The sequence below is a fragment of the Chitinophaga varians genome, from assembly GCF_012641275.1.
Lineage (GTDB): Bacteria > Bacteroidota > Bacteroidia > Chitinophagales > Chitinophagaceae > Chitinophaga > Chitinophaga varians_A.
In genome coordinates this window covers 1-57,671 of the sequence record NZ_JABAIA010000001.1, presented here as the reverse complement: position 1 = coordinate 57,671, position 57,671 = coordinate 1, and the positions used below count along the sequence as shown (strand labels likewise).

Annotated in this window: 43 protein-coding genes and 2 pseudogenes (1 of these 45 running past the window's edge); 24 read left to right on the top strand and 21 right to left on the bottom strand. The window is 50.3% G+C overall.

Annotated features, from left to right (window positions below; translation table 11 throughout):
- A protein-coding gene (locus tag HGH92_RS00215; protein ID WP_168868766.1) for a universal stress protein crosses the window boundary here: on the top strand, nt 1-817 show its 3' portion. Its footprint begins 20 nt before the window's first position; only the last 817 of its 837 coding nucleotides appear in the window; its start codon lies off the left edge, out of view; its stop codon occupies nt 815-817.
- Between the two features lie 56 nt (nt 818-873).
- Nucleotides 874-3,444, top strand: a complete 2,571-nt coding sequence (gene mgtA, locus HGH92_RS00210; RefSeq protein WP_211092498.1) for a magnesium-translocating P-type ATPase — start codon at nt 874-876, stop codon at nt 3,442-3,444.
- Nucleotides 3,445-3,447: 3 nt separating this feature from the next.
- Here mgtA and HGH92_RS00205 read toward each other — a convergent pair whose 3' ends face one another.
- Nucleotides 3,448-4,869: an MFS transporter gene (locus HGH92_RS00205; protein WP_168868765.1), complete on the bottom strand. Its 1,422-nt coding sequence runs from the start codon at nt 4,867-4,869 to the stop codon at nt 3,448-3,450.
- Nucleotides 4,870-4,953: 84 nt separating this feature from the next.
- Between HGH92_RS00205 and HGH92_RS00200 the strand changes: the two genes are divergently transcribed.
- Together HGH92_RS00200 and HGH92_RS00195 are read left to right on the top strand one after the other, a co-directional pair.
- Entirely contained in the window at nt 4,954-5,343 is a 390-nt protein-coding gene (locus HGH92_RS00200) for a winged helix-turn-helix transcriptional regulator (protein ID WP_168868764.1), read from the top strand.
- On the top strand, nt 5,344-6,168 hold the full coding sequence (locus HGH92_RS00195) for a sigma-70 family RNA polymerase sigma factor (protein WP_168868763.1): 825 nt from the start codon (nt 5,344-5,346) through the stop codon (nt 6,166-6,168).
- On the opposite strand, the gene HGH92_RS00190 is transcribed toward HGH92_RS00195, so the two are convergent.
- Both HGH92_RS00190 and HGH92_RS00185 read right to left on the bottom strand, forming a co-directional pair.
- Entirely contained in the window at nt 6,165-6,785 is a 621-nt protein-coding gene (locus HGH92_RS00190) for a hypothetical protein (RefSeq protein WP_168868762.1), read from the bottom strand. The genes HGH92_RS00195 and HGH92_RS00190 overlap by 4 nt on opposite strands.
- 103 nt (nt 6,786-6,888) lie before the next feature.
- Nucleotides 6,889-8,397, bottom strand: a complete 1,509-nt coding sequence (locus tag HGH92_RS00185) for a DNA polymerase/3'-5' exonuclease PolX (RefSeq protein ID WP_168868761.1) — start codon at nt 8,395-8,397, stop codon at nt 6,889-6,891.
- A gap of 184 nt (nt 8,398-8,581) precedes the next feature.
- On the opposite strand from HGH92_RS00185, the gene HGH92_RS00180 reads away from it, so the two are divergent.
- From HGH92_RS00180 to HGH92_RS00170, 3 genes are read left to right on the top strand one after another with little or no spacing between them, the layout of a single operon-like run.
- Nucleotides 8,582-9,628, top strand: a complete 1,047-nt coding sequence (locus HGH92_RS00180; protein WP_168868760.1) for a hypothetical protein — start codon at nt 8,582-8,584, stop codon at nt 9,626-9,628.
- Nucleotides 9,629-9,630: 2 nt separating this feature from the next.
- Nucleotides 9,631-10,350 carry a polysaccharide deacetylase family protein gene (locus HGH92_RS00175; protein ID WP_168868759.1) on the top strand — a complete coding sequence of 240 codons (720 nt, stop codon included), beginning with the start codon at nt 9,631-9,633 and terminating at the stop codon, nt 10,348-10,350.
- 9 nt (nt 10,351-10,359) lie between these two features.
- The gene (locus tag HGH92_RS00170) at nt 10,360-11,370 is read left to right on the top strand and encodes a zinc-dependent alcohol dehydrogenase family protein (protein WP_168868758.1); all 1,011 of its coding nucleotides are present in this window, start codon (nt 10,360-10,362) and stop codon (nt 11,368-11,370) included.
- A 6-nt stretch (nt 11,371-11,376) separates the two neighbouring features.
- Here the strand turns inward: HGH92_RS00170 and HGH92_RS00165 are convergent, their stop codons facing one another.
- Entirely contained in the window at nt 11,377-11,823 is a 447-nt protein-coding gene (locus HGH92_RS00165; RefSeq protein WP_168868757.1) for a hypothetical protein, read from the bottom strand.
- Nucleotides 11,824-12,000: 177 nt separating this feature from the next.
- Here HGH92_RS00165 and HGH92_RS00160 point away from each other — a divergent pair, with 177 nt between their 5' ends.
- Nucleotides 12,001-12,441, top strand: coding sequence for an Hsp20/alpha crystallin family protein (locus HGH92_RS00160; RefSeq protein WP_168868756.1), 441 nt, complete (start codon nt 12,001-12,003; stop codon nt 12,439-12,441).
- A 73-nt stretch (nt 12,442-12,514) separates the two neighbouring features.
- Here HGH92_RS00160 and HGH92_RS00155 read toward each other — a convergent pair whose 3' ends face one another.
- On the bottom strand, nt 12,515-13,411 hold the full coding sequence (locus HGH92_RS00155; RefSeq protein ID WP_168868755.1) for an AraC family transcriptional regulator: 897 nt from the start codon (nt 13,409-13,411) through the stop codon (nt 12,515-12,517).
- A gap of 197 nt (nt 13,412-13,608) precedes the next feature.
- Here HGH92_RS00155 and HGH92_RS00150 point away from each other — a divergent pair, with 197 nt between their 5' ends.
- The 5 genes from HGH92_RS00150 (at nt 13,609) to HGH92_RS00130 (ending at nt 19,357) form a co-directional block, all read left to right on the top strand.
- A complete protein-coding gene (locus HGH92_RS00150; RefSeq protein WP_168868754.1) occupies nt 13,609-14,523 on the top strand; it encodes a dihydrodipicolinate synthase family protein in 915 nt (304 codons plus the stop codon).
- A gap of 9 nt (nt 14,524-14,532) precedes the next feature.
- Nucleotides 14,533-15,957 carry an aldehyde dehydrogenase (NADP(+)) gene (locus HGH92_RS00145; protein WP_168868753.1) on the top strand — a complete coding sequence of 475 codons (1,425 nt, stop codon included), beginning with the start codon at nt 14,533-14,535 and terminating at the stop codon, nt 15,955-15,957.
- 41 nt (nt 15,958-15,998) lie between these two features.
- Complete coding sequence (locus HGH92_RS00140) at nt 15,999-17,000, top strand: 4-hydroxyproline epimerase (RefSeq protein WP_168868752.1); 1,002 nt, start codon at nt 15,999-16,001, stop codon at nt 16,998-17,000.
- 8 nt (nt 17,001-17,008) lie between these two features.
- On the top strand, nt 17,009-18,259 hold the full coding sequence (locus tag HGH92_RS00135) for an NAD(P)/FAD-dependent oxidoreductase (RefSeq protein ID WP_168868751.1): 1,251 nt from the start codon (nt 17,009-17,011) through the stop codon (nt 18,257-18,259).
- Nucleotides 18,260-18,616: 357 nt separating this feature from the next.
- The gene (locus tag HGH92_RS00130) at nt 18,617-19,357 is read left to right on the top strand and encodes an FkbM family methyltransferase (RefSeq protein WP_247654795.1); all 741 of its coding nucleotides are present in this window, start codon (nt 18,617-18,619) and stop codon (nt 19,355-19,357) included.
- On the opposite strand, the gene HGH92_RS00125 is transcribed toward HGH92_RS00130, so the two are convergent.
- The 11 genes from HGH92_RS00125 to HGH92_RS00075 all read right to left on the bottom strand — a co-directional run bounded on the left by HGH92_RS00125 (nt 19,317) and on the right by HGH92_RS00075 (nt 32,696).
- Complete coding sequence (locus HGH92_RS00125; RefSeq protein ID WP_168868749.1) at nt 19,317-20,582, bottom strand: WcaI family glycosyltransferase; 1,266 nt, start codon at nt 20,580-20,582, stop codon at nt 19,317-19,319. The two genes, HGH92_RS00130 and HGH92_RS00125, sit on opposite strands and share 41 nt — an antisense overlap.
- Nucleotides 20,572-21,969 carry an undecaprenyl-phosphate glucose phosphotransferase gene (locus tag HGH92_RS00120; RefSeq protein ID WP_168868748.1) on the bottom strand — a complete coding sequence of 466 codons (1,398 nt, stop codon included), beginning with the start codon at nt 21,967-21,969 and terminating at the stop codon, nt 20,572-20,574. Before HGH92_RS00120 ends, HGH92_RS00125 begins: the two co-directional genes overlap by 11 nt.
- Before the next feature lie 41 nt (nt 21,970-22,010).
- Nucleotides 22,011-22,751 (bottom strand): FkbM family methyltransferase, encoded by a 741-nt coding sequence (locus tag HGH92_RS00115; RefSeq protein ID WP_168868747.1) that lies wholly within the window; start codon nt 22,749-22,751, stop codon nt 22,011-22,013.
- Nucleotides 22,735-23,850, bottom strand: a complete 1,116-nt coding sequence (locus HGH92_RS00110; protein ID WP_168868746.1) for a glycosyltransferase family 4 protein — start codon at nt 23,848-23,850, stop codon at nt 22,735-22,737. The genes HGH92_RS00115 and HGH92_RS00110 overlap by 17 nt, the downstream gene beginning before the upstream one ends.
- A 5-nt stretch (nt 23,851-23,855) precedes the next feature.
- On the bottom strand, nt 23,856-25,277 hold the full coding sequence (locus HGH92_RS00105; protein ID WP_168868745.1) for an O-antigen ligase family protein: 1,422 nt from the start codon (nt 25,275-25,277) through the stop codon (nt 23,856-23,858).
- Nucleotides 25,278-25,287: 10 nt separating this feature from the next.
- Nucleotides 25,288-26,232 (bottom strand): glycosyltransferase family 2 protein, encoded by a 945-nt coding sequence (locus HGH92_RS00100; protein ID WP_168868744.1) that lies wholly within the window; start codon nt 26,230-26,232, stop codon nt 25,288-25,290.
- Nucleotides 26,229-26,936, bottom strand: coding sequence for an FkbM family methyltransferase (locus HGH92_RS00095; RefSeq protein ID WP_168868743.1), 708 nt, complete (start codon nt 26,934-26,936; stop codon nt 26,229-26,231). Before HGH92_RS00095 ends, HGH92_RS00100 begins: the two co-directional genes overlap by 4 nt.
- Complete coding sequence (locus HGH92_RS00090; RefSeq protein WP_168868742.1) at nt 26,929-28,278, bottom strand: flippase; 1,350 nt, start codon at nt 28,276-28,278, stop codon at nt 26,929-26,931. Before HGH92_RS00090 ends, HGH92_RS00095 begins: the two co-directional genes overlap by 8 nt.
- Nucleotides 28,271-30,631 carry a GumC family protein gene (locus HGH92_RS00085; protein ID WP_168868741.1) on the bottom strand — a complete coding sequence of 787 codons (2,361 nt, stop codon included), beginning with the start codon at nt 30,629-30,631 and terminating at the stop codon, nt 28,271-28,273. Before HGH92_RS00085 ends, HGH92_RS00090 begins: the two co-directional genes overlap by 8 nt.
- 13 nt (nt 30,632-30,644) lie before the next feature.
- On the bottom strand, nt 30,645-31,403 hold the full coding sequence (locus HGH92_RS00080; protein ID WP_168868740.1) for a polysaccharide biosynthesis/export family protein: 759 nt from the start codon (nt 31,401-31,403) through the stop codon (nt 30,645-30,647).
- Nucleotides 31,404-31,487: 84 nt separating this feature from the next.
- On the bottom strand, nt 31,488-32,696 hold the full coding sequence (locus HGH92_RS00075) for an acyltransferase family protein (protein ID WP_168868739.1): 1,209 nt from the start codon (nt 32,694-32,696) through the stop codon (nt 31,488-31,490).
- Nucleotides 32,697-32,940: 244 nt separating this feature from the next.
- On the opposite strand from HGH92_RS00075, the gene HGH92_RS00070 reads away from it, so the two are divergent.
- On the top strand, nt 32,941-33,192 hold the full coding sequence (locus HGH92_RS00070) for a hypothetical protein (RefSeq protein WP_168868738.1): 252 nt from the start codon (nt 32,941-32,943) through the stop codon (nt 33,190-33,192).
- A 36-nt stretch (nt 33,193-33,228) separates the two neighbouring features.
- Here the strand turns inward: HGH92_RS00070 and HGH92_RS00065 are convergent, their stop codons facing one another.
- From HGH92_RS00065 to HGH92_RS00045, 5 genes are all read right to left on the bottom strand, one after another.
- Entirely contained in the window at nt 33,229-33,585 is a 357-nt protein-coding gene (locus HGH92_RS00065; RefSeq protein ID WP_168868737.1) for a cupin domain-containing protein, read from the bottom strand.
- 2 nt (nt 33,586-33,587) lie between these two features.
- Nucleotides 33,588-34,007 (bottom strand): DoxX family protein, encoded by a 420-nt coding sequence (locus HGH92_RS00060; protein WP_168868736.1) that lies wholly within the window; start codon nt 34,005-34,007, stop codon nt 33,588-33,590.
- Between the two features lie 82 nt (nt 34,008-34,089).
- A complete protein-coding gene (locus HGH92_RS00055) occupies nt 34,090-34,884 on the bottom strand; it encodes a helix-turn-helix domain-containing protein (protein ID WP_168868735.1) in 795 nt (264 codons plus the stop codon).
- Nucleotides 34,885-34,896: 12 nt separating this feature from the next.
- Nucleotides 34,897-35,841, bottom strand: a complete 945-nt coding sequence (locus HGH92_RS00050) for a hypothetical protein (RefSeq protein ID WP_168868734.1) — start codon at nt 35,839-35,841, stop codon at nt 34,897-34,899.
- A 293-nt stretch (nt 35,842-36,134) separates the two neighbouring features.
- Nucleotides 36,135-36,905 (bottom strand): alpha/beta hydrolase, encoded by a 771-nt coding sequence (locus HGH92_RS00045; RefSeq protein WP_168868733.1) that lies wholly within the window; start codon nt 36,903-36,905, stop codon nt 36,135-36,137.
- Nucleotides 36,906-37,318: 413 nt separating this feature from the next.
- Between HGH92_RS00045 and HGH92_RS00040 the strand changes: the two genes are divergently transcribed.
- The 10 genes and pseudogenes from HGH92_RS00040 to HGH92_RS00005 form a co-directional block, all read left to right on the top strand.
- Nucleotides 37,319-37,966: a class I SAM-dependent methyltransferase gene (locus HGH92_RS00040; protein WP_168868732.1), complete on the top strand. Its 648-nt coding sequence runs from the start codon at nt 37,319-37,321 to the stop codon at nt 37,964-37,966.
- A 1,209-nt stretch (nt 37,967-39,175) separates the two neighbouring features.
- The gene (locus HGH92_RS00035; protein WP_168868731.1) at nt 39,176-41,599 is read left to right on the top strand and encodes an outer membrane beta-barrel family protein; all 2,424 of its coding nucleotides are present in this window, start codon (nt 39,176-39,178) and stop codon (nt 41,597-41,599) included.
- Nucleotides 41,600-41,625: 26 nt separating this feature from the next.
- Nucleotides 41,626-44,907, top strand: coding sequence for a condensation domain-containing protein (locus tag HGH92_RS00030; RefSeq protein WP_168868730.1), 3,282 nt, complete (start codon nt 41,626-41,628; stop codon nt 44,905-44,907).
- A gap of 23 nt (nt 44,908-44,930) precedes the next feature.
- Nucleotides 44,931-46,811 carry an asparagine synthase (glutamine-hydrolyzing) gene (asnB, locus tag HGH92_RS00025; RefSeq protein WP_168868729.1) on the top strand — a complete coding sequence of 627 codons (1,881 nt, stop codon included), beginning with the start codon at nt 44,931-44,933 and terminating at the stop codon, nt 46,809-46,811.
- 4 nt (nt 46,812-46,815) lie between these two features.
- On the top strand, nt 46,816-48,477 hold the full coding sequence (locus HGH92_RS00020; protein WP_168868728.1) for a cyclic peptide export ABC transporter: 1,662 nt from the start codon (nt 46,816-46,818) through the stop codon (nt 48,475-48,477).
- A gap of 18 nt (nt 48,478-48,495) precedes the next feature.
- Nucleotides 48,496-51,825: pseudogene (locus HGH92_RS34275) on the top strand (condensation domain-containing protein); the annotation flags it as partial.
- Nucleotides 51,805-53,067: pseudogene (locus HGH92_RS34270) on the top strand (non-ribosomal peptide synthetase); the annotation flags it as partial. The pseudogenes HGH92_RS34275 and HGH92_RS34270, both read left to right, overlap by 21 nt.
- A gap of 171 nt (nt 53,068-53,238) precedes the next feature.
- On the top strand, nt 53,239-53,634 hold the full coding sequence (locus HGH92_RS34265) for a phosphopantetheine-binding protein (protein WP_410493903.1): 396 nt from the start codon (nt 53,239-53,241) through the stop codon (nt 53,632-53,634).
- Complete coding sequence (locus HGH92_RS00010) at nt 53,631-56,999, top strand: non-ribosomal peptide synthetase (RefSeq protein WP_168868726.1); 3,369 nt, start codon at nt 53,631-53,633, stop codon at nt 56,997-56,999. The genes HGH92_RS34265 and HGH92_RS00010 overlap by 4 nt, the downstream gene beginning before the upstream one ends.
- Before the next feature lie 2 nt (nt 57,000-57,001).
- Nucleotides 57,002-57,671: condensation domain-containing protein (locus HGH92_RS00005; protein WP_247654794.1), on the top strand; the 670-nt coding region annotated here is incomplete at its 3' end.

The following is a 57,671-nucleotide window of genomic DNA, read 5'->3' as shown; positions in this document are numbered from 1 at the left end:
GGTAGATGCCCTGCATTTTTCACCGTCCCAGCTGGCCACCTTCCGCTATTTTGCCCGGGAACAGGACGCGCGGCTTACGATCATATGCCTGGATAATTTCTCCGCGGAAATGGCCCCTATGACCAGCATGTACCCTGAATGTTATGCGATCAATTACGCTCAGATCACCGCTGAAGGCAGGGCCGCCCTGGAATGGCAGCGTACCACCAATATCCGCAAGCTGGAAGACGCCTGCGCGGAAGGTGCTATCGGTCTCAGGATTGTGGAAACCAACGGGTACCCGGTACAGGAAATCGTAAAGGAAAGCCGGTTTGCAGACCTGTTGCTGCTTAGTGCGGACACCTCCTTTGGCAGTTTGCCCGACACGGTCCCCACCCGCTTTGTAACAGAAACACTGGCCGGTGCGGAATGCCCTGTGATGGTGATGCCCGGTGAATTGTCTGTCATCAGGGAGATTGTATTTTCTTACAACGGCACTTTTTCTTCTACCTATGCTATCCGGACGTTTACAACGCTGTTTCCGGAATGCAGCAACATCCCGGTTAAACTGCTGTATGTGGAAGAAAAGGGACATCATCACATCCCTCATGAAGAGAAAATCATTAACTATCTGTCCCTGCACTATGACCAGGTGACCACGGAAGTGCTGACCGGTGATCCGGCCACAGCTTTTCTGGCCTACCTGATCCGCCGGAACGACTGTATTGTTACCTATGGCGCCTATGGCCGCAGCGGCGTGTCCCGCTTTTTTCACCGCAGCGATGCTGAAAATGTGTTGCGCACAGTGAATATTCCCATTTTTATTACACATCCCTAGCTACCATAACAGAACAGACGGGCGGTATCCGCTGTTATTATTGCAATCATTACCTGATGAGCAACCATAAGACCGGAGGCCTGATGGAGCTTCCACTGGACGACATAAAAAAGGCGATCGGATTTCTGCCTGAAGGGTTATCTGAAGAAGAGGCGGAACGGCGGCGGAACAGGTTTGGATTGAATGAAGTAAAGGAAGAAAAACCACTATCGCCCTGGCGGCGGCTGTGGCGAAGCCTGCAAAACCCGCTGGTGATCCTGTTGACCATACTGGGACTTATTTCCCTGCTGACCGCCGATGTCCGTTCTGCTATTGTCATCTTTTTGATGGTGATATTAGGCGTGGCTATCCGTTATGTTCAGGAGATGCGGGCAGACAAAGCCGCTGAAAAACTCAAGGCGTTGGTGAGCACGCACGCAACGGTATGCCGTAACGGAACTGACCAGGAAGTGCCGCTGAAAATGCTGGTGCCGGGCGATATCGTCCGCCTCGGCGCCGGAGACATGATACCGGCAGATGTAAGGCTGCTGAATGCCAAAGATCTTTTCCTCAACCAGGCGGTGCTCACCGGTGAATCCCTGCCGGTGGAAAAAACGGCGGTCCCGGGAACTATAGCGGGCGATACGGCCTTCAGTAACAACAACTGTTACCTCGGCACAAACGTGGAAAGCGGTTCTGCTACAGCGCTGGTAGTGCATACCGGGGAAGATACCGATTTTGGCGCCCTGGCGGCACATATCAACAGCCAGCAGGTAGTGACCAGTTTCGATAAAGGCATCAACAGTTTCACCTGGCTCATGATCCGTTTCATGATCGTGATGGTGCCTGCCGTATTCATCATCAATGGCCTGAGCCGGCATAACTGGCTGGAAGCATTTTTGTTTGCGTTGTCAGTGGCGGTAGGGCTTACGCCTGAAATGCTGCCCATGATCGTGACGGTGAACCTCTCTAAAGGCGCCATGGCCATGTCCCGTAAAAAAGTGATCGTAAAAAAGCTCAACGCCATCCAGAACTTCGGCGCCATGGATATCCTTTGCACCGATAAAACCGGCACGCTGACGGAAGGCCGCATCGTGCTGGAACAATACCTCAATCCGGAAGGCGATACCGACCAGAAGGTGCTGGACTACGCTTACCTGAACAGTTATCATCATACCGGCCTCAAAAACCTCATGGACGAAGCGATCCTTGATCATGAAGAGTTGGCGGCTGCCTTACAGATCCGGGAGTCATTTCATAAAATAGATGAAATCCCGTTCGATTTTGTGCGTAAACGCATGTCGGTGGTACTGGAAAATAAGGAAGGGAAGAATATACTCATCTGTAAAGGCGCGGTGGAAGGAGTGATGGAACAGTGTACGCAGATGGAGGTCAACGGCCAGGTAACCGCCATTGCGACGGAGCAACGGCAACATTGCATTGAACGGGTGTCTGCGCTGAACGCACAAGGGTTCCGGGTGGTGGCGCTGGCGTACAAATGGATGCCAGATGCGCCCGATGAACCGGTATATAGTACAAAGGATGAAACAGGCCTCGTCCTGTCCGGTTATCTCGCCTTCCTCGACCCGCCCAAGGCCACAGCTTCTGAAGCGCTGAAAAAGCTGGCCACCCTGAAAGTGGATGTCAGGATACTGACAGGGGACAATGAGACAATTACGACTTACATCTGCCGGAAAGTAGGCGTGAATGCCGACCGTATTTTGACCGGCCCGCAGATAGAAAAGATGACGGACGAACAGTTGGCGGCTGATGTGTTGAACTATCATGTATTTGCGCGGCTGGCGCCCCTGCATAAGCTGCGTATCATCAAAGCCATCCAGCAGAACGGCCATGTGACCGGTTTCATGGGCGACGGTATTAATGATGCGCCGGCGCTGAAGGCCGCTGACGTGGGCATATCCGTGAATACCGCCGTGGACATTGCCAAGGAAGCTTCAGATATCATCCTGCTGGAAAACAGTTTACTGATACTGGAGCAGGGGGTGGCAGAGGGCCGCCGTGTTTTTGGCAATATCATCAAATACATCCGCATGGCGGCCAGTTCCAACTTCGGCAATATGTTCAGTGTAGTGGGCGCCAGCGCTTTCCTGCCATTCCTGCCGATGTTGCCCATACAGGTACTGATCAATAACCTGCTGTACGATTTTTCACAAACAGCCATTCCGACTGATAATGTAGATGCCGGCTGGCTGGTGAAGCCCCGTAAGTGGACGGTAGGGGAGCTGCGGCGCTTTATCCTGGTGATAGGGCCTATCAGCTCCATTTTCGATTATGTTACATTTTTCCTGCTGCTTTACGGTTTCAATGCCTGGCATAATCCCGCGCTTTTTCATACCGGCTGGTTTGTCGAATCCCTGTTTACACAGACACTGATCATTCATGTGATCCGTACCAACCGTATCCCTTTTATCCAGAGCAGGGCCAGCTGGCCGCTCACGCTTACCTCTATAGCCATTGTGCTGGTGGGCGCCTGGCTCACGGTGTCCCCGCTGGCGGCAACGTTTGGTTTTGTGCCGCTGCCGGCAGCCTACTGGGGCTGGCTGGCGCTGATATTGGTGGCTTACGTGGCACTGACGCAACTGGTGAAGAACTGGTTTTACCGTCGTTATGAAAAGAAACCCGCCTGATTATTAATGTATGGCCATTTCCGTTATAGCCTGCTGCCCTTCGGGCAGGATGTACAGGAAGATGCTTACCAGGACGAGAAACCCGATATTGACGGCGGTGGCTACCTGGTAGGCGTTCATATAAACAGCAGGAGAAGGGGCATCGCCCAACAGGCTGAAAAAGATACCGCCGGTAACGCCAATACCCAATGCCACGGCTGTTTGCTGGAAAGTGGAGAAAGTACCGGAAGCCGCACCGGCAAAATGCACCGGGATGCTTTTCAGCGCCATGGTCAGCAGGGAAGGCAATACGGAGCCGCAACCGGTGCCATAAAAGAAAAGCGTGGCCAACAGCACGGCTTTCGGCATGGACGCAGTGCGGAAAAACACCAGGTGCATCAGCAGGGATACGATCATGATCAGCACACCGCCCTGTAACACTCTTTTACCATAACGTTTCACCAAAGGGATGGATAACAGTGACGCCACTACGTAGCCTACGCCCTGAAACACAAAGAGGATGCCCGTTTCAGAGGAACTATATCCCAATCCGGTTTGCATGAAGATGGCATTGATCAGGAAATAGGAGTCCTGTACCATAAAATAAAATAATACGGCACACAGCCCGATGTTAAAATCTTTATAGGAAAACAACCGGATGTTGATCAGCGGGTTTTGCTGCGCTGCCAGCTTACGCTGCTGGTCATAGCCGAAAAGCAGCAGTACGGCCACTGCCCCGGCGAGCGACAAAATGCTCCACAACGGCCATCCTAACTCACGGCCACGGATCAACGGATATACCAGGGCAAACAGCGCTACGGTGAGCAATGCTACGCCGCTGACATCAAATCGGCCTTCCCGGTGCTGCGTCGTATCTTGAAGATAACGGCCCGCCAATGCCGCTGCTGCCAGTCCCAGTGGCAGATTGATCAGGAACAACAACCGCCAGCCTTCCACCATCCAATGCACGTCCGGTAACAAGCCACCGAGGAACTGGCCGATCACGGAGGCGGCGCCGGCAATACTACCGTAAATGCCCAGCGCTTTAATGCGTTCTTTGTGTTCGGGAAACAGAATATGTATGTAACTGATGCCCTGTGGTATCATAAAGGCGGCGCTGGTGCCCTGGATGAACCGGGCCGCATTCAGCTGCCATGCCGTCTGTGCCATGCCGCACAACAGGGAGCTGAACGTAAACACCAGCATAGACACGATAAAAACCCTTTTCCTGCCATAGTGATCGCCCAGCCTTCCGCCCGTGATCAGGAACGCGGCATATCCCAGCAGGTACAGCGCAATGATCAGCTGCATATCGGATTCACTGCCCTGCACGCCCTGACGGATAGAAGGCAACGCAACGTTCACAATAAAGATGTCAATGACAGCCAGAAATACCGAGGTAGATACGATCAGGAGCGAGAGCCATTTCAATTGTAGTCTGTTCATAATGTCCAATTTGTTAACTTTATTGCTGCCAAAGTTGAGGCGGACAGTGAACTGTAACAAGTAGTTTAAAGAATAATACCTGGTATGAAAAAAAATACTATTGATGATAGTCAGTTAGATACACAGTCGGAGAAAGGCATATGGGAAGAAGAAAATAACTGTGCCATGACAAAAGCCATGAAGGTGATCGGTGGAAAATGGAAGCTGCTGCTGCTTAACGCCATCCGCAAGGGATGCCCCCTGCGCTTCGGTGAGCTGCGCAACAAAATGAAAGACATCACCCATGCCACACTGACGATGCAGCTGCGTGAACTGGAGCGCGACGGTATTATCGAAAGGAAAGTATACGCTGAAACACCACCGCGCGTGGAATATAAACTCACCGCCATCGGTATAAAACTGGTGCCCACTATTCAGGCGCTGTGTGACTGGGGCGATGAATACCATGCTTTACAGGGGCCTAAAAATTGTTAGATGACGGCATTCGACCAGTATAAGCCCACCCTGTTCGCTGTTGCTTATAAGATGACAAAAAACGCCATGGACGCAGAAGATATCCTGCAGGACGTATTCCTGGCGTATTCCCGGCAGGACGCGACAACTATTGCGAACCCGGAAAATTACCTCGTCAAGGCAGTGATGCATCGCTGCCTCTCCCTGCTGGAAGCCCGTAAGAAGACCGTTTACCCGGGCATCGATCTGCCTTCGCCTTTATTCCAGGAACGTTTTTCGTATATCCATGACCGGGATATTTCATTTGCGTTGCTGATTTTATTGCAGACACTGAACCCACTGGAGCGGGCCGTATTTATCCTGCGGGAAACACTGAGTTATGACTATGGCGAAATAGCAGCCATCCTCACGTTGGAGCAGGACCACTGCCGGCAGCTGTTTCACCGTGCCAAAGAAAGGATTGCAGCGGGCAGGCGGCGTTACGCGCCCGCGGACGAACAACGCACAGCCCTGTTCCACGCATTCCTGGAGGCATGCAGCAGCGGGGACACCGCCAGGCTCATGACATACCTGAAAGAAGATATTACCATCTATTCAGACGGTGGCGGAAAAGCTACAGCTGCGCAGGTGCCGCTGATAGGCCGTGCCACCGCTGCAGCTTTCCTCCTGGGGATATACGCCAAACAAAACGAAAAGCTCGCCTACAGCATGACCACCATCAACGGCGAGCCGGGCCTCATCTGCTACGATGCCGCCGGTGCCGTGGATACCGTCATACTCGTGTCTGTGGACGAAGAAGGCGTACAGACCGTTTATTTTGTGCGTAACCCCGATAAGCTCCGTTAACCACCAAAAGACTGCCGGATAAACTGCTCATTGGCCGGTGGCATGTGCCGCCACCGGAAACCATTGGTAAAGCCGGTTATGATCAGTGCCGCCGCCAGCAGCCCGGTAACGGCAATGGCCCGTGACCAGCGCAGGGAACCGGTTTTGATATAGTGTATGGCGGCCACGTGCAGCGAAATAGCGGATACCGCAAAAAAGTAATACGGTATAAAAAAGAAAGTGGCCGGATGAATGTTCAGCCCCGCTGCCGCGAAATAGAAATTAGTGTCCAGCCCCAGTGTGCGGCCATACAATACCGCGCCTACATGAAACAGCAAAAAGAAAGAAAGGTACAACCCTGAATAAACCTGTATTTTCTCTGCCGGGGTGCTTCGCCGCCGCGTAAAAATCAACAGCAGTCCGGTGATCACCTGGAAGGCTACCGCCGCCAGCAACAATGCCTCCACTGCCGGATGCCGGTATACGCTGCGGAAAGCCTGCATCACAGCGATATGCGCATGCTCTCCCACAAGAGATGCCAGCTGGTTAAAAAGATGAAAACTGATGTATACTGCCAGGGTAAGGCCTGACCAGTAATGTCCCGCTTTGGTGTAAACTGTAACTGTGCTTTTAGTCATAAAAAAATCCATTTCACCAGGGACAGACATCGTGGACTTTTTGTGACAGATCAGGTAAAATATTTTTTTATCATCCCCCGAAGGGGAAAAATAACAAACATGGTTATGACCGTAACAACTGTTGTTTAGCGGCTTTAAACGCTTCAATATCTTCCCAGCTGCCGGTGTTAAGAATATCCTTTTTGCTGCAGGCCCCGCGTCGCGCCATGGATACGCCCAGTTTCACAAAATCAAAATGGGAAAGCGTACGGGCGTCACTGTTAATGACCAGTTTTACGCCTTTGCGTACGGCCTTGCGTACCAGCTCATCATTCAGGTCTAACCGGTTGGGCCGCGAGTTGATTTCCAATGCGGTACCGGTGCGGGCGGCGGCGTCAAACACAGCGTTCCAGTCTGCCGGATAAGGAGGCCGCATACCGATCATTCTGCCGCTGGGGTGGCCTATGCAATGAACATACGGATTTTCACAGGCTTTGATGAGCCGGTCTGTATTGTCCCTGGTAAAATCGGTGTGGATGGACGCAATGACCCAGTCAAACTGCTGCAGCACTTCCGGGGCCAGTTCAGGTTCCCCGTTTTCCAGTATGTCTGTCTCCACGCCTTTTTTGATGTACCCAAACCCCATCTGGTCATTGATACGGTCTATTTCCGCCGCCTGCCTGAAAACGTCCGCAGGGGGCAGCACGTGGTTAGGCCGTTTTGCGGAGACATGGTCGGTAATAACGATATACTGGTAATGCGGAAAGGTATGTGACAGGTATCTGGCGATGCCGGCGATACTTTCTGTGCCATCGCTCCAGTTGGTGTGTATCTGCATGTCGCCTTTCAACTGGCTGAAGGACACCAGCGGCGGAATTGACTGAAGGGCCGCCATGGATTGGTGGTCTTCCCGCAGTTCCGGTTCCAGGTAACCAATACCCAGCTGATGGTAGATATCTGTTTCCTGTTCCCCGGCCACATATTCCCCGGTCTGCATGTCTACCAGTCCCAGTGGGCCCAGGCGGAAGCCTTTTTGGGCGGCCATGCTTTTCAGGCTGTCACCGTATTGCGTAGATCCGGTATAATAAAGCAGGCTGGCGCCAAAGTATTTGCGGGTGGCGAGCCGGATATCGGCCTGAAGCTGGTTGCGCAGTATAAGGCAAATATGATGGGGACCTGTAGCGATGATGCGCTCTGTTTGCGCCATCCGGGCAATTTTATAGAGCAGTTTCCGGTGATCGGCTTCGCTCAGTTGCAGTAATATATCGATATCACCGATGGTGTCTTTGCTCCTTCGCAGGCTGCCGGTGAGCGTGGCCTTTTCCACTTCCGGGAACTGGCAGAGCGCCCGCAGCAGTTCTTCTCCGGCCAGGCGTGCGTCCCACAGGGGCACACGGCTGTCGGCGGTTTTATTTAGTTTGAACGCCCTCCTGATATTTTTTATCTGCGCCGGTTTAAGTCCTTCCACTGTTTCCAGTCGCCCGTTGATAATGGCGGTTATCACGTCTTTTATACTGTTGACGCCCAATTGTTGCTGTATAGCCTGCACGTCCCGGGGAGTGATGTCCCGGATACGTCCCAGCGGGGCCAAAGGGGCCGGTATGGGTGGACTGTTTTTAAGATGAGATTTCATATTTAGTCCGGTTTTAATCACTACTAAATTAGGAGGATTCAGGCCGGCATTATATGACGGGTATTATCCGGCAGGCTGATTATGGTCAGGATAACGTACAACTGATTACGGTCAATATTTGTTATGAGTAGTGTCATTGTAGAGATGCCGGAAAGCAGGTAGTTTAGGACAATAAAACAGCGCGATGAAATACATAGGTAAACTCGCCGTGGAACTTGCAGTGGTGATATTGCTGCTATGGGTTTTGTGGACGCCGTCCCACCATTTTAAAGTGGAACGCCCGGAAACTTACGGAAAGGCTGCTTTTCCTGAAAAAGAGGTGATCATCAACAAGTCCGGTCCGGTAAGCGCAGCTGTTGATACACTGGCGTACCGGCAAAAGATGCTGCGGCTGCTGCACGACTCTGCCGCGGCAGGCTGGCCTTATCAACGGGATTATCCACTTGCAGGCGCGCTCTTGCCTTTTCACCGGATTGTGGCCTACTATGGAAATTTTTATACTCCTAAACTGGGCGTGCTGGGTACCGTTCCTGTAGATACTATGCTGGCGCAGCTGGCCGCCACAGCGGCGATGTGGCAGGCGGCAGATACGTCCACACCGGTGCTGCCGGCTTTTCACTACATCGCGGTGACTGCGCAACGAAACCCCGGCAAAGACGGCAAATACCGGATGCGTATGCCGGCATCAGCTATCAGCAATGCACTGGAGACCGCTGCCCGCGCACATGCGCTCGTTTTCCTGGATATACAGCCGGGCCACAGTACCCTGCAGGAGGAACTGCCGGTGCTGGAAAAATACCTGCTACGGCCGGAAGTGCATCTGGGCATAGACCCGGAGTATTCCATGAAGTATGGCCAGCCTCCCTGTTCGGTCATCGGCACTATGGACGCGGATGATATCAACTATGCCAGCTCCTGGCTGGCAGACCTGGTGAAGCAACATCAGCTGCCACCTAAAATACTGGTGGTACACCGCTTCACACAGGGTATGGTGACCAACTACCGCAACATCCGCCTGCAACCCGAAGTACAGATCGTGATGGACATGGACGGCTTCGGCGGAGTGGCTAAAAAAAAGGACACTTACCGGTGCTGGATCGCCCACCAACCAGTGCAGTTCACCGGATTTAAACTGTTTTACCAGGTAGATATCGCTACCGGCGGCCACCTGATGGGGCCCGATGAAGTGCTGGGCCTTTTCCCCCGACCGATTTACATTCAATATCAATAACCATGAAACGGCTCATTGTCATTTGGTGCTGTTGCCTGTCACTGACAACCACCGCTCAGCAGTTGCCCGTATTGTGCTACCACAATATCACCACCGCGGGACAGCATAAGAACGATTTGTTGCATATTGACCGCGATCAGTTTGACCGGCAGCTGAAAACGCTTTCAGACAGCGGTTACCACACTATCCTGCCCGATGAGATGGTGGCCCTGATGGCGCAGCATAAACCATTTCCCCCGCGCGCCTGTATCATCACCTTCGATGATTCCCATGATGTGCATTATTCGGTAGCGGCGCCCTTATTGCAACACTATCATTTTAAAGGCGTGTTTTTTGTGATGACAGTTACGCTGAACAAACCACATTACCTGTCGGTCGCAAACGTAAAGGCACTGTCAGACGAAGGGCATGTGGTGGCCAGTCACACCTGGGACCATCCCTTTCCTGCCGGATATAAAGACTGGAACAAAGAACTGGTAACGCCGCGGCAGCAGCTGGAGAAAATCACGGGCCGGCCGGTATGGTATTTTGCTTATCCTTTCGGCGCGTACAACGACAGTATCATCATGCATGTGAAGCAGGCGGGCTATAAAGCGGCCTTCCAGCTCAATCGCCTGCCGGTAGCGGGGAAGGAGCTGTACACCCTGCGGCGCCTGATGGTAGACGGCCGCTGGTCCGGAGCGCAGCTGCTGCATGAAATGGCCTTGTATGGAACACAATAAATGTTTGGTATGACACACAACATCCCTTCCACCATGCGTGCCATGGTCATGGAAAACAAAGGGCAGCCGCTGAGGTTGCAAATGTTGCCGGTACCTGCGCCCGCAGCCGGACAGGTATTGATCAAAGTAATAGCCTGCGGGGTATGCAGAACAGACCTGCATATCATCGACGGGGAATTGCCGGCGCCGGTTTTACCGCTCATACCCGGACATGAAATAGTGGGCGAGGTGGTGGCCCTGGGCGAGGGAGTGACGACCTTGTCGCCCGGAGAAAAAGTGGGCGTGCCATGGTTGGCGTATACCTGCGGACACTGCAAATATTGTTCGATGGACCAGGAGAACCTGTGTGAGCATGCGCTCTTTACCGGGTACAGCGTGAATGGCGGTTATGCGGAATATGTGCTGGCGCTGGCCGATTATTGTTTGCATGTCCCGGAAAACTATGTGCATCCCGGCGGAGCGCCGCTTATGTGCGCCGGCCTGATCGGTTACCGCTCCTGGCGGATGGTGCCGGAACATGCGCAGCATATCGGGTTGTACGGTTTTGGCGCAGCGGCGCATATCCTGGTGCAGATAGCGCAGTACCATTACAAGTCCATTTATGCTTTCACCCGGCCGGACGATAAAGCAGGAGAGAGCTTTGCCCTGAAGATGGGCGCTGCCTGGGCCGGCAGTTCACTCGATGCGCCGCCGGTACTGCTGGATGCCGCCATCATTTTTGCCCCGGACGGCTCACTGGTGCCACAGGCGCTTTCGCAGGTGGACAGAGGCGGTGTGGTGGTATGTGGCGGTATCCACATGAGTGATATTCCGGGATTTCCGTACCGGTTGTTGTGGGAGGAACGTGTCATTCGTTCTGTGGCCAATCTCACGCGTAAAGACGGCGAATTGCTGATGGAGGTCATTCAGCATGTACCGGTGGCCACCATTGTACAAACCTATCCGCTGGAGCAGGCCAATGAGGCATTACAGGCATTGCGGCACGGTAAGATAAAAGGCGCTGCCGTGCTGGTGATGTAACAGGCTTTATGTCAACAGGGTAGTGGGAGGCGTGTTGTTTTCGGTAGGTGGCTCGTCCTGCAGGTTATGGTTGTCTCCCGGAAGTTGTTTTTTTATTTTTTCCTTGAGATGATGTACGCGTTGTTGTAGTTCGTTAAACTCCTTTTCCACGGATGTTTTGAAAGATTCCCATTTTTCATCGGCCACTTTAGTGTCTTCTTTTACTTTTTGCCGTAGTTTGGCTTCATGTTTTTGGATGGAAGCTTTTTCTTTTTTATAGTCCGCCACAGCGTCTTTTTTCAGGCGGGCGGCATCACTTTCCATTTTTTCCTGTTCCCTGTCCAATGAGTCCAGGCTTGCCCTGGTGCTTTCTTTGATATGCCGGATGGCTTCGGCGGCTTTGCTTCCCTGCGCCTGCAGGTTGGCATGCATCCATATAAACGGGACAAATAGCAACAGCTTTGAGAGTGTCATGGGGTTATTATTTTGCGGGGTGATGAAAAATCGTTGTAAAGTAATAACAGGTATGGCGGGCTGAATGTTATAATTGCAGAGACAGGTTTAGATTGATTTTAATCAGGTTGAATGCTGACGGAACTCATTTTTCCCGTGTTGCGAACGCCGTAGGTTTGTTTAAAAAAGGAGGTACTTATGGCTACACAAACATTAACCAAACGTGGAGGTCTACCGTCTGTATTTGACGATTTTTTCCGTCCCTGGAAAGATTGGGCAACTGACTTATACGGTGTGCATGCATTGACTGTGCCGGCTGTCAATGTCACAGAAGACAAAGACAGTTACAAGCTGGCCATGGCAGCACCGGGATTAAAGAAATCAGATTTTAAAATCGAGCTGGAAGGCGGCATGCTCATCATCAGTGCAGAGTCTGAAAGCCAAAAAGAAGAAAAGAACGAAAAGTTCAGCAGGCAGGAATACAATTACAGCAGCTTTTCCCGTAGTTTCCATCTGCCGGAAGGGGTTAGCAAAGACAAGATAGAAGCACATTATGATGATGGTGTATTACGTATCCGGTTACCCAAAAGCGAAGACGCTAAAAAGAATGGTAAAAATACAGAGATCCCTGTGAAGTGACCGACCTTACTATAACGGATATACGAAAAAATACCTGCGTGCCGCCCTTTCAACGAGGGTGGCACTTTTTATTTTACTTTGAGCTGTTGTTGTTGTCCACATGCTGAAAGTAACTGTTGAGATATTCGCTGGGGGACTTACCGGTAACGGATTTAAACACCCGGTTGAAATTGGTGATGCTGTTGAATCCGCTGGTATAGGCTACAGTAGCAATATTATCATAATTTCCGTCCGTCAGTTTTTTACAGGCTTCATTGATGCGTACTTCATTCAGGAAGGAGACGAAAGTATGCAGGGTATGTTTTTTAAAGAAGCGGCAGAAAGCGTGGGGTGTCATATGTACCTGACTGGCAGCGTCTTCCAGCGTGATAGGGTGCTCATAGTTGTGCATGATGTAGTTGTAGATATTGCCGATGCGGATACCATCATGATCGCTGACAGTGACCTTTTTATTCACTGCGGCCAATGGGCTAATATCCGGGCATCCGGAGAGCAGGCGCAGCAGTTCCACGAAATGCATCAGTTGCTCGGGGCCGTTGCTGTTGGCGATGCGCAGCATCTGCGCGGAGATGTCCGGCGTTTGTAGCGAAGGTACCTTAAACCCGCATTGCTGTTGCTGGATGAAGTTTTTCAGCGGTTTCATCTCTGGAAGGTTGAACAGTGCGGACAGATTGCCGTCAGGATTAAAGAAGATCACCAGTGCCATGATCTTCTTGCGGCTCCTGGGCGCAAAGTAGGAGGGGTCGCTTTTGAAGATATGGGGTTGATTGGCCCCCAGCCAGAAAATATCATTGGGCCGGAACGCATGCATATTATTGTCTGCCACGAGCGTGCCTTCCCCCTGTTGTACCCACGTAAGCTGTACTTCCTGGTGCCGGTGCAGATGCGGATAGAAGTAGGGCAACACATCTCTTTGCACGATAATGGTTTTATCCAGGGGTACAGGTACGGTAAACTGTAAGACTTTCATAATTGGTGCCGTTATGCTTGGATGAGCCAATATTACGAATATTAACCGTATTGTAACATCCTGATAGTAGAACTGGTTAAAAAACGGTAATGTATCCCTGTTTTTTTCAAAACTGGTTAATATCGGGTTATAATTGATTACAATCGGGAAAGCCAACTGCGGGTGTCCTGAATACTTTTGGAAAAAAAAAGAATATCATGTCTATCGAATGGAAAGGCGTATTTCCCGCCATCACTACCAAATTCACTGCAGCCGATGAACTGGACCTGCCTTTGTTTGAGAAAAACCTCCAGGCCCAGCTGGCAGCTGGTATCGATGGTATCATTCTGGGTGGATCGCTCGGCGAGGCCAGTACACTGACAACCGCGGAAAAAGAAACCCTGACGAAGTTCACCGTTGAGAAAGTGGCCGGTAAAATACCTGTAGTGGTCAATATCGCTGAAGGCGCTACCCGCGACGCCGTGCAACAGGCCGCGCTGGTAAAGAAATGGGGCGCTTCCGGCATCATGCTGCTGCCACCGATGCGTTATAAAAGCGATGAACGTGAAACAGCCACCTGGTTCAAAACAGTGGCCGCCTCCACCGACCTGCCGGTGATGGTATATAACAATCCGGTGGACTATAAGATAGAAGTCACCCTCGATATCTTCGACCAGTTACAGGAACTGCCTAACATCCAGGCTGTTAAAGAATCCACCCGCGACGTGTCCAACGTTACCCGTATGATCAACCGTTTTGGTGACCGTTTTAAAATATTATGCGGTCTCGATACGTTAGCACTTGAAGAGATGGTACTGGGCGCTCATGGCTGGGTAGGCGGACTGGTAGATGCTTTCCCTGCGGAGACAGTGGCCATATACCGCCTGATTAAAGCGGGCCGCGTGCAGGAAGCCGTGGAAATTTACCGTTGGTTCCTGCCACTGCTGGAGCTGGACCTCTATCCTAAACTGGTACAGTTTATCAAACTGGCTGAAGCCGAAGTAGGACTGGGCAGCGAATATGTACGGGCGCCACGCCTGGTGCTCGAAGGTGCGGAAAGGGAAAGGATACTGCAGGTGATCCGCACTGCCGTAGCCAAACGTCCGGTTTTACCTGATTATCTCTCTTTATAATTTCCGTGTATGCAGATAGATCAGATTATGCAGCAGGCTGCCACAGCCTACGAGCAATACAAAAACATCCCACCGTTGCAGCGTGCCGCTTTCCTCGAGACAATCGGCGTTGAGATCACGGCACGGCGGGAAGCGCTGGTGAAAACGGCGGGCGAGGAAACCAACCTGCCCATGGCCCGGCTGAACGGAGAAATAGTGCGCACCACCACACAGTTGCAGAAGTTTGCCGACCTTATAAAAGAAGGCAGCTGGGTGGAAGCGGTGATAGATACTACGCCTAACATCCGGCGGATGTTGCTGCCGGTAGGGCCGGTAGTGGTTTTCGGCGCCAGCAATTTTCCTTTTGCCTTTTCTACTGCCGGTGGTGATACCGCCAGCGCATTGGCTGCCGGCGCTACGGTGGTGGTAAAAGGCCACCCTGCGCACCCGCGCACGTCACAACTGATGTTTGAAGCCATACAGGCGGCTATTGTACAAAGCGGTATGCCCGCGTACACCGTGCAGCATGTCACCGGCGACTATCATACCGGCAAGGAGCTGGTCGTTCACCCCAATACCACCGGCGTTGGCTTTACCGGCTCTCAACAAGGTGGTAAAGCGCTCTGCGCCTATGCAGCGGAGCGGGAAACTCCGATCCCTGTTTTTGCGGAGATGGGAAGCGTGAACCCGGTGGTGTTCCTGCCGCAGGCGCTGGAAACACGCAGTGCTGAACTGGCCGATATGTTTGCCACTTCCATCACGCTCGGGGCCGGACAGTTCTGTACCAATCCCGGATTGCTGATAGGGCTGGAAAGCCCTGCTTTTACAGCGTTCCAGCAACAACTGGGCATCGCGCTGGAGAAAACGTCGCCGCAGAAAATGCTGCATCCCGGCATTCACAGCGCTTTCCTGGAAGGACGCAGCCGTATGCTGGCCAGCCAGGACGTAACGCTGTCTCCCGCGCCGGTACTGGACTTTGATGCCAGCGCCGTACGCCCTTCGCTGGCCCTGACTTCCGGCGCCGCCATACTGGCCAATCCGGCGCTGAAAGAGGAAGTGTTTGGCCCACATGCGCTGCTGGTGGCATGTAAGGACAAAGCCGAGCTGCTGGCCGTGCTCAGAAGCCTGAAAGGGCAGCTGACCACCAGTGTAATGGCCACGGAAGAAGACCTCGCGCAATGGCAGGAGGTGATTGATGTGCAGGTGACGCTCGCCGGCCGCATCATCCTGAATGCGGCCCCTACCGGGGTGGAAGTTTGTGCGGCCATGATACATGGTGGCCCGTACCCTGCCACTACCGACGCCCGTTTCACGTCTGTAGGTACCGCTGCCATCCGGCGCTGGGTAAGGCCTGTATGTTTCCAGCAGTTCCCTGAGGCGCTGTTGCCCGATGAACTGAAAACCGCTAATCCGCGTGGTATCTGGCGGTTGGTAGATAATCAGTTTACCCGTTAACGTTAGGCTCCGCCATTTTATTAACCAATAAATACAGCTTCTTGAAACATACATTTTTCTGCATCGATGCACATACCTGCGGCAATCCGGTAAGACTGGTGGCCGGCGGCGGCCCCGTCCTGAAAGGCAGCAATATGAGCGAAAAAAGAGACCACTTCCTGCGGGAATTTGACTGGATACGGAAAGGCCTGATGTTTGAACCCCGCGGGCATGATATGATGAGCGGCAGTATCCTCTATCCGCCGCATGACCCGGCCAACGATGTGGCGGTGCTTTTCATCGAAACCAGCGGCTGCCTGCCCATGTGCGGCCATGGCACCATCGGCACCATCACCATCGCTATCGAAGAAGGACTGATCAACCCGAAGACGCCTGGCAGGGTGAGAATGGAAACACCCGCCGGACTGGTCGAAGTAAAATACCAGCAACAGGGCAACAAGGTGAAAAGCGTAAAGCTCACCAACGTACCGTCTTACCTGGCGGCTACCGGCATTGTGGTGGACTGCCCCGACCTGGGCCCGCTCACCGTAGATGTGGCCTATGGCGGCAATTTCTATGCGATCGTAGATGTACAGGAGCGTTTTCCCGGGCTGGAGCATTTCACGGCCTCGCAGTTGATCGGATGGGCGAGGGAATTACGCAAACGGATAAACGAAAACCGCAGCTTCGTGCATCCCGACAATCCGAATATCAATGGCTGCTCTCACGTATTGTGGACCGGTGCCGTACTGGACGCCACTTCTACCGCACGTAACGCTGTGTTCTACGGCGACAAGGCCATCGACCGCTCTCCCTGCGGCACCGGCACTTCCGCCCGTATGGCGCAATGGTATGCCAAAGGCAAACTGAAAACCGGCGATGCCTTCGTGCATGAGAGCATTATCGGCTCCCGCTTCACCGGCAGGATAGAAGAGGAAACGAGCATCGGCAATATGCCGGCCATCCGTCCCAGTATAGAAGGATGGGCGAGGGTGTACGGGTACAATACTATTTCTATCGATCCGGAAGACGATCCATATGCTTACGGACTACAGGTAATCTGATACAGACTATGAAAGTAATTATCATCGGCGGCGGTATTATCGGACTGGCCAGTGCCTATTACCTGCAACAGGCGGGCTACAGCGTCACCGTGACAGACCGCTCGGACATGTCGCAGGGCTGCTCTTACGGCAATGCCGGCTACATCTGTCCCAGCCACTTTGTGCCGCTGGCCACGCCCGGCATTGTGCGGCAGGGGCTTAAATGGATGCTGAACGCTTCCAGCCCTTTTTATATTCAGCCGTCGCTCAACCGGGACCTGGTCAACTGGGGCCTGAAATTCATGAAAAGCGCTACGCGGCAACATGTGGAGCGTTCGGCCGCTCCGCTGCGCGATATCGCGCTGCTCAGCAAGCAGTTGTATGAATCATGGACATCCGTGCCAGGCCTTGATTTTGCCTATGCGCCTGTCGGCATGATGGAACTGTTCCAGACGGAACAGAACGCCCATCACGCGCATGAAACGGTGAAAGATGCCGCAGCACTGGGTATTGAAGCGCGTGTGCTCAGTAGAGGGGAACTGTCGCAAATGGAGCCGGGCATGAAACTGGATGCATTGGGGGCGGTGTTTTTCCCTGGTGACTCCCAGATCAATCCGAATCTGCTGATGCGTAGCCTGCAAACATACCTGGAAAAACAGGGCGTACAATTTATCCATCACCAGGAGGTGACAGGGTTTGCGGCCACGGGCAACCGGATAACCGGCGTCCGCACAGCCACCGCCACACTGGAGGCAGATCATGTAGTACTGGCCGCCGGTGTGTGGAGCGCGGCCCTCGCCAGGGAAATCGGGCTCAGTATCCCCATGGTAGGGGGCAGAGGGTATTCCGTAACATTTGAAAATACGCCTTTCAAAGTACATCATTCCATCATCCTCAGCGAAGCAAGGGTGGCTATCTCCCCGCTTGATGGCCATAAAATCCGCTTCGGTGGCACCATGGAAATCACGCCGTTGCACACCCCTCCGCGGATGCGGCGCGTACAGGGCATCTTCGACTCAGTGAAAAGGTATTTCCCTGACTTTGACATGGCTGTTCCTCCGGCAGACCAGGTCTGGTATGGTTACCGGCCCTGCAGCGCCGATGGCCTGCCTTATATCGGCAACTTAACACGCTACCCTAATATGACAATCGCCACAGGTCACTCCATGCTGGGCATCAGCCTGGGCGCGGCCACCGGAAAACTGGTGGCTGAACTCGTTGCCGGCCGGCCAACATCGATGGACCTGCAACCTTTCCACCCTGAAAGGTTTAAGCGGTGAAAGCCCGCGTAAAATGAAACAACAACAGGAAAGAGAGCCTTTAAACTACCCCGTTTAAAGGCTTTTTCCTTTTTACATCCTCTTATAAATCTCCCTTTCTTATAAGGAATCCTCATTAAAAGAAAATGAAACAAAACGTAGCCCAGGGCTTCAGCCCTGGGGACCCGAATGAACAAAATGAATGAAAATTTGTCGTTATTAACGACGTATCTTCATGATGTATTGATGGCTATATCCTTTACCCTTTAATACCGGAAACATATGCACAGAATAGGTCGTGCCTGTAAACAGTTGTTTGTTTTTCTATTTGTTAGAAAATTGTTTTATCCCCTACACCTCATCGTTTATAAAACCAGCATGTTGGGATTGGGAATTAAGAACCACGAAAACGAACGCGTTTCGGGGGAGCGGGCTTTTATCCGCTACCTGAAACGGCGGCGCATGCTCTCTTCCGGTGTCGTTTTCGATATTGGCGCCAATGTGGGCAACTACTCCGAAATGCTGCGCAGGTATGGTGTACAGCTGTCCATCTACGCGTTTGAGCCACATCCTGTCGCTTATCAGAAACTGAAGGCCACGGCGTTAAAAAATAATTTTATACCGGTGTGGATGGCCGCCGGCGATCATGAAGCTGAAACAGTGATGTATGATTACTCCGGCGCCGGTGGTTCCGAACATGCCAGTATGTACCGGGAAGTGATTGAAACGCTGCACGATGGCGTGGCAGAAGCGGTGGCCATTACCCAGACAACACTGGATGAATATGTTCAGTCCCATCAGATCGATGAAATAGCACTGCTGAAGATAGATACGGAAGGACATGAGCTGCCCGTGCTGAAAGGCGCCCGCCAGTGTATTGCTGCCGGTATGGTGAACGTGATACAAATAGAATTTAATGAGATGAATGTCATCTCCCGTACATTTTTTAAAGATATTATCGATCTCTTACCAGGATATCATTTTTACCGGTTGTTGCCAGACGGGCTACAGCCGCTTGGTAAATATAACCCCGCCCACTATGAAATTTTCTCCTTCCAGAATATCGTTGCTATAAGGGCTACGGCGCTTGTAGAATCTCCCGCTCAAAACGTTCCATGATATGATCGATGGCCAGTTGCTCCTGCGCGTATCTGCGGGCATTGGCTGCAATGTGACTGGTTTCTCCCGCTAAGGCGTCTGCTATGGCGCGACTTAAAGCAGCTGCATCGTCCGCTATAACGGAGATGCCTATACGGTGTTGGCTGATCAGCTGGTGCAGTCCCGAGCCTTCATTGGCCGTAACAACAGGCACACCGCCTACGGCCAGTATGGTGGTAAGTTTGGAGGGCATCACCAGGTCGCTTGCCTGCCCGCGCTGTATCACCAGGTGCAGGTCGGCCATGTTAAGGAACAGGTTGAAATGTGATGCCGGTTGCAGCGGCAGGAAGGTAACGTGTTCTACCTGCCATTCGGCCGCCAGGGCTTCCAGCCGCTGGCGGTAAGGGCCGTCGCCGCAAATCACAAAGCGGATATCGCGGCGATGCTGTAGCTGCCGTGCGGCAAGCAGTACATTCTCCAGTCCCTGTTTTTCTCCCAGTGCGCCGGAATACAATATCACTTTGTTATCGGCGGAAAAGCCGAATTTTTCCTTCAGGGCCGCACGGTTATCGAGTGGAAAGTAGCGGTCCACATCTACCCAGTTGGGGAAGAGCTGTACTTCCCGGGAGGCTTTTACGGCTATGCTGTTTACCATCTGCGGGGAGATGGAGGAAACCACGTCTGCCCGCCGCAGGATGTACTTTTCCAGCCGGAACAGCTGTTGCAGCAGCCACGGGGAGCGCAGCATGCCAAGACTGCCGGCGGCTTCTATCTGCATATCCTGGATATGGTAAATAAAGCGCGTATTCCGCAGGGATTTATAAGCGGTGGCCAGCAGTCCCAGATGGAAAGAGGGGGCTATCGTGATCACCGCGTCAAAGCGTCGTTGCAGTAACAGGTGCAACATTTTCCCGAAAGCCGCCAGGCTGAAAGTGAAATCCTGCAATACTCTTTTGCCGCCTGACGGCAAAGCGGGCACGTAATGCGGGCAGCGGTACACTTTCACCGGTTTGCTTCCGGCGATGATGATTTCCCGGGAGAAGAAGTACTTCTTAGAACGATAAGATGCATTGATCTTCCATTCAGGATAGTAGGGATATGTAGTAAGCACGGTGCAATGGTAACCTTTGGTCGCCAGCCAGTTGATCAGCTCTCCGTTGTACTTGCCGATGCCATTGGGCTCCGGTGCATAATTACAACTGATCAACAGTACACGTTTGCCGGCCGCATTATTTTTAGAAAGCATTTTTATCTCCTTTAATCAGGTTTACGATTGTCTGGAATATGATCTGAAAATCGAGCCAGCAGCTGTAGTTTTCAATATACCAGATATCCAGGTTGATACGTTGCTGTTGCCAGTCAACCCGTTCATTTTCTCCGCGGCAGCCGTTTACCTGTGCCCAGCCGGTGATGCCGGGCTTCACCAGGTGGCGCAGCATATAGTGCTGCACGGTTTTCTGCAGCTCCAGGTGCATGGGCGTTACATGCGGCCGGGGGCCAACAAACGACATCTCTCCTTTCAGTACGTTAAAGAACTGCGGCAGTTCATCCAGGCTGGTGTGCCGTAGGAACTTACCGATCCGGGTCACCCGTGGGTCATTGCGGGTGGTCAGCCGGTAGCTGCCGTCGCTGTTCCATTCACTGTTCACCCTCATGGTCCTGAATTTGTAAATGGTCAGCTTTTTGTTTTTGAGCCCCCATCTTTCCTGTTTGTAGATGACCGGTCCGGGCGAGGAAATTTTTACAAGGATAGCGATCAGTATAAACAACCAGGAAAAGGTGATGAGCAGAAACAGCGTAAAGCAGATGTCGAACAACCGTTTGAACTGCTGGTTACCGGAATTGTCCAGCGGGGAAGACCGGATAGTGATCACCGGGAAGGAGCCGAAAAGGCTCATGCTCACGGTAGACGTGCAGTGCTGATAGCAGCTGGCGATGATCTTTACCCGTTTGGCGGCTTTCTCGCTGGCCACAATGATGCTTTCCGTTTCTTCCCGGCTGCTTTCCGGAATGGCCAGCACCACATCGTCGATCTCATGGTTTTCCAGAATATGTCCGAGGGAAGAGAGCGGCCCCAGGTATTTCCCGTTAATTGCCTGGTTAGGCGTATTATCGACAAAGCCCACGCACTGATACCCAAAGTGATCGTTGGTGGCGATGGTGTTGTGAAAATTCATGGCTGTTTCCCCTGCTCCGACGATCAGTATATTTTTCATATTGTAGCCTCTCATCCTGATGCGCAGGAAGAGTTTTTTGATCATTATCTTGGACAACATCATGCCAATGAACACATAGGCGCTGTATACGCCTATGAAGGCCCTGGGGGAATAGAAAAACTTGAAGAAATAAAAGAGGGTGAAGGTAAGGATACAAATGTGCAATAACAGCGTTTTGATGATCGCCATAAACTCATAGGAAAAGGGGCGGGAACGAAAATCATCATACAGGTGCAGGTAAAGCCCTGTAGCAAGCCAGGTGATCAGGCTGATGCACCATACGGGTATGTTCGACGGGCTGTGAGCGGGATGCTGGAAGGTGCCTACTGTCTCCAGCGCCGCCACGTAGGCCATGGTGAGTACCAGGCAGTCAATAAATTGCCTGAGCAGTAGCGGTACATTGAGCGCGGTTTTCATAATCACAAGTTCATTCGGTTAGGTAATCACATACGGGAGTTTTACCGGTCATTTTGTTTCTGGTACAACAGGTCCATTTGCAGGATCTGCAGGTTGTCTGACTGCAGGAATCCCACCGGTGCGATAAAGTCAAAGCCGAGCGATTTTACAAAATGATGCATTTCATCAAAAAGGGGTTCTCCGTTGTACATGGGGATGAAAGACGTTTCAAACAACAGATAGTCTATTTGCCGGAGGGTGGCAGTAGCGCCGCGCAGCACTTCCTGTTCAAAGCCCTGCACGTCGAGTTTCAGGAGGGTAGGGCTTTTCAGCAGGAGGTCCGGCAGCTGGTCGAGTTGTTTTACCGGGACCATCATCCTGCGGGTATGTGCTGTCTGTGGTTGCAGCTGTATTTGTTTGTCGGACACCTGCAAGGCTGAGCTGGCGTGGGAATACGCGTTGCTGAAGAATTCAAGGCTTCCGTTGCTGCTGCCCAGCGCAAAGTTAAACGTGCGGATAGCAGGGGTTTTCCGGGTATGTTGCTGCAACTGGCTGAAGGTGTCCGGCACCGGTTCAAAAGAATAGATGCGGGCCTGGGGATAACGGTGGGCAACGGCCAGGGCAAACTGCCCTTTATTGGCGCCTACGTCCAGTATGGTGTGCAGCGAGCGGATATAGTGGCCGCAGTTATGGACCAGCTGTGTGGAGGCAATGGACGCGCCTCCCTGAAGGAAGGCTCCGGGCCCCCTTCCCGAGCGGATCATGACTCTGGCGGCATCCGCCATTCTAAACAGGATATTCATGTTCTGAAAATTTATGGTTCCAGCAATGATGATAAAAACCGATTGTTGCTGCGATGGTCTTTTTCCATGAAAACAGGCTGGCCCGCTGATAGCCTTTCTGAACGATCTGTTGCCGGAACGGGTCCGACTCCAGCAGGCGAATGCTCGCGGCGAATGTTTCGGCATGTGGCGTGGCGCTCAGTAGTCCTGCGTCGCCTACTACTTCGGGCACGGAAGTCCGGCTACAGCCTACTACCGGGCATCCCGCTTTCATGGCTTCTCCCGGTGGAAATCCAAATCCTTCGTACACGGAAGGGTACAACAAACACACAGCCCTGTTGTACAGGTAGTTCAGCTCCCGGTTGCTGGCCACGACTATCTGCTGGTACCGGCCAGGTATCCGTTGTTGCAGCAGTGCCGCCTCAGTTTTGTTGAACGGCCCTCCGCCGATGGTCACCAGCTGGTACTCCTGCGGCAGCAGTGCCAGCGTGTCTATGGCGGCGCCGAAATTTTTATAGTGATTGCGGCCTCCCACATACAGCACAAAGGGCCGCTGCGTGAGCCGCGCCGGCAGCCCGGGAGGGGCGGACAGCACATGCGGAAAAAAATCGTCGCTGATGCCATGATATATGACGGTGATTTTAGCGGGATCTGTCTGCGGATAAAAATGCAGCAGCTCCTGCCGCGTGCTGTCGGAAATACAAATGATGCCGTCTGCCTTGTTGATGCCGTATGCTTTCTGCCGTATGTTGACAAGCCCGCGGGGGAAAGGACTGGCCAACTTCCGTTCATGTGCGAAATCATGCACGGTGAGTATGTTCAGCACATCTTTTTGCGGCGACACCCGCAGGTAGCCGCCATGGAAAACGGCGCCGGCGGGAAGGCGGTACCGGAGCGGCAGATAACGCAACAAGCCCCGCGGCAGGATACTTTCCCGGATGCAGGGCCAGTGCTGGTACGCTATCTGCCGCTCAAAAACATTGGCAGACGCTTTATTGGCATTCAGCATATACACCGGCAGCCCGCTGTGACAAACGCCTTTCAACAGCTCATGCCAGTATGCGGAAACGCCACCGGCCTGCTGAATGGAAAAAACGATATTGTCCAGGTATATCTTCATTGTCTTCACGTTAATAAAGGCTGACGGACCTGTTCCTCTTCCGGCATGGGCTGGCTTAACATGGCCATGATCAGGAGGAACAAATCTATCTGGCTGAAAAAAAAGCAAACCACTACATACACCAGGTAGTTACGCTGAAAAGGCGGCAACTGCCCGTCGGCCCTCGTCAGCAACCAAAAGAAAAACAACAGGCCGATCATGCCGAACTCCGCGAGGATATAAAACCACCGCATGTTCAGGTTATGGCCGCCCACGCCTTCCAGCTGTTGCATGTACCGCATCAATCCGGAAAAATAATGGCCGGGTATAAACGTACTGTTGCCCGGGCCGTAGCCGGTCCACAGCAAATAAGGATGGTCCCTGAGAAAATCCACTACGGGCAGCTCCATGTCCCGTTGCAGGGGAATACCCAGTATCTGGTTGTCCCGCTGCCAGTACTGGGTGTCATACCTGCTGACAGACCGCTCCAGCAACATGCGGGAGATAGGCTCGTTCCTGTTTTTCAGGTAGTATTGCATCAGCACATCTTTGGCGCTGGCAATGCTGAGGAAAATGCAGATGATCACGCCCATGCTGGCCAGTGACTTGAAACGTACTGACCGTATGGGTTTTAGTAATAAGAACACAATAGCGCCTGACACCATGTTGATCCAGAATGTCTGGGACGAGGTTTGTACGGCCATCAGGAAAACCCAGAAAGCGGATTTGTATTGGCGGTCACGTAAAAAGAATGGAATAGTCAGGGATATAAAAGCGCAAAAAACTTTCGGTTCGGCAAAGAAGGCCTGTATCCTTACGCCCATAGGGCCGTTGATCTGTTCCAGCATATACCGCTGCTGTAAGCCCAGCAGTTCCCCTAAAGTATCATTGTGCAGCACTACCTGCACAAATAGCTGTAAGATCCCCACGCCAGAGGAATACAGCGCGATCTTTTTCATGGTGCGCCCCAGTCCTTCAAAAGAAATGGTGTCCCGCTCCTGTAAAATCCGGGAACCGATGGCGAACAACGGGAGATAATTCTTCAGATAGAAATAGATCGGCCTGAAATAAAAACCGCTGGTGTTGCCTTCAACAGAGAAGGGGTTTTCATAAACCTGGCTCAGCATCATCACCATCATCTGGGAAATCAGGGGCAGTAAAAGCAACAGCAGGTATTCCCGGCGGATATGCACCCTGCCTGTAAATACCTGGTGGACCTGGCTGATGGTGAGGTATAGGCCAACAAAAAATGATGCATTGAAAGTAGGTCCTATCATCATCAGGGTGTAGGCCTCAGTGGCAAAAGCATATAAGAGCAGGTCCAGGATGTTGATCCGCTTGCGGTGATAGGCAATAAGCAACCAGGTAGCGATCAGCAAGGGCATACATTCCTTGAAGATTTCCACAAAGAGGTTACTGCTGCGTAGGTCCAGGTAAGCGGTGTCCATTGTTATTTGTTCATTTATTTAGTTTGATAATTTCAGGTTTTTTGTTGCTGATCATCAGTCGCTGGTAAAGCCGGAAGAGAGCAGGGTTGCCTTTGATCACATTGCGCACCGTGGTGTACAGTCGACTTGGCGAATACATCATCGAAGCGGCATACTGATCGGCTGCTTCGTCAATGCGGCGCTCTTCCGGATGTATGATGACAGGCATTTGTCCGTAATTTATTTTCTTAAACCAGCCGGGCTCGCGCAGCGTATGCGTAGAACCGTTACCGTAACCGGTGTTCCGGACTAGGCTTACGTTGGGCGTGATGGTCCAGCCCTGGTTGAACCACACGCTGAGGAACCATTGTACGTCCCAGGTGTCCAGTTGCTGATTGCATACGGCTTTCCTGTCGTTTTTGAGCATGGTGCTCAATCCATCGGAAGGAAATTCCTGGTAACGTTGCAAGGTGAAGTCATACTGTTGCCATGCCCTTCTCCAGGATGCCCAGCCCCATACATGCGCAAAGCGGGAGTAGTAATAGGAGGCATGTCCGCGGCGGCGGCCAAACTGAAAGTTGCTGCCGTTGATATGCATCACCGATGTATCGTTACGGTAGTGCTGCAACATGGCAGTGCAGAAGGAAAAAAAAGTAGGATCTGGCAGGCAGTCATCTTCCAGGATAATACCCTCGGCGTTGTGTTCAAAAAACCAGTCGATGGCGCTGCTGACAGCCTTGCCACAGCCCAGGTTATGGGAACGGAAGAGCGTTTTTACATCACAGGGCCAGTTGATGGCGGATATGGCGGCCTGCCGTGTTGCCTGACATTGAAGGGTTTCTCCCGGCCTGTCTGCACGGGGACCATCTGCCGCGATGTACAGGTGCGCCGGCCGTTGCCTGCGCAGATGGTCCATCAGCTGTTGCACCTTGTCGGGCCGGTTAAATATCAATATCAAAACAGGAGTGTGCATCATAACCATTCATTGCCTTTCAGCCGGTTGTTTTTGAAAAAATAGGTATAGCAGGTTTTGGCGAAGATGCTGTAGCCCATTTCCCGCATAAAGCCGAGCAGTTCATCATCTTCTTTTTCCATGTTGTAAGGCTCCGACTCCACCAGCACATAAGACGGCCGGTACTTGTCCCAGTTGTTGGAGCGAAGCACTTCGAGGTCCATCCCTTCCACATCGATGGTAATAAAGTCGATGGGGGTGCTGGCAGGGAGGTGTGTGTCCAGTATATCGGCCAGTGGGGCGGTTTTTACCGTTTTCCGGTCAATAACCTGGTAGTCGGGTTTCTGGGTATATTCCAGTACTCTTTCTGCGGAAAAGGTATTGAGCGCCGGTTCATTAAAAATGGCGTAAGTCAGTTCCTGTGGTACGCCTGAAACACCCATCTCCAGGTTGGTGTCGCCGGGGCGGTATTTGTTGAACAACGTCTGCATACCGGGTTGCGGATCGACGTTGATGCCCCGCCAGCCTTTGCGGTAAAACAGGTAGGTGTTGGAAAACCGGAACGGGTGGTGTGCGCCAATGTCTACATATACGCCCTTCCTCTTCCTGTTGAAGATGCGCCGGAGGATAAGGTCTTCTCCTTCAGAACTATAAGCCACAACCTGGTATGGGAAGCGCGGGAAGAGCGCTGCCAGGACCTTTTTGATGATATGTTTTAATCTATTCATGTGGAATTGATTTGTGGGAACCGCTAAACAAATAGGTGTTCCACGATTTGCGCAGGATTTGACTGATATCTGCTACATCCGTATATATCTTTACGGGATGTAGCAGATCGCGGGCGAGCAGCCATGCTTGTCCGCTTTTGTCTTGTACTACCATCATGATGTATACACTGGCATATGCCGCCACGGTAGCGATAGCAGCGCCTTTGCCACCTGTGTGCGGTATCAGCAGCAGATTGATGACAACATTCAGCACCAGGCCTACTACGTTGCCATACAGGTATAATTTGTATTTCCCTTCTACAAAAAGATATTGCACGATGACCAACATCAGGAAAACCGGTATGGCGGACCATATGTGGATGCGTAGTATACCTGCTGCGGTGGCGTATGCGGAACCGTACAACAGTTGCATGAGCATACCGGCAGACAGGCTGATGACCACGGCCAGCGACAGGCTGATAAAGCAGGAAATACGCAGCCACCTGCCCAGTGTTTGCAGATAGGCAGCGTGGCTTTGTTCCTTTTTGCGGAACAGCATCGGCAGCATCGCCGTAGACACTACGGTAGGGAGGGCATACCACAACTCGGAAATGCGTACGGCCACTACATAATTGCCCAGTTCTTCCGGGGTGGCCAGCATATTCAGCAGTATGTTGTCCACCTTCATGAACAGCACCACTACGAGATTGGCCATGATGAGCACCCAGCTGTCGCCCAGCAGGCGCCGGGCCATGCGCAGGCTCACCTGCCGCAACGATGGCGGCGTAAACTGCAGGCTGTATTTTCCCAGTATCCATACATAGGTCGTGACCAGTTCCAGCAGCGTGATCCAGAGGAAGGTGAGCAGCGGTGCGTTGTAAAAGATAGCGATGCATTTGATGGCGCAGAAAACCAGGAATACTGTCACTTTGGGTACGATCACGGTTTTCAGGCTGTTGCTGACCTGGTAAAATCCGTCCATCACGTCAAACGACTGCAGCAGCATGGTAAAGGACGAGAAGATGATACATAACAGGTATACCGGTCCGGGGTTCATCAGGTGTACCAGGAAAATGCTGAGCAGCATACAGGCCAGCGCTGCTGTCAGCCGCATAAAGGCGATGGTGCTGACAATGCGGGGTGAATCTTCTTCGGAGGCCATTAGTTCCTTGATGACCAGTTTGTCCATGCCCAGTACGGCGATGCTGGCCATGATAGCGCTGAAGGCGATCGTATAGTTCCATATGCCAAATACACGGGGCCCCAGGTGCCTGGCCATCAGGGCCAGCACCAGTATGCCCGGGAAGAGCTTACTTATTTTGTCGATCAGCAGCCAGCTGCTGTTTTCAAATACTTTACGCAATTCGTTTAGCTGTTTTTTTGAAGATGGTCGTCCAGCTGCTCTTACGGTTTTTTCTTTCGTCATACGAATACTTGCCGTAATAGTAGTATGGATAAAAAGTGTCTTGTATGATACCGTTGAATATGAGCCCTTTCTTTTTGAAGAAGGTTTCCTTCATGCTTTCTTCCATGGCTATCAGCCTGGCTTTGTGGGTATAGTTGTATCGGACGGTAAACAGGGTGCAGTCCACATACGTGGCGATGCTTTTAGCGTCTGATACGATGCCTACCGGCGAGGTGTCGATAATGATATAGTCGAACCGGGTTTTCAGCTCCGCCAGCAGACCGGCCATTCGCGGACTTTCTATCAGTTCAATCGGATTGGGCGGTATGGGTCCGGCGGAAACGATGTACAGGTTGTGAGTGCCTGGTACTTCCCGGATGATATCATCGATGGACCTGTTGCCGACCAGATAGTTGGTGATACCGTTTTTATGGTCAAGGCCAAAGAAGTTGGACAGCTTGGGTTTGCGCAGGTCCATTTCCAGCAGCACCACCTTTTTGTTGTTCACCGTGAGGGAATTGGCAAGGTGGGCCGACAGGAAGGTTTTGCCTTCTCCCGATATACTGGAGGTGAGCATCACAGTGGCAGGTCCTTTATGGTCTGCCAGCAGGAAGCGCAGATTGGTGCGGAGGTTAAAAATCTGTTCCGTGAGCACCGCATGGTTGTTGAGGGAGAAATCGCGCACACCTTCCGTTTGCTGGAAGACCTCGGCGATCACCGGCAGATTAAATACCTGTTCGATTTCTTTGCGGCTGAGGATGCGCGGATTGAGGAAGTATTTTATATATACATAAACGCTGACGGCAACTACCGCCAGTACCGCGAAGCTGATGAAGATCATCGGCTTTTTGGGGCTTACGGGTTTTTCAGGTACGAAGGCCGGCGCAATGACTTTATTGTCTATCACGTTACTGGCGTAGGTGACGGAGGCTTCTTCTTTTTTCTTAAGGAGGTAGAGATAGAGGTTTTCCTTCACGCTTTGTTGCCGTTTAATATTGACATATTCCCGCGCGTAGGAAGGTATACTGGCTATTTTGCCTTGTATGGCGTTCACTTTCTGTTGTGTGGTATGTTGTGCCACGCCGGCGTTGCGGCGGTAGCCGCTGATGTAATCGCGGATGGTGCTGCGGGCGGCATTTACCTGTGCGTCCACGTTTTGCATCAGGAAGCTGGACGGCTGTACGGCAAGCGATAGTTTCCGCTGGTCGCGAAGGGCTTCCTCATAACGATTGATCATGCCCGTCAGCGTTTGGTCTACGGTGCCGGTGAGCGGTGTAAAAGGCGTGTTGTTATCGGGGGTATTGATATATTGTTCCACTTCGTCCATGACGGCCATTTGCAGGTTGGCTTCGTTGAGTTTGATGTCGGCGTCTTTTACCTGTTCCAGTGCCAGTTTGGAACTGGCGTCGATATCGGTGATGCCGCGTTGCACCTTAAATTGTTCTTCTGTGCGTTCCAGCAGTCCGAGTTCTTCTTTCAGCGAATCGATGCGGGTATTGAGGAAGTGGATGGTTTTTACGCCTGCTTTGTTTTTATCACTGAGCGTATAGTCGTTGTATTCGTCCAGCAGTGCGTTGAGAAAGTCGGCGCTTCGGCGGGCCACGGGGTCCTTATAGGTGATCACGATCACCGTGGCGTCGCGGTTGACGAGCGCGGTGGTGATATCGTCGACTGATTTGTAAGCCAGTTCAATGGCGGAATCCACTTCAATGCGGCAGGTGCTTGCTTCGGAAAGTGACATCGGGCCGGATTGCAGGGAGAAGGTATCTTTCCCGATGGCAAAAGGAACATTGGGCGCCACGGTGAAATGTAGGGTACGTTTGTCTTTGCCCGAGCGTGCTTTCACGTCAAAGTCCTGCCGGATGCGGGACACATCGAACGTATAGTTGCCGGTGCGGGAGCTGTCGCTCAAAACTTGAATGACGATGGGGGATGTGGGGTACCATTCTTTATCCTGCAGATGTTGCGGCGTGAAATACCGGACGTTGAAATGATTGCTGCTGATGACCCGTTGTAGCAGGATGGGGGAGTGCAGCACTTCCATTTCGTTTTCCATGTTTTTACCGCTTCCCAGCAGGGAGAGGGATTTGAGCACGTCTGTTTCCTCGCCGTTGCCTTTTTTTTCATCTTTCAGGTACAGGCGGGCCGACGACATATAGGACGGCGGTGTATACCGCAGATAGGCCCATCCCGCTGCTATGGCGAGCAGAATGGCCAGCAGGTAAAGGGGCCAGTGAAAGAGCATTTTCCTGAACAGGTCGCCAATGTCGATGGCGGCCGGCCGGTTGTGGATTGCTTTGAGCGGTGCCATGGTACCTTTTTTTTCATTTACTGAGAAGAATGATCGTAGTCGCCAGTGAAATAGCACTGAGTATGACAGGCAGCAGCTGTACCAGTTTCGACGTAGGGAACTGTTTGCCCGGTCCGGGTTTGATGTACACTACGTCATTATTGGCCAGATAGAAATACGGTGAGCTCATTGTTTTACTGTCGTTCAGGTTGAGCGAGGTGTAATATCTCACGCCGTCTGTTTCGCGGATGACCATTACATCTTTCCTGTCAGCGGAGGTGTTCATGTCGCCTGCCATGCTGAGCGCATCGAGGATGGTGGTCCTTTCGTTGCCCACTCTGAAGGAGCCGGGATGTGCCACGTCCCCGAGCACCGAAATCCTGAAGCTGACCATGCGTGTGGAGACATACACGTTTTTCAGGGTTTTCGACAGTTCTGTTGTCACCATCTCATCGATCGTTGCGGTGGTTTTGTTTCTGACGAACAACCTGCCGGCGATGGGCATCCGGATATATCCGGCGCTGTCTACGAGGTATCCCTGATCGACGCCTGTGCCTGAAGGGCCGGGCGCACCCGGGGGGTTGGGATTGAGGAGTTGTGTGACGTCCTTGTCCGGGGTGCTGACGATGATCTGTAAGACATCTCCTGACTGGATTCTCAGCTGTGGATACCGTGCAACGGAGGTGTGTCCGGTAGCGTCAGCGATGTCGTTGAAGTAAGTTATCTTCTTGCTGCCGGTGCATCCTGCCATCAACATGGCCAGGATCAGCAAGGTCATGCGAAATGACTGCATACGGGTACCTGATGCTTTTAAGTGTGAACTACGGATTAATATATCGGGGCCGTCCAGTGCTTTTCACTGTGGCACGTATAAACTTCAGGATGCCAATATGCCTTTCCGCCGGGAAAGCGTGGCTTGCCGGATTTTGTCCTGCGCCGGCTGTTCAAAATAATAGTAAACGGCCAGGCTTAGGAGAATGACCATGCTGATAAAAGCGATCATCACCCAGGGAGTAAGCAGCAGGCGGCGGTCCAGGTGCAGCTGTTGCATGGCGAGGACCGTTGCTATCTGCAAGGGAAAATGCAGCAGGTAAATTGCATAGCTGCAATTGCCGAGAATAGACCAGCGGCGGTGAAAGGGACGTACGGTGGTTTCCAGCAGCACCAGCGATAAGATGGTGCAGGGGGCTACCGTGACCCTGAACAACAGGTTTCTGACAACACCATATGCTTCGGCGGACTGCTCTGCGCTGAGACCAGGGCGTAGCCTGCCGATGTTGTTTGTCCATGCCTGTTGCAGGAAAGGATAATAATAGTAAGATATAATGACCACCGCCCAGAGAACGATAGTAACTATACTGATAACCCGGAAATAGGTGCGAATGTTTTTATGTTGTACCAGATAGTTGTAAACATAATATAAAAGGGCCCCCAGGAAAAAGGAAAAAACACCTTTCCCGATAAGCAGGGTGTAATGTTGCATGAGCGCGCCTGCAGGGATGAGCAGCAACAGTAACGCTTTATTGGTATGCCATCTCAGTTTGCAGATCAGAAAAAATAACAGGTAGAGAAATATTTCTACCGACACAGACCAGGAAGGTGCATTAAAAGACGGCCCGACTTCAAATCCCCAATTCTGAATAAAGAGAATGTTCAGCAAAAAGTGATACGCGTCATTATACTGGATCACAAAATAATGCCCCGTCGTTTGCCATACCAGTGGCTGCAAAACGGCTACTATCAACAGTGTTGCGAAGTGAAGCGGATATAGTCTTGAAAACCGGTATATCCAGAACTTTCTGAAATCTATCTTGCCGCTTGCAATAGCATTGGCATATAACCAAAAGAAAATGAAACCCGAGAGCTGAAAAAAGATATCTACCGACACCATGCCATGTGTGTAGAAAAGAGATAATGCAGAATAGAAGGGCAGGGACTTGTTTAGTTCACCGCCGGTCGTAAATACGTCGTTAGGGTAAAAAAACATTTGCCAATGAAAGAGGACGACAATCACGGCCGCGATGCCCCTGAAAGCATCCAGACTATGAAAATAGGTCGGGACAACAGGGGAGCGGTTCTTCTCCATAGAAAGAATGGTTAGAGGTTAATCAAATCGGGTTTCCTGTGATATGGAAGTTAACAAGAAAACGAACGCAATAGCAGTGCGTGGAACTAATGAATAAAATAATCAGGGTGGGAGACAAGTGAACAAAATGAATAAGCAGCGTGTGCCGTAAGGAAAGATTCGTTACCTTTAGAGCAGCAATCTGTGCAATTTAAAAAAAATTACAGATCTGAAAACTATAGGTCTGAACTTCCAATAGGCGAACATGAAATACAGGATCGACTTCAGAGGGCCCGAAAAAACAATACGCTATACCGCTGTTTGCAACTCCACACTGGAAGTGGAAACATTACTCCGGCAAGTACTGCAGTATGACTGGTCAGACGAGAACGGCGCTTATGCCATGACGTTGTACGATCTCTCGTCAGGTGAAGAGCAGGTGGTGCATGTGTACCGTTTTAAAATGGAACCGCCTTATACCCAAGCAGCTTTTGAAGCAATGAACAACAGGTCGTAAAAAAAGCCCCGGCGACGTTGCCGGGGCGGTACTTCATTAACCCAATATTTCCACTTCTTCCGGGATAACAAAAAACAGGGTGCATCCGATAGGACTGCTAACTGAGTGTTTGAATCCTGGCGGCGTATACAGGTAGTCGCCGGCTGTCAGGGTAGCGTGTTCTAGTACGGCCTCTCCGCTTAATACAAAAATTTCTTCGCCGGCAGGGTGGTTATGATAAGGATAGGTGGCCCCTGGTTCAAACTTCAGTAAGATGGTTTTGGAGCGCTGACTCTCTTCGTCGTATCGCAGGGATTTTACAAAGATGCCTTTATAGTGTATGCCATTTTCAACAAGTGGTTGCCAGTCCTGCTGGGTGCTGCGGGTAATGTAGTGGTTAATGTCTGTATGCATAATTAAGAATTTAAAAGTTGATCAATGCTCCAGCGGTAGCCGGGGAGGGTGGCCAGCATAAAAGCGCCGGCGCTGAAAGCGAATACGGAATAATCCAAGGGCTCTTTCAGGCCGAAGGACCAGGCCATAGCTATTCCGAAGCATAATGTCAGCATCATGGCGCTGATGGCTGCCAGCTGGGTTTTAAATCCAGCCAGCAGTAATATGCCGAGTGATGTTTCCAGTATGGTGGCGATGACCGCTATCGCGGGTATGATACGGGCAGGCGCAAAGGAATTGACCTGAGCGGTGTATTGCAGAAAGTTCTGCCAGCCGGAAGAACGGCTGCCCCAGAGCCCCAGCCTGCTGGCTACGGCCGAAAGGAAACCGGTCCCCAGTGAAAGCCTTAACAGTAAGGCGGCGATGTCCTGATATGATTTCATGTACTGTTTGTTTTTGACAGTACAAAGTTGGCATTTCAGGGGTGGTTAGAAAATAGAGAATCCTGCAAAAAACATGTAATATTTACAGGGCATGCTGCTCTTTATATTGTTTGGGAGATAATTGGGCCTGTTTTTTAAAGAAATTGGAGAAATAAAAAGGATCATTGAACCCCAGTTTGTAAGCCACCTCCTTGACGGAAAGATCACCGTAGGTCAGCAGCCGCTTGGCTTCCGAGGTGATGAGGCCATATATCACGTTCTGGGCTGTTTTGCCGGCATGCAGGCGGGCCAGTTCATTGAGTTTGGCTTCTGTGGTGCCCAGCAGGGAGGCCAGTTCCTTCGGCGCGTAGTTGTGTTCAAAGTTGTTGCGTACGGCCTCCAGGAATTTGAGGAAGAGGGCGTCCGGTTTCCATATTTCATCGCCGCGCTGCACTTTGGCCCTGTTGATGGCCACCAGTATGAGCGTAATACGGCTATGGACAGAAATCAGGTACTGATAGGGCTGTTGCGCTATTTCTTCCTGTATGAGCGCCAGCTGCGCGTCCGCCACGCCGTGGCCGACGGGTATCACTTCATTCATCGCGAAATGACAGAAAAGGCCGTTGTGGAAAATCAGTTCTATATCATTATCGTCCTTACAGAAGAAGTCAAGCGTAAACTCCAGCAGGTAGCCGGTAGCCTGATGATTTTCGCGGATATGGTGTATCTGGCCCGAGGTGATGGTGATCACGTCGCCGGCGCCCAGCTTAAAGTCGCGGTGGTCAACGGAAATGACCAGGGAACCGGTATGGCAATATAACAGCACGTACCGCATTACGCGGCGTGGCTTGTCCGGAAGAAGAGATGGTTCAAGTGTGGTGATGGTGATCAACGACATAAATGGAAGATACTATTTTACCTGTATGGAAGCAGCCAGTTGTTTAAAATATTGAAGGTCGCGCGTAGCGTCTTTTTTGCTGATGGCCTGCAGCACGATGGCCTGATCGCCTTTCACGACCACGCAACAGTAGGCGGTCACCGGTTTGTCTTTCAGCTGTCCCTGTATTTCCAGCTGATAAGCTTCGTTGTTATTGATGCGGTCATTGATTTCCGCTTTGGTTTCCGGTGCAGTAAGGCCATATTCCCGGAATTTGCCGACCATAAGCGCGGCAATTTCCTTTGGCCTGGCGGTATTGTCATTGGGAAACTGGGCCACCATCACGAACGGTCCGTCCGGATCATCTTTGGTGTCCATGCCATTGATGGTGTAGATGTACAGGCTGGCGGCATATTTAAAGAACCGGAAAGGCGTATTGCTGGTATCGATGGTGAAATTGGCCGTTTCAAAAGGGTCGATCTTCTGCTGCGGGTCGTACCAGATGGTGCGGAGGCTGGCCAGCATCTCTTTACCGGCGGCCTCGTTGCCGGTAGGGTATACTGCCATTACAGAGGTGGAGAAGGTAGTGTCCCCGAAAACAAGTCCAAGCGTAATATGCGTAGGAGCGCCCTGGGCGGCCACAAACTTCGCCGGATAGCCATCGATCTTCAACTCCTGGTAGTTATACACTGTAGCGCCTTTTTCAATAAAAGCCTCTTTGCTGAAAGACGCTGCATTGGTATAGAAGTTCCCTCCCGGCAGGTCGTACACGTTGATCATACCTCTCTCCTTGTGATGCAGCCCGATGAAATTTTTAGCGATGTCATAGTGTGCCGGCGGAATGATGTAGAGATGAGTACCGGGGATACGGACATGCCGGGCTGTTTTGGTATTGCGGATAACGCTGTCCAGTTTGTACTGGGAACGGGCGCCGACGGCAATGCACAAGAACAGGCAAAGAGTCAGGAGAGGTTTCATGTGTGATCGTTTACTATCGGAAATCATGACAGGGCGGGAGAAAAAGGAACCCAACCAGTTGGCAGGGAATGTTTCATAAAACTCCGGCGGCATAAATGTCGGATTTTATTTTCATTTTCTGATGCCCGTGTTGTAGCAGGCTGACGGACGGGGGGAGTGGTAACTAAAAAGCCCTGCAACCTCTGCTGCAGGGCTTTTTAATTTTGTTGTTACGCTGCACCAGGCACGCTACTGTGATTTTAAGGACCGGCATAATCCGGTCCGTGAATGGGAATGGAAATAAGCTGTCGCCATTACTCCCGGAAGTAGTGCATGATAATCTTACTGATCGTATCAGCCCTGTTGAATACCATGAGATGCCCGCCGCCTTTAATACGGTAATCAGGATGTACCAGCCTGCTGGCAATCACCCTGTCGGCTGTCCCATGTACCTGAATGGTGTGTTCGGGTGGTTGTTTGTTTTCCCAGTGAGAAATACTTTTCAGCGCCCAACGGAAAAAATAAATATCTGTGCCCTGTAGTAACTCCTTTAGCGCGTCCTTGTCCATTTTGGTACGGGCGCCAAAGTAGCTATAGGTTAAAAAATTCATGCGCTTTAACAGGAAGCGGGGGACTAACCTGTATAAGCCCAGTCTCATGAAAAAAAACTGGAACTTGCTCAGCTCATCTTTTGTTCTGGCGGAGGAGATCAACACCATTTTTTTTGTGTTCACCAGTTTGGACACTTCCACTGCCACGATGCCACCAAAGGAAACCCCGATGATATACGGATTTTCAACGGTAATCTGGTCTTTTATCCTGGCGGCGTATTCAGTGATGGTTTCGTCTGGCGACGAGGGTACCCAGTTGATATATACTTTATGGTAGCCGGGAAGCTCCAGGTTCCTGAATAAACTGGAGTCGGCCCCAAGCCCGCTAAAAAGGTAGATGGTTTTTTGTTCGTCTTTGGCGGTAGCTGCAGAAGGTTGAGAAAATCCCCGGAGACTGCAGCATATCAATAAAACATAAAAAATCACTTTCACACGTTGCGACATAAAATTCTTCACTTCTTGCCCGATAGACATGGTTATTAACGAATGCAATTAAAAAGTTGAACTATTAAAATATGGATTTTATTTAATCCGTATCGGCAGAGTTAGCATAAAATAGTATGGGTGCTTAGGCGTGAGCAGTATTAACAGGGATATTGCCGGGTATCACCAGCAACTGATAGAACCGGCGCAAAACTATAAAATATCTGTTTGAATACAAAGTTAATCTGTCTGCATGTATTCAAGGAATTATGTGAGTATTTATATGTTTCTGATTATCAATTGTGTTGGTGTAAGAAACGCTTTAGAAGCGCTGCGGCCGGAAGCGTACCGGTCCCGGGGCCGGGTGTTAGCGCGCGGCCCAACAAAATCCGGTTGTCCGGTGTTATTTTTTCTCTATCAGTATCTGACAAACCCTATTACTGTTAAAATATCAAAGCGTGATTATGGAACGAGGAAAATTATATGTCCAATACGGCAGCGGCCCTTTTTCGGCGCCGCCGGGCTGGAAAAATTTTGACGCTTCCCCGACACTCAGGCTGCAGCAGTTGCCGCTGATCGGGTCTTTGCTGAAAAAGCGGATGCATGTGGCTTTTCATCCCGACGTGATCCAGGGCGATATTATTACAGGATTGCCCGGTATTGAGGAGAACTCCTGTGATGGTGTCTATTGCTCGCACGTGTTGGAGCATCTGTCGTACGAGGACTGTATCACCGCTATCCGTAATACCTACCGCATACTAAAGCCCGGTGGCTATTTCCGCTGCGTATTGCCCGACCTGGAAACGGCGGCAAGGAAGTATATAGACAACCTGCATGGGGAAGACCAGGAGGCAAATGTGAAATTTATGGAAGAAACCCTGCTGGGGCGGCAACAGCGGCAGCGTGGCATCCGTCAGCTGGTGCAGTCGGCTTTCGGTAACAAGGAGCACCTCTATATGTGGGACCACATCTCGCTGGCCCACCAGTTGCAAAAAGCGGGTTTCAGAAAAGTTCGCCGCTGTTCGTTCAACGACGCTACCGACGGCATGTTCCGGCTGGTGGAGGAGAAGACGCGTTTTGACAACGCAGTGGCATTGGAGGCTGCGAAATAATTCTGCAGGCGTCGATGGTGCTCCGGTATATTTTTATGATCAATTTGTGAGTGGATGTTGTTTGCCTCATATATGATATGGAGAATATAACGGTACCGGATGCACGTATAATAGCGGTGTTTGTTTGCATGTTAAGATACCCTTAATTAGATGCTACTGATGATTTATTTCAGTAGTGTTTTGTAGCACCGGATCTTATATACCCAATGTTGGGTATTTTTTAATGTTATGAATCCTATGTATGTTGCAGTACTGCGAAATATAGCAGTGGTAGTGGGTTCGATGCAAGAATAGTTTAAAATTTTATCAGCGATAATCTTTGTCGTTACAATTTTTTTTCTATAGATTTGTGAAGTACGATTGCAGGATCAGCGTTGATGAAATATAAATTCAGTCGAGAGATTTTTGTAAGCCCGAAGGGAACCCCTACGTCTTTTGATCGTTAACCTTCCATCCTGGAATTGATCGTAAAAATTCAAAATAGCCAAAAAGTTTCTTTTTCTTTTTTTTGTTTTCGAGGCTGTGTAGAGCGCCAACGTTTCCTTCTTTTGTCTATTAGTGCCTTATGGGGCAATCGTTCCATGAAGGTCCTATGCCGGAAAATATCGTGTAAGTTTTTTGCTAAGATTTGCAGATTGCCTCTGTCACTATTTAATTTTTAGAATAAAGACCACTGTTCGTTATGAATACGTTGTCAATGGACATCGCTGTCCCTGGTGGAAGGGGCGGCAGTGTGTAGCGTGGCAATGTATTGGTGATGAAAAGTATATAACGTTGTTTTCCAGAGACGATTAACTGTTCGTTTAGCATTGTCTGCTTGAGTGGAGAGTGTGTGTTGATTTCTGGTAGTCACATTGGATTAAGAAAAAACGGATATATGAGGAATTATATGAAACGCTGTTATGCGCATACAGACCGGCATGCGCACACAAGACCGAGCGCGCATGTAAGCCAACAACGCGCAGTCCCGATCCCGACGAATGCTCACAGGTGTCTAAACCCCTTATTGTTTGCATAACGTAGGTTGATATTGGATATCATCCATGTCAATGTAATACATCTTTTTTATAGACAGTGCAATAAAAGCGTTGTTTGTGATGCCAACACAATCAGCGTGAAGGATTGCATGTCTTACTATTGCCGTCCATGAAATAATTGGGTGGAATTAATACGAAAAAAATCGTCTTAATGAGGAAATGTATTTTTTTAATGGCTGCATTCACAGCACTGTTTGCGACAGGCTGGGGACAGGGAAAAGTTCAGCTGAAAGGATTTGTAAAGGATACCGCCAGCCATCCGCTTGAGTTTGCGGTTGTATGCCTGGTAGATGCAGGAGATACCGCGAAAAAAAAATGTGTGTTTTCCGGGACCGATGGTACTATTGCCTTTTCCGGTGTTTCAGCAGGACGTTACTTTCTTAAAACAAGTTATACAGGTTATATGCTGTCCAGAACGGACGTTTTTGCGGTCAGCGCCGGAACAGGAGATACTATCGTTTTGCCGGATATCGTGTTAAAACAGGATGCCGCGAAAATGCTGAAGGAAGTATCTGTTACAGCACAAAAACCATTGATTGAGAAAAAGATTGACCGCGTGGTGGTGAACGTGGAAAACAGTGTTATCGCAAAAGGGAATACCGCGCTGGAAATTCTCCAAAGCGCGCCAGGAGTAGCGGAGTCCAAAGATGGCAATTTATCGCTCAGGGGAAAAGAAGGAACAATGGTGCTGATCAATGATAAACCAACCTATCTTTCTGCCGCTGATCTTGCCGAGCTTTTACGTAATACACCGGGAACAAATGTACACGCCATCGAACTGATCACAAACCCACCTGCCAAATATGAAGCACAGGGCACCGGAGGTATCATCAACATAAAAATGAAGACCAACAAGACCCTTGGCTTTAATGGCACGGTAAATGCCATGGGCGGATATGGAAAGTATTATAAGTGGAATACTGGTGTGACTGTCAATTTCAGGACAAAGAAAACCAATCTGTCTGTTAACTATATTACCTCCGGTAACCAGCGGTTTAATGATCAAACAGTAGAACGGACCAATATCAACAAAGACCTGATAACACGGTTCGATCAGGAGGCAGACAGGGTGCGGCGCATCGGCTACAACCACTTCAACGTGTCTATGGAATATTTTCCGAATGACAGAAGCACCTTCCGCATCTTTGCCGATGGCTCTTTCATTAACGCCACACAGACACTGTACAACAATACACGTATCAGCAGGGAAACCGGAAAACCGGATTCCTCTTATGAGTCGGTAGCCCCTCTTAAAAGCGACTATGGAGATTACAGGTATGGCGCTTCCTATGAATACAAGCTGGACACCACCGGCAGCACACTGGGACTTGATTTTAACGCAGGCCGTTTTGATTCCCGGGAGGTAACCCAATATAACAACGCCTATTATCTGCCCGACAGAAAACCATTACGGCAGGCAGATACCTTGAGGATTAGTTCACCTGTCAAGATAGATATCTACTCTTTTAATACAGATTACTCGCGCCCGTGGCTTGATCGAAAACATGTGCTGGATGCAGGTATGAAGGTCACCTATATTAAAACCAATAATAACTTCGGATATGATTCGCTCAGAAACGGCACCTTCTTCCCGACAGTATTCAGCAACCATTTTATCTATAGGGAAAATGTCAATGCAGGTTATGTAAATTATAATTTCAAAGGCGACAAAACAGCAATACAAGCCGGTCTTCGCGTAGAGCAGACAAATTCGGAAGGCATTTCCCCCGACGCCGGCGAAGGTGTAAAACGACATTATATAGATTTCTTCCCATCCGCTTTTATAGACCGGAAGCTGTCTGCGGTAAGCACACTTAACCTGGCTTATAGCAGAAGGATTGACCGTCCGAGTTATGAGGACCTTAATCCGTTTGTCTATTTTCTTGACCAGTTCACATTCAGCCAGGGGAATCCTTATCTGAAGCCGCAGTATAGCAATTCCTTTGAATTAAACTATACGTTGCTGGACACGTATAACGCCAGTGTAAGTTATGTAAGGGTGGGCCAGGTAATGAGCGAGGTAGTAAAGACAGACCCTGTATCTAAAACGCTTGTTTTTTCTTTTGATAACCTGGCCAGAGAAGACATATTTTCCTTTGCATTGACTTTGCCCGTCAGCATTACGCCATGGTGGTCAGGCCTTGTTTTCTTTAATGCCAACCTTAACCACATCGCTACACCGGACTTTGACGGCGTGCCACTCGACGCCCGCCGGGCATCCTACAATTTTAATGTCAACCAGACAATAAACATTGATAAAGCAACGAAATGTGAAGTGACTTTTGGGTATCAGTCACCCTATATAACAGGGACGGTTTTTTATAATAAACCCCAGTATGGTCTTGATTTCGGAGTGTCAAGGACCATCAACCGGCACTTTAGTGCAAGCCTTTCGGTGAAAGATATTTTATATACCCGCGCCCGGTATTTTACCAGTTTATTGCCAAATCAACAATATCAATACCACCAAAGACTTGAAACAAGGATCGCTCGTCTGACGCTGACTTACAAGTTCGGGAACAGCAAGATTCCCAAAGCAAAAAACAATTCCAGTGCCTCAGAAAAGGAGATGAACCGCATCAAAGGAGCCAACTAACAGTCAGAATTTGTTAATAATACATTATGTCCAACAAACTTATTCACGTTGAGATAGAGAGAACGGTCGCACAATTCCCCGATTTGGTGGCCGTAGAAGGTTACGGCATGGACCTTACCTATCAGGAATTAAACAATTATGCCAACCAGCTCGCCCATGCGTTGCTGGAAGCTGATCTCCATCCGGAGGCATCTGTCGGGGTATATGCCGCCGGAGGACCGTTGCAGGTGATCAGCCTCCTGGCAGTCTTTAAAGCTGGCGGCAGATATGTGCCACTGTCGCCTGATCAGGCGATACTCCATGTGGAGCAGGTGCTCGAAGAAACGGAAACCACCATTGTAGTCACTACCTCGGAACACTATCCCGCACTGCATAAGATCCTGTTCCCCAAAGAAACACCGATTCATACGGTGATCGTGCTGGACCAGCGATCAGACAAGGAGGTGCTGCTGGACGTGATTAAACAGGATGCGGCAGGATTTACAGTGACAGTGAGGGAAAATCCGTTCAGTGCCGAAAATCCGGGGTTAAGCTACGACGACCGTAATGACGCGTACGTGTTTTATACCTCTGGTTCTACCGGGAAAAGCAAAGGGATCGTAGGGTCGCATATAGCGCTGAGCCACTATATTCACTGGCACAGGAAGGAATGGGGCGTTGATACCGGTTTTCGTATCAGCCAGCTGGCGACCATGACCTTCGACGCTTCTCTGAAAGACATATTAACGGCATTGACATCAGGCGCCACCTTGTGCCTGCCGGAAAGCAGCATTAAAAACAATCCGGTGAAGCTGGTGGAATGGCTGCGGGCCGGCAATATCACCCTGCTGCAAACGGTGCCTTCGTTATTCCGCCTGATCACGGCCGCGCTGCTGGAAACAAAACATCCGTTGTCCGCTCTCCGTTATGTAGTACTTGCCGGTGAAAGGCTGTTAGGACGGGATGTATTGAACTGGAAAGCGGCCAATGGCACCACCGCAAGATTGTCGAATCTGTACGGCCTGACAGAAACGACTATATTAAAAACCTGTTTTCATATTGAGCACTGGGACTGGCAGCCGGGAGAAGTGCTGCCAGTGGGATTTCCGATCAGTAACACGCTGGTGGCGGTGATTAATGGCAGTAACAACATCTGCGAAGATGGTGAAATTGGAGAGGTGTACATCAAAAGCCCCTATATCAGCAAAGGTTATCTCGATAAAAGTCTCAATACAAACAGCCTGGTGCAAAATCCGCTGGCCGGCGACGGCCGCGGGGACCTGGTCTGGCGGACAGGTGACCTGGGCAGGTACCGCGCAGACGGTTGCCTGGAGATACTGGGGCGCCGCGATGAGCAAATCAAGATCAACGGTGTCCGGATAGAACCGGAACAGGTGCGAATGGCTGTATTGAAGCAGGACGGGATTACCCGTGTGGAACTGTTGGTGCATAGCTCCGAAGCGGCAGGACAGGAACTGATCTGCTACTATACCGGCCACCGCTATGTGGCAGATGAGCTACGGCAGCTCCTGTCGCATGACCTTAATCCGGCCATGCTACCCAGCTATTACGTATGGATGGAGACCTTCCCGCTCAATATGAACGGAAAAGTAGACCGGAAGGCACTCCCTAGGCCGGAGGAAGTAACCTTGCGGACAAGCTATCAGCCACCGGAGCCTGGTCTCGAACAGCAACTGGCCCTGTTGTGGCAGCAGGTGCTGGGACTTGAGCGTATTGGCCGAGATGACAGTTTCTTTAATGTTGGCGGCTCATCGCTGAAAGCGATCCAGCTGATAGCGAAAATATATAAGGAGCTGGACGTACAACTGACCATTGCTGAACTCTTTGCCAACCCGGTGCTGTCGAAGCTGGCCGCATTGGTAGGACAGGCAAAACGGCAGGCTTATCATCCGATACCTAAGGTACCCGAAGCCGACAGCTATGTGCTTTCCAATTCACAAAAGCGGTTATGGATAGCCAGCCAGCTGAAAGAGCAGTCAGTTGCTTACGACATACCAGTCCTTTACAGAATTGAAGGACCATTGGATATTTCCGCGCTGGCAGGAGCATTCAGGCTTGTTGTGGAAAGACACGAAAGCCTGCGCACTACCTTTTTCCTGGAGGATGGAGAGCCGCGCCAACGGATCCTGTCTGCTGCTCAATCGGGCGTGTCTATGCTTGTCCGTGATTTCCGGGACCAGCCCGATCCTGAGGCGGCAGCCCGGGAACGTGCACGACAGATCGGAACACATCACTTTGACCTGGAAAATGGCCCACTGTTCCTGATAGAGCTGCTCAGGATAACAGACAATATGTTCCTGCTGGCATGCTGTATTCATCATATTATTTCTGATGAATGGTCTATGCAGATAATGGGCCGTGAGGTAATAGCCATATACAATGCCCGCTCAAGGGACGTGTTGCCGGAGCTGCGGCCGCTCAATATACAATACAAAGATTATGCGTCCTGGCAGCAGCGGGAATTATCAGGGGAAGGGCTTGCTGCCACCCGGGAATATTGGCTGTCACGCTTTACCGGGGATCTGCCGGCACTGGAACTGCCAACCGACCGAAGCCGCCCTGCTATGCAAAGTTTCCGTGGCTCGCAGGTGAAGTTCGTGTTCGATGCCGAACAAAGCGCCGCGTTCGGGCAGCTGATCAAAAAACAGGAAGCGACCCTATTCATCGGGTTACTGACATTGGTAAATGTATTGCTGTTCCGCTATAGTGACCAGAACGACCTCATTGTCGGCACACCGGTCGCAGGCCGTATACATCCTGACCTGGAAGACCAGATCGGCTATTATCTCAATACGCTCGCCCTAAGGAACACCATTTCCGGAGATGCTTCTTTTACACAAGTGCTGGACAGCGTAAGGCAAACCACCATAGATGCCTTCTCCCATCAGGCATATCCGTTCGATCTGTTGGTTGACGAGTTGAAATTAGGAAGTGATTTAAGCCGGTCTCCTTTGTTTGATGTTGTTGTGATCCTGCAAAACATCGAACTGAATAATGAAGCAGACCTGGAAATGAACGGTGTGAACATCGACCTGGAAGTTGCCCGGATCGAAATCAGCAAATGCGACCTCCGTTTTCAGTTTAGCGAAGGAGGTGGTGTGCTCTACGGAAGCATAGAGTACAGCACAGATCTTTTCGACCGTAAGCGAATAGAGCGGATGACGCAGCACCTTCGCCAGCTGATGAGTTTTGTCAGCGACCACCCGCAGGCGCCCGTCAGCACGGCAGAATACCTGTCACCGGAAGAAAAGAGACAGGAGCTGCTGGCACAGCGGCTGTTCAATTCCAGCATAGAAGGAAATTTTTAAAATTAACCATTGAATCTATTACCATGTGTGGTATTACCGGTATAGTCTATAAAGACAAGCAACGGCCTGTTGATGAAGGAATTATTCAAAGAATGGCTGATAAGATCATTCATCGCGGCCCGGATGACTACAAGACTTTTATAAAAGGCCATGTCGGCTTCGGATTTAGAAGATTGAGCATCATCGATCTTGAAATGGGCGCACAGCCTTTTGTTAGCCAGGATGGGCAAATAGTGCTCATCTGCAATGGAGAGATCTATAATTACAAAGAATTGAGAGCGGAAATGAAGGGCAGAGGATATCAGTTCCGGACCAATTCCGATATTGAGGTGCTCGTTCCCCTATATGAAACCTTTGGTGCCGATTTCCTGAAGAAACTGAATGGACAGTTCGCGCTGGCGATAGACGACAGGAAAAACGACCTGGTTCTGCTGGCCAGGGACCATTTCGGCATATGCCCGCTTTACTATACCGAACAGGATGAAGCACTGATATTCGGATCTGAAATAAAAGCCATCTTCGGAAATCCCGCCGTCAGGCGGCAAATAGATTTGAACGGGTTGGACCAGATATTGACCTATCCGTCCAATGTTAGTCCCACTACCATTTTCGCCAATATCTGTAGTGTAAAGCCGGGACATTACAACGTTTATAAAGACGGACAGATTAAAAGCCATGAATATTGGGACCTGGACTACCCTGACCTCCAGAATTCTTCGCAGGCCAGTAAAGACGAGGCCTATTATTTGGAAGGGATAGAGGCGCTGTTGAAAAAATCCGTGTCTTACCGCCTGAATGCAGATGTGCCTGTTGGGTTTTACCTGAGTGGCGGGTTAGACTCTTCCCTGATTGGCGCCCTGATGGCCCATGCGGCACCATCCAAAAAATTCCAGTCTTTTTCTGCAAGCTTCGGCGGCTCTATGGAAGATAAGACCATCAATGAGCAGAAGTATCAGCAGCTGATGAGCAATTTTCTGAAGACAGAACACAATGATATCGCCTTCAGCTGGGCCGATGCGGAAAGTAAACTAAAGGAAGTGGTCTATTATGCCGAAACGCCCCTGAAAGAGACCTATAACCTCTGCTCAATCGCTTTGTCAGAAGCCGCCCGGCAAAAAGATATCAAAGTCGTGTTGTCCGGCGAAGGGGCAGATGAGTTGTTTGGAGGCTACGCCGGTTATAAGTTTGACACCATGAAGGGAGACAGTGACGATTCCGGGGACCTGAACGAGCTGCTCGACAAAGAGATCAGAAAAACCATATGGGGCGACCGGGAATTTATTTATGAGAAAAATGAGTACGACTTCAGGGAAACCAAACAATATCTTTATTCACCTGCACTCAATAAGACCTACGACAAGTTTGACTGTCTCAAAAGCGCCGTCGTGGACAAACGGCGGATGGTGGGAAAACACCGTTTCCATCAGCGTTCCTATGCCGACTTCCGTTTGCGGCTTTCCGGCCACCTGATTGCGGACCATGGTGACAGGATGACCCTGGCCAACAGTGTAGAGGGAAGATATCCCTTCCTGGATATTGAACTGGTGGAATTTGTGAAAACGATACCGCCCGGAATGATGCTGAACAATTTCAATGAAAAATACCTGTTGAAAAAGGTGGCTCATAACTTCATACCACAGGATATTATCTGGCGGGAAAAATTCGGTTTTGTTGCCCCCGGAAGCCCGGCTTTGCTGAAAACCAATAAGGAATGGGTAAACGACCTGCTTTCCTATGACAGGATCAAAGCCCAGGGATTTTTTAACCCGGATGCCATTGAACAACTGAAGAAACTATATCTGTCAGATTCTTTTGTGTTCAATCCGCCCTATGATATCGACTTATTGATCATTGTCCTGACATTCAATATCATGCTTGATTTGTTTGGCGTTAACAACAACTAGAATTATGAAAATCAGTCAGATTCTTTCCGGTAAAATCAGGAGTACCATTTTATTCATCGTGCTTTTCGGATTACTCAACAGCCTGTTGAATGGAATGCTGCTTTTCTTTATCAATGCTACCGTGACGGGGAAAAAACTTTCGTTCCCGGATGCATATAAATTACCGTTGTTTGTGGGCATTGTGTTGGTGGCGCTTGTCTGCTCCAGGTTTTTCCAGGTTTATATGATCCGGCTTACCAGCAACATCACTTTCGAATTTGAGAAAAACATTCTTGAAAAGATCCGTTGCTCCACACTCACGGAGTTTGATGCACTGGGAAAGGAAAATATTTATACCGCTGTCAATGATACCAGGTCGCTGGCACATATCCCCGAAATTTTTATGAATGCATTCAATGCCATGGTGGTAGTGCTTTGTTGTTTTGGTTATATGTTCTGGGCGGCGCCGCTGGGAGGGCTGGTGATATTGATGACCATGACGGTCCTGCTGGTAGTATATCTTATCAGAAACAAGGGTATTCAGAAAGACCTGAATCGTCAGCGTGACCTGCAGAATAACTACTATCGCTATTTAAACGACGCTATACATGGTTTTAGGGAACTGAAGCTGAATGTGCTCAGAAGCAATAATGTGTACTATAACTGGATATTTCCCAACAGGGAACAGAACAGGCAGCTGACCAACAAAACATCCATTAAGTACCTGGATAATGAGATATCCGGTACTTACAGCTGGTACGTGATTTTCGGCGTGATTATGTTTGTTTTGCCTCTGGTGATGAAAACCAGCATTTCTACGCAGGCGGCGTTTCTTGTTACCATCATGTACCTGATTGGCCCTGTCGCTATTCTGGTGACCATTATTCCCACCTACAATTCCTTAAAGATCGCCTATGAAAGGCTGGTCATCTTTAACCACAGGCTTAGTATCAATGAGGGGGAGTTTACTGCCAGGGATTTACAGCGTGCATCGGGTGGTTTTTCCGACCTGGAGTTTGTGGATGTAAAATATCAGTATGTAAGCAGTAACAACAAAACCACCACTTTCCTCATGTCTCCCATCAATATGCGTATTGAGCAGGGAGAAGTCATCTTCGTCATAGGTGGCAACGGTAGCGGGAAAAGCACGTTTGGCCTGCTGCTTACCGGGCTTGTCAGGCCCAGGTCAGGCAAGATATTGCTAAACGGAAATGACCTGTTGTCTGAAGATATTGGACACTACCGAAGCTATTTTTCAGCTGTTTTTACGGACGGGCATCTGTTTAATGAGAACTATGACAAGGTCGATATGACGACCACGAATACAGAGTTGTACGAGTTGATCTCTCTGCTTAAGTTGAACGATAAAATAGAATTGGAGAATGACGGTGACAGGTTCAATCATAATCTGTCAAAGGGTCAAAGAAAGCGCCTCGCGCTGATCTATGCGTTGCTTGAAAGCAAGCCGATAATAGTGCTGGATGAATGGGCCGCAGAGCAGGACCCGAATTTCAGGCGGTACTTTTATACAGAGCTTGTACCGCTGTTGCAGAAGAATGGTAAAACGGTAATTGTCATTACCCATGATGACGAATACTACCGGTATGCCAGCAGGATCATAAAATTCAATTTTGGAGAAATTACCTATGACAGCAGCAAACAGGAAATGGTGCAGGATGTGAGCTGATTTAAACCCAACGTAGTTATGGAAACGCTTTTAACCCGTCTTACGCTTGCTGAGAGCCTGAGGAAGACGGCGATGTCTGATAAACAAATAACACTGGTCAGAGGTGGAGAAGACTGCTACTCCATTTCCTATCGCGATTTTTATCAACAGGTGCTGCATATGGCGGCGGCCTTGCAGGCATTGGGATTGGAGGAAAGAAGTGAAATGGTGATCATTATCAGCGATAATGAGCTTTTCCTGAAATTGTTCTGGGCCTGTATCCTCGCCAAAATCATTGTGGTGCCCGTTGCACCGGGCAGCCAGGAACAACACAAGGAAAAAGTATGGAACATCCTGCATCAGCTTGGACAACCTTCCATTGTTGCGGAGGAAAGTTTTTACCGGGACTTTGACGCTTATATTAAAAATAATCATTCCGCAGATGCCGGCAGGATAAAACGGATTGACATAGCGGACCTTCATATAGCGGGGGATAGCGGGATACCTATGCTGCCACGGATATACGAAGAGGACGTGGCTTATATACAGTATTCATCCGGCTCCACCGGAGATCCTAAAGGAGTGGTGCTTACACACGCCAACCTTTTGTCCAATACCCGGGCTATCGCTTCACGTCTGGCCATTTCAGCACAAGATGTAGCCTTGTCCTGGTTGCCACTGACGCATGATATGGGCATGATTTGCTTTCATCTTACAAATGTTGTGGCGGCGTGTGACCAGGTGATTATGCCTACCACGCTTTTCATCAAGCGCCCGTTGCTCTGGATGGACCTAGCCACCCGGTTTAAGGCTTCCATATTGTATTCTCCCAATTTTGGGTTCCAGTATCTCATGAAATCCATGGAGTCCGGTGAACAGACGATAAGATGGCAGCTTGATCATGTAAGGGTGATCATAAATGGCGCAGAACCTATTTCAGAGACTATCACCAGGCGGTTCGTTCAGCTATTGCGCGGCCATGGACTGGGCGAACATACAATGTTTCCGGGTTACGGCCTTGCGGAAGCCTCTGTGGCGGTGACCTTGCCGGATGTAGGCCATCAGCTCACATTTGTTTATTGCAAGCGGCAGCAGCTGAAAACAGGTGAACGGATTATACCCGGAAGCGCGGACGACGGGGAAAGCCTGGGCTTTGCCGATTGTGGATATCCGGTACCGGATTGCCAGGTGAGAATTGCGGACGACGAAGATGTTGTCCTGCCCGCCATGTTCATTGGCAATATCCAGGTAAAAGGAAAGAACGTTACTGCCGGCTACTATCGTCAGCCGGACTATTCGGGCCTGTTTACTGCAGATGGTTGGCTCCGTACAGGAGATATAGGATTTCTTCATCACCAAAACCTGGTGATAACAGGAAGGAAGAAAAATATCATCATCGTCAACGGGCAAAATTATTATCCGCATGACATCGAACAACTGACAGAGCGGGAGCTGGATATCAGACCTGGCAGCGTGGTAGCTGTTGGCGTGGCAGCACCGCAAATAGCTGCGCAGATAGTACTGTTTGTTTTATTCAAGGGTAGTATAAATACATTTTTCCATCAGGCAATTCGTATCAGGGAACTCCTGGCAGCCAGGATGGACATCTATCCGGATTATATATTGCCGATACGCAGCATCCCTAAAACCACCAGCGGAAAAGTGATGCATTTCCGGTTGAAAGAAGCGCTCCTGAATGGTTCCTTCGACCAGGAAATAGCGACGATGCAACAAATGGAACGGGACCACGAAAACCTGGCAAACAATGAGGATGTCGCTACCGTACTGACAACCGTCTTAAAACAAGTGGGTATCCATGGTGATATCCACCCGGACGAAAGTTTGTTCAATGCCGGATTGAGCAGCCTGAAAGCTATGTCGTTGATCAACGCGCTTAGCCGGCATCAATATGATATATCCTTTTCCATGCTGTACGAAGCAGGCACCAAAAGAGGCCTGGAAGCGCTGCTGCAACAAAGGCAAGAAAGCAGTAGTACAGTGCAGCCCATACCTAAAGCTCCCGGTGAAACATCTTATCCGCTCAGCTGGGGCCAGAAGCAGATCTACGTGGCTCATATGATGGCACCGGATTCCGCCAACCTGAACATCTCCTTTTCGGTAGAGATGCAGGGCCAGCTGGACGAAAGCCTGCTGAAAGAAGCCTTCCACCTGTTAATACTGCGACATGACGTGCTCAGGACCGCCATTCAATGGAAAGACAATGAGCCGGTCCAGGTGTTGTGCCCGCCGGAGCAGGTACAACCGGTATGGTTAAACGAAGATTTGACAGTATTGGACTACCCGGAGACACGGTTGGAAGAGCAAAAACGTTTGCTGGCGCGCTTTCCGTTTAACCTGGAACAGGCACCCCTGTACCGTTGCTGTCTGTTGAAGACGGCGCTTGATAAATGGGTGCTTATTTTTTCCATACATCACATCATCAGCGATGGCTGGTCCATTCAACTGATAGGAAAGGAATGGGAAGAGCTGTACCGGATGCTTAAAGAAGGGGTAGCCGTACCGCAACCTGCACCGGAGAAAATACAGTATAAGGATTTTGTCTTCTGGCAACAACAATTACAGCTGACAGAAAAATACCGGAAGAATCGCCTGTTCTGGGAGCAATACCTTATGGGGTCTGCGACTGGCGTTCGTATTCCTCCGTCTGTTGACAGACAGACGACTGAAAAAGGCATTGCCAAAGGAGACGTATTTAAAAAATACTTTCCGGCAGAAATGACCGAGAGTGTCCACGGCGTCGCCCGTACGCAGGACGTATCTGTCTTTAGCGTGCTGATAGCTGCCATAGCATTACTGATCAACAAGTATAATTATACCGACAGGGAGGACATGCTGATTGGGATAGATACGGCAGGCCGCACTCATCCACAGCTGGAAGACCAGATAGGATATTTTCTGCACGCGCTGCCTGTTAATATACAACCGGATGCGACTGATAATTGTGCTGCATTCCTGAAGAAGCTCCATCATGATCTTTTGCTGATCTACGATCATCAGACATTCAATATGGAGGATATTAACAGCGCTCATCGGAAAGCGACTGACTTTACTACATATAACGTACTGGTCATATTCCAGAATTTTGAGGAGGTACTGGGCTTCGATACGGTTTTTGCGGACCTGAAAGCACACACTGAAGAAATCGAAAACGATACCTGCCTGAACGATATGCTCTTCGAATTCAGTATAGACAAAGGCGTCTTGTGCCTGAAAGTGAAGTACAGCACAGTCTTGTACGATGCGGCATATGTATCAGGGATATGTGACCATTTGGAAAATATATTGCAACAGGTGTGTCAACATCCGGCTGTTCCTGTTGATCAGGTGATGATGCTGTCGTCTGAAGAAAGGGAGCAGGTATTGTATGGATTTAACGATACCCATGTCGACTGGGCGCTGCCGGATACAGATCTGATGAAGATTTTTGAGCGCCAGGTGGCGCTCCGGCCGGACGCCACGGCACTTATTTGCGAAGGAAAGACTATTTCCTATGGAGAGTTAGACCGGCGCGCCAATCAGGTGGCCGGAATAATTGCCGGTTTGCCTGGGGATAGCCATAATAAGCTGGTTGGCATTAGTACGGGCCGGAATGAGTTCCTGGTAGTTGGTATCCTGGGAGTTCTTAAGGCTGGGGCAGCCTATGTTCCTATTGATCCTGAGTATCCTGCGGAGCGGATACGTTATGTCCTTGAGCATAGCCGGTTGACGCTGGTGCTGACAGACGGGTCATTGCATGGGTGTAATGATAGTATACAGACGTTGTCACTGATTGATATTGCAGCAACAGCGACAGCTACCGGGTACAGGGATGCCGTGTCGCCTGATCAGCTGGCATATGTGATCTATACTTCCGGATCAACTGGCCATCCCAAAGGTGTGATGGTGTCGCGGCGATCACTCACCAATTATATACATGCCTTTGGCGCTTATTTTAACATCGGTACAGCTGACAGGGTTGTATTACAGTCATCCATCGCTTTTGATACGATGGTGGAAGAGATGTTTCCGGTATTGTTTAAAGGGGGAGTATTGGTATTGTCAACAGCAGGAGGGCGGGATACAGATGCCCTGGCTGACCTGATTGAAAAACAGCAGATCACGGTGTTGAGCGTGACACCGCTGGTGTTGAATGAACTAAATAACCGCCTGACATTTCCTGGTCCGCTCAGAGCGATCATTAGCGGGGGAGATGAGTTGTTGCCTTCCCATATCAATCATTTGTTCGGCGAAGTGCCCTTATTCAATACATACGGGCCAACGGAAACAACGGTATGTGCTTCTTATTTTCCGGTAACAGACATTACAAAAACACATTTTATCGGGAAGCCGATTGCCAATACGCAGGTGTATATATTGGACCATGCGCTTCATCCGCAACCAGTCACTGTTCCCGGAGAGATATGTATAGCCGGTGAAGGAGTGGCGCTTGGCTACCTGAATAATTTGTCTTTAATGAATGAGCGGTTTGTCGCGAACCCTTACGGCCAGGGTCTTCTGTACCGCACCGGAGATATTGGCCGATGGGACCATGCCGGGAATGTGGAGTTTTTGGGCCGCAGGGACACCCAGGTAAAGGTGCGCGGGTATCGTATTGAATTGGGGGAGATAGAAAAGTGCCTGCTTGGCTCAGGGTTAGTGGACCAGGTGGTTGCAGATGTTTTCCTCAACAGCAATGAAAAAACGCTGGTAGCCTATTACACCGGCGATGATGATGCTGCGGTAGTATTAAGGGAATACCTGCATGCAAGATTACCCTATTATATGGTGCCTGCATTTTTTGTTCGGTTGACGCAGTTACCGTTAACCCCCAATGGTAAGATAAACAGGAAGTTATTACCGCCGCCGGAAGCCGGTCCCCGTGTATATCATCCTCCTCAGACAGAAACAGAAAAAGCCCTGGCCCATCTATGGGAAAATATTTTGCAACATCCCCGTATCAGCATGAATGATAATTTTTTTGAGATAGGTGGCCAGTCGCTGAAAGCGATACAGGTGATCTCCAAAGTGTTTAAGGATTTCTCCGTTAAACTGGAACTGCGGGACCTTTTTGCGAACCCTGTCCTGGCACAGTTTACCGAGCGGGTGGAGATTATGATGTGGCTGAATGCTCCTGCGAAACCAGATTTAGCTAATAACGTAGATGAAATTATTATATGAAGAACTTACAAATTTTACTGAATGAACTTCGGAAGCTGGGCGTACAAATTCAGCTTGTGGACTCCCAGCTTAAGATCAATGCGCCGACAGGGGTATTGACACCTGCTTACCTGGACCAGATCAGGGATAACAAAGCAGCTATTATTGCTTATCTCGGTGAGGTGAGGAAGGAGATTTACCAGCCTATACCCAGGGTGGCTCCAATGGAGAGTTATGAATTATCAAACTCTCAGAAGCGGGTTTGGGTGGTCAGTCAGTTTAATGAGCAGTCGGTAGCATATAATATATCGGCCATTTACAGAATGAAGGGCATATTGGATACAAATGCATTGTCTGTAGCCATTCACCGACTGGTGGAGCGCCATGAAAGCCTGCGTACAGTTTTTGTGCTTCGTGACGGGGAGCCAAGGCAGCGTATTCAATCGGTGCAGGAGGCGAATATAAAGCTGGTGTTACATGATTTTAGCGATAAGGCAGATGCGGAAAATATGGCGTTGGATACGGCGAGTCAGATAAGTATGCAGCAGTTTGACCTGGAAAACGGACCGCTTTTCCGGCTGGAGATATTTCGTATAACCGATACCGTATCTATACTGCTGTGTTCCATGCATCACATTATTTCCGATGAATGGTCTATGCAGGTCATGGTACGGGAGATCAACCTGTTGTATAACACTGTTGTGGAGGGGAAAGAAGTACACCTGCCCGAGCTGTCAATTCAATACAAGGACTATGCTGCCTGGCAACAACAGGAACTAGCCGGTGAGCAGTTTAAGGCACACCGTGCGTATTGGTTGTCTCATTTTGAAGGAGACCTGCCGGTGCTGGAGCTGCCCACAGACTATAACCGTCCTGCCATGTTGAAACACCAGGGCGCGTATCTGCGGCATCGGTTCACTGCCAGCCAGACTGCCGGTTTCCAACAGCTGCTGAAGGAAAAGCAGGCTACCTTGTTTATGGGCGTCATGGCGCTTGTGAATATCCTGTTATACCGCTACAGCGGACAGTCAGACCTGATCATAGGTACTCCTGTAGCGGGCCGCGAACATCCTGACCTGGAAGAACAGGTAGGGTTCTATGTCAACACCCTGGCTTTCAGAAATAACATTGTTGCGGAAGACAGTTTTGTGAAAGTGCTTGAACATACCAGACAAACAACCATGCAGGGCTTTACGCACCAGGGATATCCCTTTGATCTGCTGATAGATGAACTGGGGCTGAAACGTGACCTGAGCCGCTCTCCGATGTTCGATGTAATGGTGGTGTGGCATAGCGGCGGTCAGGACAGCAAGGCTGACCTGGCGCTGAAAGGGATGCAGGCCGAACGGCTGCAACTTGGTGATGTTGTCAGCAAATTTGATCTGACGTTCTATTTCGATAAAAATGATGACGGGCTGCAGCTTCACATCGAATATAATACAGTATTGTATCACCCGTCCCGGATAGAGCGGATGGCGGCTCATCTGCATTGCCTCCTGGACCAGATACTTCAGTCTCCGGAAATGAGCGTGGGCGAGCTTAATTATATTCCATCGGAAGAACAACATTTGTTGTTGCATGTATTCAATGCCACCGCTAAAGACCGGGGATTAAAAAAACAGCATCTGGTGAGCTGCTTTGAGCAGCAGGTATCGCTGCACCCGGACGAGACAGCGTTTGTCAGCGGAGAAAAAACATTTTCTTTCCGGGAGTTGGACCGTTTGTCCAATCAATTGGCAAACCGGCTGCAGCGCAGCCACGGTATCAACGGAAACCCGTTAATAGGAATCAGTACCGCACGCAATGAATATTTGGTTATTGGTATCCTGGGCATTCTGAAGGCGGGTGCCGGGTACGTTCCGCTGGACCCTGCATATCCGGCAGACAGGCTGGATTATATCATTGAAGACAGCGGGCTGCAGCTGATCCTGGCAGATGACACTACCAGCGGTTATGAAGGCAAAGTGCCGGTGTTGGACCTGAGTGACGAAGAAACGTTGAAAGGTTATGCAGACACCGCTGTGGCTGCGGCTTATCAACAGGAAGATATTGCGTATGTGATTTATACATCGGGCTCTACAGGGCGTCCCAAAGGGGTATTGGTCCGCCAGGCAGGTGTTGTCAACGTGCTTGGTTTTATAAAAGAGCAGCTGGGCATCAGTATGGCTGACAGGTGGGTGGCGATCACCACCTATACTTTTGATATGTCGGTGGTAGAGTTGCTGTTGCCGTTAACAATGGGATGCCGGCTCATAGTGGCCGGGAATAATGAATGCAACATGCCTGACTTGTTAGGCGCGTTGTTGGAAACCAGCGAAGCTACGGTACTACAGGCGACGCCCGGCATGTGGAACCTGTTGCTGGAAAGTGGCTGGAAAGGCCGCAAAGGCTTACAGGTAATTTCAGGAGGGGAAGCCATGAGCGAGGGGTTGGCCCGTCAGCTGCTGGAGCGCACAGGCCGCGTGTGGAATATGTACGGTCCAACTGAGACGACCATTTTCTCTACTGCACTGGAAATAACCCGTCCGGATCAGGCCCATCTGATAGGAAAGCCTGTCACCAATACACAGCTGTATATCCTTGATGCGCGGCAACAGCTGCAACCGGTAGGTATTCCGGGTGAGCTGTGTATAGCCGGCGATGGCCTTGCCCGGGGTTATCTGAACAACGATTTACTGACCAGTGACCGCTTTATTCCCAATCCATATGGTGAAGGGAAGTTATACCGCACAGGCGATATTGCCAGCTGGACGGCCACCGGAGAAGTAACATTTTACGGACGTAGAGACAACCAGGTAAAGATCCGTGGGTATCGTATTGAACTGGGCGAGATAGAAGAAAGTTTGCTTGCTTCCGGTCTGTTGCGCCAGGCGGTCGTCACTGTATATCAGAACGGAGCGGAGAAGGCGCTGGTGGCTTATTATACGGCAGATAATACCGTCGCTGTTACAGCGCTGCGTTCCTGGCTGCAAAACCGTTTGCCGCAGTATATGGTCCCAGCTTATTTCATGGAGCTGACTCAGTTCCCGTTGACCAGTAATGGGAAAGTAAACCGCAAAGCGCTGCCGGTGCCACAGGCCCAGCGGCAGGTTTTCCGCGCACCCGTTACTGATACGGAACAGGCGCTGGCCCGCATCTGGGAAGAAGTGCTGGGAAATGGCCGGGTAGGTCTGGATGATAACTTTTTCGAGATAGGAGGACATTCGCTGAAAGTGATACAGGTCAACTCCCGTATTCTGAGAGAGCTCTCCGTAAAACTGAACCTGGAAGATTTGTTTGTTAATCCGCTGCTCTCACAACTTTCGGATAAGATCGATATGCTGTTATGGATCAATAACCCCGTTGCTGCTGATTTATCAGGTAACACAGATGAAATATTTCTATGAAAATGGAATTGTTATTAAATGAACTCCGGAAAATGGGCGTCCAACTTCAGCTGGTTGATACGCAGCTGAAGTTGAATGCGCCGGCAGGTGCTTTGACACCGGATTTGATCGGGCAGATCAGAGAAAATAAGGACGCCATTATTGCCTATCTGAAAGCTGTTAAAAAGGAGATATATCATGCTATCCCTGTTGCGGCGGCGATGGCGCACTACCCGCTGTCGCACTCACAGCAACGGCTATGGGTACTGGAGCAGCTGCAGGGACATGCGGCTACGTATAACATCCCCGTGTTGTACCGTTTGCACGGACAGCTGGACCGTGTGGCGTTGTCGGCTTCTTTCCGTGAACTGATAGCCCGTCATGAGAGCCTTCGTACGGTCTTTGTACTGGCAGACGGCGTTCCCCGTCAATCTGTTTTATCGGCCGCTGAAGGCTTCTGGACGGAAGAGGATTTTAGCACTGCGCCCTCACCGGAAGACGCCGCGCGGGAATATATTCACACGTTTATCAATACCGGCTTTGATTTGACGGCCGGCCCGTTGTTACGGGTGGCGCTGCTGCAATTGTCTGCCACCGAATACCTGCTGGCCTGGTCAGTTCATCATATAATCTCCGACGAATGGTCTATGCAGGTGATGGTGCGTGAGCTGGTGAGCCTGTACAACAGCTATG

Bases quoted from the DNA above. Each gene is read 5' to 3' on its own strand.
- mgtA (WP_211092498.1), top strand. From the start codon at position 874: ATGAGCAACCATAAGACCGGAGGCCTGATGGAGCTTCCACTGGACGAC.
- HGH92_RS00205 (WP_168868765.1), bottom strand. From the start codon at position 4,869: ATGAACAGACTACAATTGAAATGGCTCTCGCTCCTGATCGTATCTACC.
- HGH92_RS00200 (WP_168868764.1), top strand. From the start codon at position 4,954: ATGAAAAAAAATACTATTGATGATAGTCAGTTAGATACACAGTCGGAG.
- HGH92_RS00195 (WP_168868763.1), top strand. From the start codon at position 5,344: ATGACGGCATTCGACCAGTATAAGCCCACCCTGTTCGCTGTTGCTTAT.
- HGH92_RS00190 (WP_168868762.1), bottom strand. From the start codon at position 6,785: ATGACTAAAAGCACAGTTACAGTTTACACCAAAGCGGGACATTACTGG.
- HGH92_RS00185 (WP_168868761.1), bottom strand. From the start codon at position 8,397: ATGAAATCTCATCTTAAAAACAGTCCACCCATACCGGCCCCTTTGGCC.
- HGH92_RS00180 (WP_168868760.1), top strand. From the start codon at position 8,582: ATGAAATACATAGGTAAACTCGCCGTGGAACTTGCAGTGGTGATATTG.
- HGH92_RS00175 (WP_168868759.1), top strand. From the start codon at position 9,631: ATGAAACGGCTCATTGTCATTTGGTGCTGTTGCCTGTCACTGACAACC.
- HGH92_RS00170 (WP_168868758.1), top strand. From the start codon at position 10,360: ATGACACACAACATCCCTTCCACCATGCGTGCCATGGTCATGGAAAAC.
- HGH92_RS00165 (WP_168868757.1), bottom strand. From the start codon at position 11,823: ATGACACTCTCAAAGCTGTTGCTATTTGTCCCGTTTATATGGATGCAT.
- HGH92_RS00160 (WP_168868756.1), top strand. From the start codon at position 12,001: ATGGCTACACAAACATTAACCAAACGTGGAGGTCTACCGTCTGTATTT.
- HGH92_RS00155 (WP_168868755.1), bottom strand. From the start codon at position 13,411: ATGAAAGTCTTACAGTTTACCGTACCTGTACCCCTGGATAAAACCATT.
- HGH92_RS00150 (WP_168868754.1), top strand. From the start codon at position 13,609: ATGTCTATCGAATGGAAAGGCGTATTTCCCGCCATCACTACCAAATTC.
- HGH92_RS00145 (WP_168868753.1), top strand. From the start codon at position 14,533: ATGCAGATAGATCAGATTATGCAGCAGGCTGCCACAGCCTACGAGCAA.
- HGH92_RS00135 (WP_168868751.1), top strand. From the start codon at position 17,009: ATGAAAGTAATTATCATCGGCGGCGGTATTATCGGACTGGCCAGTGCC.
- HGH92_RS00130 (WP_247654795.1), top strand. From the start codon at position 18,617: ATGTTGGGATTGGGAATTAAGAACCACGAAAACGAACGCGTTTCGGGG.
- HGH92_RS00125 (WP_168868749.1), bottom strand. From the start codon at position 20,582: ATGCTTTCTAAAAATAATGCGGCCGGCAAACGTGTACTGTTGATCAGT.
- HGH92_RS00120 (WP_168868748.1), bottom strand. From the start codon at position 21,969: ATGAAAACCGCGCTCAATGTACCGCTACTGCTCAGGCAATTTATTGAC.
- HGH92_RS00115 (WP_168868747.1), bottom strand. From the start codon at position 22,751: ATGAATATCCTGTTTAGAATGGCGGATGCCGCCAGAGTCATGATCCGC.
- HGH92_RS00110 (WP_168868746.1), bottom strand. From the start codon at position 23,850: ATGAAGATATACCTGGACAATATCGTTTTTTCCATTCAGCAGGCCGGT.
- HGH92_RS00105 (WP_168868745.1), bottom strand. From the start codon at position 25,277: ATGGACACCGCTTACCTGGACCTACGCAGCAGTAACCTCTTTGTGGAA.
- HGH92_RS00100 (WP_168868744.1), bottom strand. From the start codon at position 26,232: ATGATGCACACTCCTGTTTTGATATTGATATTTAACCGGCCCGACAAG.
- HGH92_RS00095 (WP_168868743.1), bottom strand. From the start codon at position 26,936: ATGAATAGATTAAAACATATCATCAAAAAGGTCCTGGCAGCGCTCTTC.
- HGH92_RS00085 (WP_168868741.1), bottom strand. From the start codon at position 30,631: ATGGCACCGCTCAAAGCAATCCACAACCGGCCGGCCGCCATCGACATT.
- HGH92_RS00080 (WP_168868740.1), bottom strand. From the start codon at position 31,403: ATGCAGTCATTTCGCATGACCTTGCTGATCCTGGCCATGTTGATGGCA.
- HGH92_RS00075 (WP_168868739.1), bottom strand. From the start codon at position 32,696: ATGGAGAAGAACCGCTCCCCTGTTGTCCCGACCTATTTTCATAGTCTG.
- HGH92_RS00070 (WP_168868738.1), top strand. From the start codon at position 32,941: ATGAAATACAGGATCGACTTCAGAGGGCCCGAAAAAACAATACGCTAT.
- HGH92_RS00065 (WP_168868737.1), bottom strand. From the start codon at position 33,585: ATGCATACAGACATTAACCACTACATTACCCGCAGCACCCAGCAGGAC.
- HGH92_RS00060 (WP_168868736.1), bottom strand. From the start codon at position 34,007: ATGAAATCATATCAGGACATCGCCGCCTTACTGTTAAGGCTTTCACTG.
- HGH92_RS00055 (WP_168868735.1), bottom strand. From the start codon at position 34,884: ATGTCGTTGATCACCATCACCACACTTGAACCATCTCTTCTTCCGGAC.
- HGH92_RS00050 (WP_168868734.1), bottom strand. From the start codon at position 35,841: ATGAAACCTCTCCTGACTCTTTGCCTGTTCTTGTGCATTGCCGTCGGC.
- HGH92_RS00045 (WP_168868733.1), bottom strand. From the start codon at position 36,905: ATGTCTATCGGGCAAGAAGTGAAGAATTTTATGTCGCAACGTGTGAAA.
- HGH92_RS00040 (WP_168868732.1), top strand. From the start codon at position 37,319: ATGGAACGAGGAAAATTATATGTCCAATACGGCAGCGGCCCTTTTTCG.
- HGH92_RS00035 (WP_168868731.1), top strand. From the start codon at position 39,176: ATGGCTGCATTCACAGCACTGTTTGCGACAGGCTGGGGACAGGGAAAA.
- HGH92_RS00030 (WP_168868730.1), top strand. From the start codon at position 41,626: ATGTCCAACAAACTTATTCACGTTGAGATAGAGAGAACGGTCGCACAA.
- asnB (WP_168868729.1), top strand. From the start codon at position 44,931: ATGTGTGGTATTACCGGTATAGTCTATAAAGACAAGCAACGGCCTGTT.
- HGH92_RS00020 (WP_168868728.1), top strand. From the start codon at position 46,816: ATGAAAATCAGTCAGATTCTTTCCGGTAAAATCAGGAGTACCATTTTA.
- HGH92_RS34265 (WP_410493903.1), top strand. From the start codon at position 53,239: ATGGTGCCTGCATTTTTTGTTCGGTTGACGCAGTTACCGTTAACCCCC.
- HGH92_RS00010 (WP_168868726.1), top strand. From the start codon at position 53,631: ATGAAGAACTTACAAATTTTACTGAATGAACTTCGGAAGCTGGGCGTA.